Annotated in this window: 44 protein-coding genes, 1 tRNA gene and 1 pseudogene; 27 read left to right on the forward strand and 19 right to left on the reverse strand. The window is 68.9% G+C overall.

Going from position 1 to position 44,081, the window contains the following annotated elements; translation table 11 throughout:
- A pseudogene (locus ESP51_RS15385) lies at positions 1-887 on the reverse strand (M3 family metallopeptidase); the annotation flags it as partial.
- A gap of 53 nt (positions 888-940) precedes the next feature.
- Here ESP51_RS15385 and ESP51_RS15390 point away from each other — a divergent pair.
- On the forward strand, positions 941-1,774 hold the full coding sequence (locus tag ESP51_RS15390; RefSeq protein ID WP_129521779.1) for a methyltransferase domain-containing protein: 834 nt from the start codon (positions 941-943) through the stop codon (positions 1,772-1,774).
- Between the two features lie 10 nt (positions 1,775-1,784).
- On the opposite strand, the gene ESP51_RS15395 is transcribed toward ESP51_RS15390, so the two are convergent.
- From ESP51_RS15395 to ESP51_RS15425, 7 genes are all read right to left on the reverse strand, one after another.
- A complete protein-coding gene (locus tag ESP51_RS15395) occupies positions 1,785-2,009 on the reverse strand; it encodes a hypothetical protein (RefSeq protein ID WP_129521780.1) in 225 nt (74 codons plus the stop codon).
- Entirely contained in the window at positions 2,009-2,455 is a 447-nt protein-coding gene (locus ESP51_RS15400) for a GNAT family N-acetyltransferase (RefSeq protein WP_129521781.1), read from the reverse strand. The genes ESP51_RS15395 and ESP51_RS15400 overlap by 1 nt, the downstream gene beginning before the upstream one ends.
- Positions 2,456-2,463: 8 nt before the next feature.
- Positions 2,464-5,046 (reverse strand): valine--tRNA ligase, encoded by a 2,583-nt coding sequence (valS, locus tag ESP51_RS15405; protein WP_129521782.1) that lies wholly within the window; start codon positions 5,044-5,046, stop codon positions 2,464-2,466.
- A gap of 126 nt (positions 5,047-5,172) precedes the next feature.
- Positions 5,173-6,828, reverse strand: a complete 1,656-nt coding sequence (locus tag ESP51_RS15410; RefSeq protein ID WP_241843199.1) for a dipeptide ABC transporter ATP-binding protein — start codon at positions 6,826-6,828, stop codon at positions 5,173-5,175.
- Positions 6,825-7,700 carry an ABC transporter permease gene (locus ESP51_RS15415; RefSeq protein ID WP_129521783.1) on the reverse strand — a complete coding sequence of 292 codons (876 nt, stop codon included), beginning with the start codon at positions 7,698-7,700 and terminating at the stop codon, positions 6,825-6,827. Before ESP51_RS15415 ends, ESP51_RS15410 begins: the two co-directional genes overlap by 4 nt.
- Complete coding sequence (locus tag ESP51_RS15420; protein ID WP_129521784.1) at positions 7,697-8,680, reverse strand: ABC transporter permease; 984 nt, start codon at positions 8,678-8,680, stop codon at positions 7,697-7,699. The genes ESP51_RS15415 and ESP51_RS15420 overlap by 4 nt, the downstream gene beginning before the upstream one ends.
- Positions 8,658-10,316, reverse strand: a complete 1,659-nt coding sequence (locus tag ESP51_RS15425; protein WP_129521785.1) for an ABC transporter substrate-binding protein — start codon at positions 10,314-10,316, stop codon at positions 8,658-8,660. Before ESP51_RS15425 ends, ESP51_RS15420 begins: the two co-directional genes overlap by 23 nt.
- Before the next feature lie 130 nt (positions 10,317-10,446).
- Between ESP51_RS15425 and ESP51_RS15430 the strand changes: the two genes are divergently transcribed.
- The 5 genes from ESP51_RS15430 to ndk all read left to right on the forward strand — a co-directional run bounded on the left by ESP51_RS15430 (position 10,447) and on the right by ndk (position 16,562).
- On the forward strand, positions 10,447-10,842 hold the full coding sequence (locus ESP51_RS15430) for a GntR family transcriptional regulator (RefSeq protein WP_129521786.1): 396 nt from the start codon (positions 10,447-10,449) through the stop codon (positions 10,840-10,842).
- 224 nt (positions 10,843-11,066) lie between these two features.
- Positions 11,067-14,372, forward strand: a complete 3,306-nt coding sequence (gene ileS, locus ESP51_RS15435) for an isoleucine--tRNA ligase (RefSeq protein WP_241843200.1) — start codon at positions 11,067-11,069, stop codon at positions 14,370-14,372.
- A complete protein-coding gene (locus ESP51_RS15440; RefSeq protein WP_129521788.1) occupies positions 14,369-15,748 on the forward strand; it encodes a bifunctional folylpolyglutamate synthase/dihydrofolate synthase in 1,380 nt (459 codons plus the stop codon). Before ileS ends, ESP51_RS15440 begins: the two co-directional genes overlap by 4 nt.
- Positions 15,745-16,143: a DUF4233 domain-containing protein gene (locus ESP51_RS15445; RefSeq protein ID WP_164990548.1), complete on the forward strand. Its 399-nt coding sequence runs from the start codon at positions 15,745-15,747 to the stop codon at positions 16,141-16,143. Before ESP51_RS15440 ends, ESP51_RS15445 begins: the two co-directional genes overlap by 4 nt.
- Positions 16,140-16,562, forward strand: a complete 423-nt coding sequence (gene ndk / locus ESP51_RS15450; protein ID WP_129521790.1) for a nucleoside-diphosphate kinase — start codon at positions 16,140-16,142, stop codon at positions 16,560-16,562. The genes ESP51_RS15445 and ndk overlap by 4 nt, the downstream gene beginning before the upstream one ends.
- A 48-nt stretch (positions 16,563-16,610) precedes the next feature.
- Here ndk and ESP51_RS15455 read toward each other — a convergent pair whose 3' ends face one another.
- Complete coding sequence (locus tag ESP51_RS15455) at positions 16,611-17,237, reverse strand: vitamin K epoxide reductase family protein (protein WP_129521791.1); 627 nt, start codon at positions 17,235-17,237, stop codon at positions 16,611-16,613.
- 276 nt (positions 17,238-17,513) lie between these two features.
- Here ESP51_RS15455 and ESP51_RS15460 point away from each other — a divergent pair, with 276 nt between their 5' ends.
- A complete protein-coding gene (locus ESP51_RS15460) occupies positions 17,514-20,129 on the forward strand; it encodes an Rne/Rng family ribonuclease (protein WP_129521792.1) in 2,616 nt (871 codons plus the stop codon).
- Here the strand turns inward: ESP51_RS15460 and ESP51_RS15465 are convergent.
- Positions 20,112-20,408 carry a DUF4031 domain-containing protein gene (locus tag ESP51_RS15465; RefSeq protein WP_129521793.1) on the reverse strand — a complete coding sequence of 99 codons (297 nt, stop codon included), beginning with the start codon at positions 20,406-20,408 and terminating at the stop codon, positions 20,112-20,114. The two genes, ESP51_RS15460 and ESP51_RS15465, sit on opposite strands and share 18 nt — an antisense overlap.
- A gap of 215 nt (positions 20,409-20,623) precedes the next feature.
- Here ESP51_RS15465 and rplU point away from each other — a divergent pair, with 215 nt between their 5' ends.
- From rplU to ESP51_RS15515, 10 genes are all read left to right on the forward strand, one after another.
- A complete protein-coding gene (rplU, locus tag ESP51_RS15470; protein ID WP_129521794.1) occupies positions 20,624-20,932 on the forward strand; it encodes a 50S ribosomal protein L21 in 309 nt (102 codons plus the stop codon).
- Between the two features lie 21 nt (positions 20,933-20,953).
- Positions 20,954-21,211: a 50S ribosomal protein L27 gene (rpmA, locus tag ESP51_RS15475; protein ID WP_129521795.1), complete on the forward strand. Its 258-nt coding sequence runs from the start codon at positions 20,954-20,956 to the stop codon at positions 21,209-21,211.
- 74 nt (positions 21,212-21,285) lie between these two features.
- Positions 21,286-22,872 carry a GTPase ObgE gene (gene obgE / locus ESP51_RS15480; protein WP_129521796.1) on the forward strand — a complete coding sequence of 529 codons (1,587 nt, stop codon included), beginning with the start codon at positions 21,286-21,288 and terminating at the stop codon, positions 22,870-22,872.
- Positions 22,869-23,687: a glutamate 5-kinase gene (gene proB / locus ESP51_RS15485; protein WP_129521797.1), complete on the forward strand. Its 819-nt coding sequence runs from the start codon at positions 22,869-22,871 to the stop codon at positions 23,685-23,687. Before obgE ends, proB begins: the two co-directional genes overlap by 4 nt.
- A 9-nt stretch (positions 23,688-23,696) precedes the next feature.
- On the forward strand, positions 23,697-24,965 hold the full coding sequence (locus tag ESP51_RS15490; protein ID WP_129521798.1) for a glutamate-5-semialdehyde dehydrogenase: 1,269 nt from the start codon (positions 23,697-23,699) through the stop codon (positions 24,963-24,965).
- Positions 24,966-25,016: 51 nt separating this feature from the next.
- Positions 25,017-25,223 (forward strand): hypothetical protein, encoded by a 207-nt coding sequence (locus ESP51_RS15495; protein ID WP_129521799.1) that lies wholly within the window; start codon positions 25,017-25,019, stop codon positions 25,221-25,223.
- Positions 25,224-25,235: 12 nt separating this feature from the next.
- Entirely contained in the window at positions 25,236-25,838 is a 603-nt protein-coding gene (nadD, locus tag ESP51_RS15500) for a nicotinate-nucleotide adenylyltransferase (RefSeq protein WP_129521800.1), read from the forward strand.
- A complete protein-coding gene (locus tag ESP51_RS15505) occupies positions 25,835-26,980 on the forward strand; it encodes a hypothetical protein (RefSeq protein WP_129521801.1) in 1,146 nt (381 codons plus the stop codon). Before nadD ends, ESP51_RS15505 begins: the two co-directional genes overlap by 4 nt.
- Positions 26,981-27,024: 44 nt before the next feature.
- Positions 27,025-27,399: a ribosome silencing factor gene (gene rsfS, locus ESP51_RS15510; protein ID WP_129521802.1), complete on the forward strand. Its 375-nt coding sequence runs from the start codon at positions 27,025-27,027 to the stop codon at positions 27,397-27,399.
- A gap of 92 nt (positions 27,400-27,491) precedes the next feature.
- Positions 27,492-27,564: transfer RNA gene (locus tag ESP51_RS15515), tRNA-Ala, on the forward strand.
- Between the two features lie 157 nt (positions 27,565-27,721).
- Here the strand turns inward: ESP51_RS15515 and ESP51_RS15520 are convergent.
- Positions 27,722-28,330, reverse strand: coding sequence for a TetR/AcrR family transcriptional regulator (locus ESP51_RS15520; protein ID WP_129521803.1), 609 nt, complete (start codon positions 28,328-28,330; stop codon positions 27,722-27,724).
- 102 nt (positions 28,331-28,432) lie between these two features.
- Between ESP51_RS15520 and ESP51_RS15525 the strand changes: the two genes are divergently transcribed.
- The 6 genes from ESP51_RS15525 to ESP51_RS15550 all read left to right on the forward strand — a co-directional run bounded on the left by ESP51_RS15525 (position 28,433) and on the right by ESP51_RS15550 (position 35,393).
- On the forward strand, positions 28,433-29,716 hold the full coding sequence (locus tag ESP51_RS15525; protein ID WP_129521804.1) for an extracellular solute-binding protein: 1,284 nt from the start codon (positions 28,433-28,435) through the stop codon (positions 29,714-29,716).
- A gap of 200 nt (positions 29,717-29,916) precedes the next feature.
- Entirely contained in the window at positions 29,917-30,690 is a 774-nt protein-coding gene (locus tag ESP51_RS15530; protein WP_338420350.1) for a carbohydrate ABC transporter permease, read from the forward strand.
- 1 nt (position 30,691) lies between these two features.
- Positions 30,692-31,540 (forward strand): carbohydrate ABC transporter permease, encoded by an 849-nt coding sequence (locus tag ESP51_RS15535; protein WP_129521806.1) that lies wholly within the window; start codon positions 30,692-30,694, stop codon positions 31,538-31,540.
- A complete protein-coding gene (locus tag ESP51_RS15540; protein ID WP_129521807.1) occupies positions 31,537-33,150 on the forward strand; it encodes a DUF5597 domain-containing protein in 1,614 nt (537 codons plus the stop codon). Before ESP51_RS15535 ends, ESP51_RS15540 begins: the two co-directional genes overlap by 4 nt.
- Before the next feature lie 48 nt (positions 33,151-33,198).
- Positions 33,199-34,398 carry a family 1 glycosylhydrolase gene (locus ESP51_RS15545; RefSeq protein ID WP_129521808.1) on the forward strand — a complete coding sequence of 400 codons (1,200 nt, stop codon included), beginning with the start codon at positions 33,199-33,201 and terminating at the stop codon, positions 34,396-34,398.
- Entirely contained in the window at positions 34,395-35,393 is a 999-nt protein-coding gene (locus tag ESP51_RS15550; RefSeq protein WP_164990549.1) for a Gfo/Idh/MocA family protein, read from the forward strand. Before ESP51_RS15545 ends, ESP51_RS15550 begins: the two co-directional genes overlap by 4 nt.
- A gap of 52 nt (positions 35,394-35,445) precedes the next feature.
- On the opposite strand, the gene ESP51_RS15555 is transcribed toward ESP51_RS15550, so the two are convergent.
- Together ESP51_RS15555 and ESP51_RS15560 are read right to left on the reverse strand one after the other, a co-directional pair.
- Positions 35,446-35,871 (reverse strand): DUF1801 domain-containing protein, encoded by a 426-nt coding sequence (locus ESP51_RS15555; protein WP_206737326.1) that lies wholly within the window; start codon positions 35,869-35,871, stop codon positions 35,446-35,448.
- 44 nt (positions 35,872-35,915) lie between these two features.
- Positions 35,916-36,410: a phosphotransferase gene (locus ESP51_RS15560; RefSeq protein ID WP_338420351.1), complete on the reverse strand. Its 495-nt coding sequence runs from the start codon at positions 36,408-36,410 to the stop codon at positions 35,916-35,918.
- On the opposite strand from ESP51_RS15560, the gene ESP51_RS21220 reads away from it, so the two are divergent.
- The 4 genes from ESP51_RS21220 to ESP51_RS15575 all read left to right on the forward strand — a co-directional run bounded on the left by ESP51_RS21220 (position 36,393) and on the right by ESP51_RS15575 (position 38,665).
- A complete protein-coding gene (locus ESP51_RS21220; protein WP_338420352.1) occupies positions 36,393-36,578 on the forward strand; it encodes a hypothetical protein in 186 nt (61 codons plus the stop codon). The genes ESP51_RS15560 and ESP51_RS21220 overlap by 18 nt on opposite strands.
- A 230-nt stretch (positions 36,579-36,808) precedes the next feature.
- Positions 36,809-37,525, forward strand: a complete 717-nt coding sequence (locus ESP51_RS15565) for an HNH endonuclease family protein (protein ID WP_241843201.1) — start codon at positions 36,809-36,811, stop codon at positions 37,523-37,525.
- A 26-nt stretch (positions 37,526-37,551) separates the two neighbouring features.
- Positions 37,552-38,049: a glutathione peroxidase gene (locus ESP51_RS15570; RefSeq protein WP_129521813.1), complete on the forward strand. Its 498-nt coding sequence runs from the start codon at positions 37,552-37,554 to the stop codon at positions 38,047-38,049.
- Between the two features lie 106 nt (positions 38,050-38,155).
- Positions 38,156-38,665 carry a hypothetical protein gene (locus ESP51_RS15575; protein ID WP_129521814.1) on the forward strand — a complete coding sequence of 170 codons (510 nt, stop codon included), beginning with the start codon at positions 38,156-38,158 and terminating at the stop codon, positions 38,663-38,665.
- Between the two features lie 43 nt (positions 38,666-38,708).
- Here ESP51_RS15575 and ESP51_RS15580 read toward each other — a convergent pair whose 3' ends face one another.
- The 6 genes from ESP51_RS15580 to ESP51_RS15605 form a co-directional block, all read right to left on the reverse strand.
- Positions 38,709-40,133, reverse strand: a complete 1,425-nt coding sequence (locus tag ESP51_RS15580; protein ID WP_129521815.1) for a dihydrolipoamide acetyltransferase family protein — start codon at positions 40,131-40,133, stop codon at positions 38,709-38,711.
- On the reverse strand, positions 40,130-41,155 hold the full coding sequence (locus ESP51_RS15585) for an alpha-ketoacid dehydrogenase subunit beta (RefSeq protein WP_164990550.1): 1,026 nt from the start codon (positions 41,153-41,155) through the stop codon (positions 40,130-40,132). The genes ESP51_RS15580 and ESP51_RS15585 overlap by 4 nt, the downstream gene beginning before the upstream one ends.
- Positions 41,152-42,273: a pyruvate dehydrogenase (acetyl-transferring) E1 component subunit alpha gene (gene pdhA / locus ESP51_RS15590; protein WP_129521816.1), complete on the reverse strand. Its 1,122-nt coding sequence runs from the start codon at positions 42,271-42,273 to the stop codon at positions 41,152-41,154. Before pdhA ends, ESP51_RS15585 begins: the two co-directional genes overlap by 4 nt.
- A gap of 107 nt (positions 42,274-42,380) precedes the next feature.
- Positions 42,381-42,875 (reverse strand): Lrp/AsnC family transcriptional regulator, encoded by a 495-nt coding sequence (locus ESP51_RS15595; protein ID WP_129521817.1) that lies wholly within the window; start codon positions 42,873-42,875, stop codon positions 42,381-42,383.
- Entirely contained in the window at positions 42,799-43,698 is a 900-nt protein-coding gene (locus tag ESP51_RS15600) for an oxygenase MpaB family protein (RefSeq protein ID WP_164990551.1), read from the reverse strand. The genes ESP51_RS15595 and ESP51_RS15600 overlap by 77 nt, the downstream gene beginning before the upstream one ends.
- Positions 43,698-44,081: aggregation-promoting factor C-terminal-like domain-containing protein (locus ESP51_RS15605; RefSeq protein WP_479683770.1), on the reverse strand; the 384-nt coding region annotated here is incomplete at its 5' end. The genes ESP51_RS15600 and ESP51_RS15605, both read right to left, overlap by 1 nt.

A 44,081-nucleotide genomic window follows, 5' to 3' on the forward strand; every position in this document is an offset into this window, starting at 1 on the left:
GCCTCGGGCGAGCCCGCCGTCTCGTCGGCGGTGACCGCCGCCGCATGGTTCGGGAAGCCCAGGAGGCGAGCCCGCTCGGCGCGGAGGCGCACGAGCTCGAGGAGCGTCGCGCGGGTGTCGTGCTCGCCGCCGCGGCATCCGCGGGCCCGCGAGGCCGCGAGGAGCCGGTCGCGCACCTCGGGCGACTCCAGGTTCGTGAGCGCCGGCTGGCTCGTCGGGAGCACGAGCGTGAGCAGCCAGCCGTCGAGGCCGCGGGCACTCGCTGCCTCGCGCGCGGCCGACTTCGTGCCGGGATCGAGGCCCGCGAGCTCGGCCTCGTCGGTCAGGTGGAGCGCGAGGTCGTTCGTGTCGGCGAGCAGGTGCTGCTGGAAGGCGGTCGTGAGCGTCGAGATGTGCTCGTTCAGTGCGGTCAGTCGTTCGCGCTCGGCCTCGTCGAGGGCGGCACCCGCGAGGGTCGCCTCGCGGTGGTATCGCTCGAGCAGGTACGCCGACGCGGCGTCGAGGTCGAGTTCATCGGCAGCGGCGCGGAGGGTGTCGATGCGGGCGTACAGCCGCGGATCGAGCCGGATCGCATCGCGGTGCGCCGAGAGCAGCGGCGCGAACTCCGACTCGATGGCGTCGATCGCCTCGTCGGAGTTCGCCGAGCTCGCATTCTCGAAGACGGGGAGCACTCGCCGCAGCAACTCGCCGGATTGCTCGAGCGCGACGATCGTGTTCGAGAAGGATGCCGGTTCGGTGCCGGCCGCGATGGCCTCGACCTCTTCGCGCTGCTCGCGCATGCCGATCGTGATCGCCTCGCGATAGTGCTCAGGCCCGATGAGGGCGAACTGCGGCAGCAGGTACGGGAGCGGACTCGGTTCGAGGAACGGGTTCGTCTGATCGCCCATCCGTCAACCATAGTTCGTGTCGCGCGGCTCGCCCGGGAGCATAGGGTCGAGGTATGGACGAACACGCCCGGCCCGGCAAGGCCGCACCTCGAGACGCCTATACACATGGCCATCACGAGAGCGTTCTTCGCATCCACTCCTGGCGCACGGTGGCGAACTCCGCCGCGTATCTCGTGCCCCACCTCAGGGAAGGTCTCCAGCTCCTCGACGTCGGCAGCGGTCCTGGCACGATCTCGATCGACCTCGCCCGTCGCGTGCGGCCCGGCCGGGTCATCGGCATCGACGCGTCGGAAGAGGTCGTCGCGAAAGCCAACGGCCTCGCTGAGAGCGAAGACGTGCACAACGTCGAGTTCCGCGCTGGCGACGCCTACGCGCTCGACTTCGACGACGACACGTTCGACGTCGTGCACGCACACCAAGTGCTGCAGCATCTCGGGCGACCCGTCGAGGCGCTGCGCGAGTTCCGGCGCGTGCTGAAGCCGGGCGGCATCGTCGCCGTTCGCGACGTCGACTACGGCGGCGTCATCTGGAGCCCCCCGTCAGCGGGCCTCACCCGGTGGCTGTCGCTCTACCACGACGTGCACGAATGGAACGGCGGCGAGCCCAACGCCGGTCGCCAGCTGAAGCGCTGGGCGCGAGAGGCGGGGTTCTCCGACCTCGAGGCCGGCGGTACGACCTGGGTCTTCTCCTCAGCGCTCGAGCGCGAGTGGTGGGGCGGCTCGTGGGCCGAACGGGCGACCGAGTCGCAGTTCGCGGCGCACGCGATCGAGTCGGGTCACTCGAATCCTGAGGAGCTCCGCCAGATCGCCGAGGCATGGCGCGACTGGGCGGCCGACGACGACGGATGGTTTCTCATGCCCCACGGCGAGATCATCGGGCGAGCCTGACGAGCGCGCGCTACCAGTCCTCATCGACGTCGTGGGCGTCCACGATGGTGTCGCGCACGACGGTGCCGTCGTCGAGTTCGGCGATCGGCCGCCCCTCGAGCCAGGTGAGGGTCCAGTGACGGTTGCCGCCGCCGCCCGGGTGGGACGCTTCCGCGGCCGCGATGCGGTCTCGGAGCTCCGCCGGAACGGATGCCGGCGGCTCATCGCCGAACGCCCACCGCGTGCCGAGTCGCATCACGCGTCCATCTCGTAGGTCACCCAGCTCGTGCGCCGGGCGAGCTCGTCGTAGAGTCGCTGCGCCTCGGCGTTGTCGGCCGCCGTCGTCCAGGTCACGCCACCCGTGCCGAGCTCGGCGGCGCGAGCATGCACGAACTCGATGAGCCCACGCCCGATGCCGGCGCCGCGGTGCTCCTCGTCGACGTAGAGGTCGTCGAGGTGAATGCCACGGGTCGCCTTGAGCGTGTCGGGTACGGCGCGGAACTGCGCGAGACCCACCGGCCGACCCTCGTCGTCGACCGCGAGCGCGGCTTCGAGCGGGTTCGCGTCGTCGCGAATCCAGTTCCACACGATGAGCGCCTTGGCGTCATCGAGCTCGGTGTCGTAGAAGTTGCAGTAGGCCTCGAAGAGCGGCAGCCAGCCGAAGAAGTCCTCATCACCGGCCATCCGGATCTCGTGCGTCATGGTTCCTCCTATTCCGAGGTGATCTCGAACACGACGTCGCGGACGTGGAACTCGTCGGCCTCGACGAAGTCGATCTCTGCGATGCGTCCCACCGCCCGCAAGTCGGGTGCCGCAGCTTCGAGCAGGGTGATGGCCGCGGCGGGCGCCGCGATCGCGGCGCTCACGACGGGCGTCTTCTGCGATGCCTTGGCATCGGTCTTGGCGCGACGGATGCCGGTGAGGGCGAGGCTCGCGAGTTCGAGGAGCTCGACGCCCGCTTCGCCGCGCGCGGCGAGTTCATCATCAGTCGGCCAGGGAGCGGTGTGCACCGAGGTCGTGTTCGACCAGCGCCAGGCCTCCTCGGTCGCGAAGGGGATGACCGGGGCGAAGAGCCGGAGCAGCACGCTCAACGCGGTCTTCAGCGCGGCGACCGCCGAGGCCTGCTCAGGGCTCGGCGCGCCGTAGGCGCGCTCTTTCACGAGTTCGAGGTAGTCGTCGCAGAAGGTCCAGAAGAACGTCTCGGCGGACTCGAGCGCGCGAGCGTGGTCGTAGGTGTCGAGCGCCCGTGTGGCGCGGTCGACGACGTCGCTCAGCTCGGCGAGCATGCTGCGGTCGACGGGCACGGTGACCGGGGCATCCGCCGACCCTTCGAACCCGAGGATGAACTTCGCCGCGTTCAGCACCTTGATCGACAGTCGCCGGCCGATCTTCACCTGCGTCGGGTTCTGCAGGTCGAACGCGGCATCGGTGCCGAGGCGCGAGGATGCCGCCCAGTAGCGCACCGCGTCGGAGCCGTGCTGCTCGAGCAGGCCAGCCGGGGTGACGACGTTGCCCTTTGACTTCGACATCTTCTTGCGGTCGGGGTCGACGATGAATCCCGAGATCGCCGCACTCGACCACGGCGCGACGCCGTGCTCGAGCTCGGCGCGAAGGGTCGTCGTGAACAGCCACGTGCGGATGATGTCTTGACCCTGCGGGCGCAGCGAGTAGGGGAAGACGAGCTCGAAGAGCTCGGGGTCGCGCTCCCAGCCGCCCGCGAGCTGCGGCGTGAGCGACGAGGTCGCCCACGTGTCCATGACGTCGTGCTCGCCGACGAAGCCGCCGGGGACGCCGCGCTGCGTCTCGTCGAAGCCGGGCGCCGCTGCCGACGACGGATCGACGGGGAGCATCTCACGGGTCGCGACGATCGGCTCGTCGAAGCGCGGCTCGCCCGCGTCGTCGAGCGGGTACCAGACGGGGATCGGCACGCCGAAGAAGCGCTGCCGGGAGACGAGCCAGTCGCCGGAGAGGCCCCCGACCCAGTTCTCGTAGCGCACGCGCATGAAGTCGGGTCGCCAGTCGATCTCTCGCCCGTGGGTGAGCAGGCGGGTTCGGAGCTCTTCGTCGCGAGCGCCGTTGCGGAGGTACCACTGGCGGGTCGACACGATCTCGAGCGGCCGGTCGCCCTTCTCGTAGAACTTGACCGGGTGGGTGATCGCCTTCGGCTCGCCGATGAGGTCGCCCGAGGCGCGGAGGCGCTCGACCACGGCCTGGCGAGCGGAGAAGGCGGTCTTGCCGGCCAGTTCGGCGAAGGCCGCGCGGCCCGCCTCTGACGTGATCGCGTCGGGGGTGTCGGCGATGATGCGGCCGTCGAAGCCCACGATCGCGCGGTTCGGCAGGTCGAGCTCACGCCACCACACCACGTCGGTGATGTCGCCGAACGTGCAGATCATCGCGATGCCGGTGCCCTTGTCCTTCTGGGCGAGGTGGTGCGCAACGATCGGCACCTCGACACCGAACACCGGCGTCGTGACGGTGGTGCCGAAGAGCGGCTGATAGCGCTCGTCGTCGGGGTGGGCCACGAGTGCGACGCAGGCCGGGATCAGTTCGGGACGGCTCGTCTCGATCTCGATGCCATCGCCGTCGGCTCGCCCGAAGGTGACCCGGTGGTAGTGCCCGGGCTGCTCGCGATCTTCAAGCTCGGCCTGGGCGACGGCGGTGCGGAAGGTGACGTCCCAGAGCGTGGGGGCGAGCGCCTGGTAGGCCTCGCCGCGCTCGACGTTGCGCACGAAGGCGAGCTGCGACGCGAAGATCGACTCGTCGCCGATCGTGCGGTAGGTCTGGGTCCAGTCGACCGAGAGGCCGAGCATGCGCCAGAGCGCCTCGAACTGCTGCTCGTCTTCGACGGTGAGGCGCTCGCACAGCTCGATGAAGTTGCGCCGACTGATCGGCACCTGATCGGCGGCCTTGCTGCTCTTGCCGTCGCCGCCCTCGAACGGCGGCACGAAACCAGCGACATAGGGCAGGGTGGGGTCGCAGCGCACGCCGTAGTAGTTCTGCACGCGTCGCTCGGTGGGCAGGCCGTTGTCGTCCCAGCCCATCGGGTAGAACACGCTCCGGCCCCGCATGCGCTGGAACCGCGCGATGACATCGGTGTGCGTGTACGAGAAGACGTGGCCGATGTGCAGCGAGCCCGACGCCGTGGGCGGGGGAGTGTCGATGGAGTAGATCTGCTCGCGAGTCGCCGATTCGCGGTCGAAGCGGTAGATGCCCTCACGCTCCCATGCGTCTCCCCAGACGGATTCGAGGCCCTCGAGAGCGGGCTTGTCGGGAATGCGCGGGGTGTCGGTCATGATGCTCCGGTTCGATATCGGCGGCACCGTGTCGGTGGTGAGGTGCCTGATTGTGACGATCCAGCCTAGCGGAGACCCTCGCGGGCGCCGATGGCGCGAGCTGGGACCGCGGCAGCTCGGCGGCCGTCAGTGCACGAGTCGCGGTGAGTCGGCGACGAGTTGCGCGGTGTACGGGTGCGCCGGTTGGGCGAACACCTGCTCGGCGGCGCCGGCCTCGACGATCCTGCCGCCCTGCATCACCGCGACCCGGTCGGCCATGTGCCGAACGACACCGAGGTCGTGCGAGATGAAGAGGCACGCGAGTCCGCGCGAGCGCTGGAGCTCGTCGAGCAGGTCGAGGATCTGCGCCTGGATCGTCACGTCGAGGGCCGAGACCGGTTCGTCGCAGATCAGCACCTCGGGCGACGCGGCGAGTGCGCGAGCGATCGCGACGCGCTGGCGCTGCCCTCCCGACAGCGTGAGCGGGCGCCGGTGGGCGACGGATGCCGCGAGCCCGACCTGCTGGAGCAGCGCGGCGACGCCCGGGGCGGGGGCGCCCCGCTCGGTGCCGGACGCGGCATCCGCGAGGATCCGGCCGACGTTCCACCGCGGATCGAAGGAGCTCAGCGCGTCTTGGTAGATCGCTCCGATCCGTGGGCGCATCGGACGTCGCTCCGCCTCGCGGAGCCGTGACCACTCGGTGCCGTCGAGCACGACGTCGCCGGAGTCGGGCTTCGTGAGCGCGAGCGCGAGTCGCGCGACGGTGGTCTTGCCCGAACCCGATTCGCCGACGAGTCCGAGCGTCTCGCCGCGGTGGACGCTCAGCGACACGTCGTCGACGGCGGTGAAGCGCCCGTCCGCGACCTCGAACGTCTTCGTGACATGGTCGAGGGCCAGCAGCGGGCGCTGATCGCGGAGCGCGGGTAAGGGCGTCTCGATCGCAGTTCGGGCGGTGGCGACAGCCTCGGCCTCGGCCGCGGGCGGACGATCGACGACGCTGAGCGGCATCCCACGCGGCGTGCCGCTCGGGACGGCGGCGATGAGCGCACGGGTGTACGCGGTGCGCGGCGCCCCGAGCACCTCGGCCGTGGTGCCCTCCTCGATGACCGCTCCATCACGCATCACGAGGATCCGGTCGGCGAGCTCGCGGACGACCGCGAGATCGTGGCTGATGAGCAGCAGCCCGGTGCCGTTCGCCGTGAATCGGGCGAGCAGTGCGAGGATCCGTGCCTGCACGCTCACGTCGAGCGCGGTCGTCGGCTCGTCGGCGATGAGCAGGGGCGGATCGAGCGCGATGGCGGCGGCGATGAGCGCGCGCTGGCGCAGTCCGCCCGACAGCTCACCCGACCGCTGGCGTGCCGCGAGGGCGGGATCCGGCATGCCGACGCGGTGGAGGAGCTCGAGCACCCTCGCGCGGCGGGCGGTCGGCGGCATCCGCTCATGGAGGCGCAGCGGGTCCTCGATCTCGCGGCCGACGGGGCGAAGCGGGTCGAGTGACACGAGGGCGTCCTGCAGGATGAGGCCGACGTCGCGTGCTCGCACCCGCTGCCACTCTCGCTCGCCCGCCGACCCGAGCTCGCGGCCCCTCACGCGCAGCCGCTCGCTCGAGGTGCGGGCATTCGAGCCCGCGAGGCCGAGGAGGGCGCGCGCGGTGACGCTCTTGCCCGAACCCGACTCCCCGACGATCGCGACGCATTCGCCGGGGCTGATGCGGAGCGAGACGCCGCGCACGACCTCGGTGCCGCCGAACGAGACCCGGAGATCTGCGACGTCGAGCACGGGGGAGTCGGGATCGATGGTCACGAGGGCCCCCTGCCCCGACGCGCGAGCGCTCGACCGAGCACGGTCGTGGCGATCGTGGTGCCCACGATCATGAGGCCCGGGAACACGGTCATCCACCAGGCGCCGGCGAGGTAGGTGCGACCGGCGGCGAGCATCGCGCCCCACTCGGCGGCCGGCGGCTGCGCACCGAGTCCGAGATAGCTGAGTGCCGACGCCCACACGATCGCCTGGCCGATGCCGAGCGTGGCGAGCACGAAGATCGGCACGAGCGCGTTCGGCACGATGTGCCGGGCGAGGATGCGCGCGGGGGAGTGCCCGAGCACGCGGGCCGACTCGACGAACTGCGCCGAGCGGATCGAGACGAGCTGGCCCCGGATGATGCGCGCGTATCCGGGTGCGGTCGAGAGCCCGACGGCGATGGTCGCCGTGACTGGGCCCGGCCCGTAGATCACGATCACGAGGAGCGCGAGCAGCAGGCCGGGGAACGCGAAGAGCACCTCGACGACCCGGCTGACGCCGAAATCGAGCGCGCGCCCGCCGAAGCTCGCGAGCACGCCGAGTGCGAGTCCGAGCGCGAGGCCGATGGCCGTCGCCGTCACGCCGATGAGCAGCGACGTGCCGGTGCCGGCGATGACGCGGCTGTACACGTCGCGCCCCGATTCGTCGGTGCCGAACCAGTGCGCAAGCGACGGCGACCGGAATGCCTCGGCCGCCGCGATCTGGTTGGGGTCCTGCGTGGCGACGAGCCCCGGGAAGCACGTCGCGGCGACGAGGAACAGCACGAATGCGATGGCGAGCAGCGTGCCGACGCGCGGCAGCCGATCGCGTCGGCGCGGCGGACGATGCTCAGCGGATGCCTCCACCGTCGTCTGTCGCAGTTCGAGCTCGCTCATCGGTTCGCCTCCTGCCGCAGCCTGGGGTCGGCGATGCGCGACGAGACATCCGTGAGCACGGTCATGAGCACGTAGACGAGCGCGATGAGCAGCACGACACCCGTGACGACCGGGATGTCGCGGAGGGTCACGGCTTGCAGGAGCGTGCGGCCGAGTCCGGGCATCGCGAAGATCGTCTCGACGACGACGGCGCCCGAGAGCAGCCAGCCGAGGGCCCAGCCCGAGAGGCTGATGCCGGGCAGCGCTGCATGCCGCACGGTGTGCCGGAGCCGCACGCCCGTGGTGCTCTCGCCGCGGGCGCGGGCGGAGACGACGAACGGCTGCTGCATCGCGTCGAGGAGGCTCTCGCGCATCACCTGGGCGAGGAATCCGGCGAGCGGCACCGCGAGCGTGACGACGGGCAGTACGAGCCCTGCCGGCGTGCCGGTCGCGACGGGCGGCAGCCAGCCGAGCCCCGAGCTGAAGATCGCGATGAGCACCGCGGCGAGCCAGAAGTGCGGCAGCGCGGCCGCCGTCAGCTCGATGCCCTCCCCGACGGCCGTCGAGACGCGACCGCGTCCCGTCGACCAGAGCGAGAGGCCGAGCGCGAGGATCCACGCGAGCACGAGGGAGAGGAGCGCGAGGAGCATCGTGCCGCCGAGCTGGGCGCCGAGGAGGTCGGCAACCGGCACCTTGAGGGCGTACGACGAGCCGAGGTCGCCCGTGAGCAGCCGACCGAGCATCGCGAGGTACTGCACGAGGAGCGGCTGGTCGAGGCCGTAGTCGCGTCGCACCTGGTCGAGCGCCTCTTGAGAGGCCTGCGAGCCGGGGCCCCCGAGGATCGCCTGTGCTGGGTCGCCTGGGATCAGCCGGATCGCGAAGAACGTGAGGGTCGCCACCGCCCACATGACGAAGACGGCGCCGGCGACGAGGAGGCCCGCGTGGCGGATCGTGCGACCTCGCCGCTGCCTCCGGGGGTCAGCCGGCGAGCCACGCGTCATAGAAGCTCGGCGTCGAGACGGTGGAGATGGCGCGAGCCCCCTGCACCTCCGTGCTCAGCAGGAAGCTGTTCTGCTGGTCGTAGAGCGGCAGGAGGTAGTAGCCGCCGAGGATGAGCTGCTGTGCCTGCTCGTAGAGCTCGGCGCGAGCGTCTGGCTCGCTCGTGGCGGCAGCCTCGGTGAGCAACGCGTCGACATCGGGGTCGTTCAGCTGGGAGAGGTTCGCGAAGTACCCGCTCGGCGCCGGGGTGATGCTGTCGGAGTGGTACACGATGCGCAGCACGTCGGGCCCGACCTTGGTGTAGGGGGCGCTCACGATCTCATACTCGTGTGCGAACAGCGCGCCGTACCACCCCGAGAGGTCGAGGAGCTCGATGACGACCTCGAAGCCGGCGTCCTTCGCCGTGGCCTGCACCTGCTCGAACAGCGACTGCTCTGCGGGGATCGACTGGTTCGTGCTCACGGGGAAGCGGAGCGTCAGCCGGGCGCCGTCCTTCACGCGGTAGCCCTCGGCGTCGCGCTCGGTCCATCCGGCCTCGTCGAGGAGCTCGTTCGCCCGATCGAGATCGGTCTCGAACAGCGACTCGTCGGAGTAGGCGAGCGCCTCGACGGAGGAGAGCGCGGAGTACGACCGCTCGGCGGTGCCGAAGAAGAGCGCGTCGATGCCGTCGTTGACGTCGACGGCGCGGATGAACGCCTCGCGTACTCGCTCGTCGTCGAACGGGGCCTGGCCGGAGTTCAACTCGATGCGGTTCGACGCGCCGGGGCGCGGCGCGTCGATCCACGTGAACGCGTCGCCCTGCTCGGCGGCGGCGATGGTGTCGGGCTGGGGGTTGTCGATCACGTCGACCTGGCCGCCCTGCAGCGCCGCGTAGCGCGAGGCCGAGTCGGGCACGAACCGCCACTCGATGCCCTCGAGGTAGGCGGGCCCTTCGTGCGCGGCGTCGGCGGGCGGCGACGAGTAGTCATCGTTGCGCACGAGTGAGATGTGGTCTTGCTTCACCCACTCGTCGACGATGAACGGGCCGGTGCCGACGGGCGCCTGGCAGTTCTCCTCCATGCCGCGGGCGATGCCGGCCGGCGACTGGATGGCGGTCCACGGCTGGCTGAGCGACTCGAGGAGTGCACTGTCGGGCGCGGTGAGCACGAACCGCGCCTCGAGGTCGTCGACGACCTCGACCTGCTCGACCTTGTCGAGCGCCAGGTAGCCGGTCGACGATTGCGTCGCCGGGTCCTGCAGGTGCTCGACGTTCACCTTGACCGCCTCGGCGTCGAACGGCGTGCCGTCGGTGAACGTCACGCCGTCGCGCAGCGTGAAGTCCCACACGAGGCCGTCGGAGGAGACCTCCCACGAATCGGCGAGCCACGGGATGATCTCGCCCGACTCGTCACGCGAGACGAGCGACTCGAGGAACTGGCCGGCGATGAGCGCCTGCGGGTAGTTGCCGCCGACGTGCGGGTCGAGGCACGTGGGCTCGGCGTCGCCGCTCGCGTAGGTGACGGTGCCGCCCGAGACCGGGTCGCCGGATGCCTCGGGCTCGGCGGCCTGGCAGCCGGCGAGCGCGATCATCGACACGAGGCCGGTCGCGAGGATGCCGAATCGGCGGGTCGGGCGGGTGGTCACTGGTGCAGCACGCATCGAGGTCCTAGCAGGAGGGGAGAGGTGAAGTCGGGGCGCTCTTCGTCGCGTGCCCGAACTCATCCTGTCACCGCGCGTCGCGGGCAACAAGCAACTTGTTCTACTTTCGATAGAACAATAGAATCAAGCCGTGCTCATCCGAATCGACCCGGCTCGATCGACGCCCCTGTACGAGCAACTCGCCTCGGCGATCAGGGCGTCGATCATCGACGGTCGCATCTCGGGTGGCGAGCGTCTCCCGGCGGCGCGCGAGCTCGCTTCTTCGCTCGAGGTCAACATGCACACCGTGCTCCGCGCTTACCGGCTCCTCCGTGACGAACACCTCATCGAGCTGCATCGCGGGCGCGGCGCGGTGGTCGTCGTGCGCATCGGCGGCCACGGTGCCCTCGCCGGCGCCATCCACGACCTCGTCGACGAGGCGAAGGCGCACGAGGTTCCCGAGCAGGCCCTGCTCGAGCTCATCAGCGAGGCGTACCGGTGGAGCCCGACTGCCCACGGCATGGTTCGTCCGGCGGCGACACGATAAGCTGGGGCGACCGACATCGATCCGGCCATCACCGGGGAGTCTTCGGAAGAACGCGAACGGATGCCTCGAGGCATCCGCTCGTCACTAGAACCGAACGGGCAGGCCCGTCACAGCCGACAATGAGGGGTCCCGGAGCATCCGGGGCAAGCGAGGTGGTACCGCGGCGGAGCTCGATCGAGCGGCCGGCGTCCTCGTGTGAGCATCCGTCCCCGCAAGGAGCGAGCGTGTACCCGCGTACCCCAGACGACCACGGCGTCGCCCCGTCGCCCGACTTCCCCGCCGTCGAGCGCGAGGTGCTGGCCTTCTGGAAGGCCGATGGCACCTTCCAGGCCTCGGTCGACCAGCGCGAGGGCGCGCGCGAGTGGGTGTTCTACGACGGCCCGCCGTTCGCCAACGGCCTTCCTCACTACGGCCACCTGCTCACGGGCTACGCGAAAGACCTCTTCCCGCGCTTCCAGACGATGCGCGGCCACCAGGTGCACCGCCGGTTCGGCTGGGACACCCACGGCCTCCCCGCCGAGCTCGAAGCGGAGCGCCAGCTCGGAATCACCGACAAGAGCGAGATCGAGGAGATGGGCATCGCGGCGTTCAACCAGGCCGCTCGCGACGCCGTGCTCCGCTACACGAAGGAGTGGGAGGAGTACGTCACGCGCCAGGCGCGCTGGGTGGACTTCGAGAACGACTACAAGACGCTCGACGTGACGTTCATGGAATCCGTCATCTGGGCGTTCAAGACCCTGCACGACCAGGGCCTCGCCTACGAGGGCTACCGGGTGCTGCCGTATTGCTGGCGCGACCAGACGCCGCTCTCGAACCACGAACTGCGCATGGACGACGACGTCTACAAGATGCGTCAAGACCAGACGGTCACCGTCACCTTCCCGCTCACCGGGCCCAAAGCGGAGTCGCTCGGTCTCACGGCCGTGCGGGCCCTCGCCTGGACCACGACGCCGTGGACGCTGCCGACGAACTTCGCGCTCGCCGTCGGCCCCGACATCGAGTACGCGGTCGTGCCGGCGGGCCCGAACGGCACGCCCGACGCGACGGTCCTGCGCGAGCGGGTCGGGGTATCCGACACCGAGGTGCTCGGCGGCGAATACCTCCTCGCGCTCGATCTCGTCGGCAACTACGCCAAGGAGCTCGGCTACGAGGCCGCCGACGACGCGCGCGCCGCGGTGTCGCGCACGGTGCTCGGCGCCGAACTGGCCGACGTCACCTACGACCGGCTCTTCGAGTACTACGCCGACGTCGAGCACTTCGGGTTGCAGCGCGCCTGGCGCATCCTCGCGGCCGACTACGTCACGACCGAAGACGGCACCGGCATCGTGCACCTCGCCCCCGCCTACGGTGAAGAAGACCAGAAGATCGGCGAGGCCTCCGGCATCCCGGTGGTCATCTCGCTCGACGAGGGCGGCCGGTTCCTGCCCGACGTCACGGATGTCGCGGGCCAGCTCTGGAGCGACGCCAACAAGCCGCTCACCCAGATCCTCAAGGCCGAGGGGCGTTTGCTCCGCCAGGCGAGCTACGAGCACTCGTACCCGCACTGCTGGCGCTGCCGCAATCCGCTCATCTACAAGGCGGTTTCGAGCTGGTTCATCCGCGTGCCCGAGTTCCGCGATTCGATGGTCGAGCTCAACCAGCAGATCAACTGGGTGCCCGACAACGTCAAAGACGGCCAGTTCGGCAAGTGGATCGGCGGCGCCCGCGACTGGTCGATCAGCCGCAATCGGTACTGGGGCTCGCCCATCCCGGTGTGGAAGAGCGACGATCCCGCGTTCCCGCGCGTCGACGTCTACGGCTCGCTCGCCGAGCTCGAGCGCGACTTCGGCGCACTCCCGGTGAACGCCGCCGGCGAGCCCGACCTGCACCGGCCCTACATCGACGAGCTCACGCGCCCGAACCCCGACGACCCGAGCGGGCGCGCGACGATGCGACGCATCCCCGACGTGCTCGACGTGTGGTTCGACTCGGGCTCGATGCCGTTCGCCCAGGTGCACTACCCCTTCGAGAACCGTGAGTTCTTCGAGGCGCACAACCCCGCCGACTTCATCGTCGAGTACATCGGGCAGACCCGCGGATGGTTCTACACGCTGCACGTGCTCTCCACGGCGCTCTTCGGCCGCCCTGCCTTCAAGAACGTCGTGAGCCACGGCATCGTGCTCGGCAACGACGGCCAGAAGATGTCGAAGTCGCTGCGCAACTACCCCGATGTCAACGAGGTGTTCGATCGCGACGGCTCCGACGCGATGCGCTGGTTCCTGATGTCGAGCTCTGTGCTTCGCGGCGGCAACCTCATCGTCACCGAGGAGGGCATCCGCGAGGGCGTGCGCCAGCTCATGCTGCCGCTCTGGAGCACGTGGTACTTCTTCTCGCTGTACGCGAACACCGCTCGCGAGGGCGGCTACGAGGCATCCCGCCAAACCTCCTCGACCGATGTGCTCGACCGGTACCTGCTCGCGAAGCTCGGCGACCTCGTGACCGCGGTCACGGCCGACCTAGAAGACTTCGACTCGCCGCTCGCGGCGGCGAAGCTCCGGGACTTCGGCGATGTGCTCACCAACTGGTACGTCCGGCGCTCGCGCGACCGGTTCTGGGCGGGGGTCGGCGCCGACGGCGCCGGTCGTGAGGCGTTCGACACGCTCTTCACCGTGCTCGAGACGCTCACGCGGCTCGCGGCGCCGCTCCTGCCCCTCGTCTCCGACAAGATCTGGCGGGGACTCACCGGCGGTCGCAGCGTGCACCTCGCCGACTGGCCCGAGGCGGCGGAGTTCCCGGCCGATCCGGCGCTCGTCGCCGCCATGGATTCCGTGCGCGAGATCAGCTCGGCGGCGCTCTCGTTGCGCAAGCAGTCCGGTCGCCGCGTGCGACTGCCCCTCGCGAGCCTCACGGTCGTCACGACGGATGCCGCGGCGCTCGCGCCGTTCGAGGGCATCCTCCGCGACGAGCTCAACGTCAAGGCCGTCGACCTGGTCGCACTCGACGAGTCGAGCGCGGGCGCCTACGGCGTCACGAAGCGGCTCACCGTCAACGCGCGAGCGGCCGGGCCGCGGCTCGGCAAGACCGTGCAGCAGGCGATCAAGGCCGCGCGCGACGGCGACTGGACGCTCGACGGCGACACCGTCGTCGCGGGCGGCATCGCCCTCGACGCCGGCGAGTACGACCTCGTGCTCGAAGCAGGTGGAGCGGGCGACGGGGCGCGAGCGCTCGCGCTCCTCGCCGACGGCGGATTCGTCATCCTCGACACCTCCACGACGCCCGAGCTCGAGGCGGAGGGCCTCGCGCGCGACGTCGTGCGTGCCGTGCAGGAGGCGAGGAAGTCGGCCGGGCTCGCCGTGGGCGATCGAATCCGCCTCGGCCTCACCCTCGATCACGCCGGCGCCGAGGCGGCGACCCGGCACCGTGGGCTGATCGCGGGCGAGACGCTCGCGGTGGAACTCGACATCGCCGCGGCAGCCGACGTCGCGAACGCCGTCGCCGCGAAGCCCGTCGGCGACGGATCCGCCCTTCTCATCGACTTGGAGCAGCGATGACCGACGACCAGACCGAGGCCTTCGACCGCGAAGAGCGCGAGGCCGCCGACGCCGTCTACGAGACGCTGCTCGCACGAGTCGGCGAGGGCTCACCCGAGCCGCGGCTGCAGCCCACCCGTCGTGCCGTCGAACTGCTCGGCGACCCGCACCGCGCGGCGCCCGTCATCCACATCACGGGCACGAACGGCAAGACCTCGACGAGCCGGATGATCGAGAGCCTCCTGCGCGCCTCGGGCCTGCGCACGGGCCTGCTCACGAGCCCGCACCTCGAGCGGTTCACCGAACGGATCCGCATCGACGGCGAGCCCATCTCCGATGAGGCGATCGCTCGCAACTGGGAGGAGACCGCGCCGTTCATCGCGATGGTCGACGCCGAGCTCGAGGCGGCCGATTCCGCGCCGCTCACGTTCTTCGAGGTGCTCACCGTGCTCGCCTTCGCGTGCTTCGCCGACGCCCCGGTCGACGTGGTCGTGCTGGAGGTCGGCATGGGCGGCGAGTGGGACTCGACGAACGTCGCCGACGGCCAGGTCGCGGTGTTCACGCCCATCGCGCTCGACCACCAGAGCCGGCTCGGGTCGACGATCGAGGCGATCGCACGTACGAAGTCGGGCATCATCAAGCCCGCGGCATCCGTCGTCTCGGCGAAGCAGCCCGACGTAGCGAGCGCGGTGCTCGCCGAAGCCGCCGAGCTCACCGAGTCGAGCCTCGCCTTCGAAGGAGACGCCTTCGACGTACTCGACTCCCGCGTGGCCGTGGGCGGCCAGCTCGTGTCGATCCGCGGCCTGGCGGGGGAGTACACCGAGGTCGTGCTTCCGCTCTTCGGGCGCCACCAGGCCGAGAACGCAGCCGTCGCCGTCGCCGCCGTCGAGACCTTCATCGGCGGGGGAGCGGTGCGGCTCGCCGACGAGGTCGTGCACGAGGGGCTCGGCACCGCGTCATCGCCCGGGCGCCTGCAGAGCATCGCCGCCGACCCGGCGGTGCTCGTCGACGCGGCGCACAACCCCCACGGTGCCGCCGCGCTCGTGACCGCCCTCGACGAGTACTTCGACTTCGACGAGGTCGCGTTCGTGTTCGGCGTGCTCGCCGACAAGGACGCCGCCGGCATCGTCGACGCCCTCGCGGGCACCGCTGGCATCTTCGTCGTGACCGCACCCGAGTCCGACCGGGCCCTGCCCGCGGCGGAGCTCGCCGCGTTCGTGGCCGGCCGCGTCGGCGCAGAGCGCGTGCAGTTCGCGGAGCGCATCGACGACGCACTCGAGGACGCGCGGGGGTGGGCGGCCGATGCGCCGAAACGCGCCGTCGTCGTCACGGGCTCGATCGCCCTCGTCGGCGAGGCGATGGCCATCGCCGCCGACCGCGGATGGGGCCGCGCATGAGCGAGGCCGCACCCGCCGCGGCGCCGCGCTCCCTGCAGCAGACCCTCGCGTCGATCGTGCTCGCGTTCGAGGTGATCGTCGTCTTCCTCGCGTCCCTCGTCATCTGGGGGCTCGCGGCTCCCGGCGAGGGCGACGTGCCCGCTTGGGTCGCGCTCGTCGCGGGCGGTGTCATGATCGTCGCGCTCATCGCGACGATCGGCCTGCTGCGATTCCGCTGGGCGTATGCCCTCGGCTGGCTCATCCAGGCGCTGATCCTCGCCGCGGGGTTCCTCAACCCGACGATGTTCGTCGTCGGGGCACTGTTCGGCGGCATGTGGTGGTACTGCATGGTCGTCGGCGCACGAATCGACCGAGCACGGACGGCTGCAGCCGATCCAGGAAAGGAACAGGAATGACCACCCCGATCGAAGAGACCCTCGTGATCGTCAAGCCCGACGGCGTCGCACGTAACCTCACCGGAGAGATCCTCCGCCGCATCGAGGCGAAGGGCTACTCCCTCGTCGACATCCGGCTCGTCCAGGCCGACCGCGAGATCCTCGCGAAGCACTACGCCGAGCATGAGGGCAAGCCGTTCTACGAGCCGCTCGTCGAGTTCATGCAGTCGGGGCCTGTGGTCGCCATGCGCGTCGCCGGCAACCGGGTGATCGAGGGCATCCGCTCGCTCTCGGGCGCGACCGACCCGACGACGGCGGCACCCGGCACGATCCGCGGCGACTTCGGCCGTGATTGGGGCCTGCGCGTGCAGCAGAACCTGATCCACGGCTCGGACTCGCCCGAGTCGGCCGAGCGCGAACTCGACCTCTGGTTCACCTGAGCGGATGCCGCGCCGGCCGGTTGAACCGGCCGGCGGGCGCTCCTCGACTCAGCGGGACAGGTTCTGCAGGTCGATCATCACGAGCGGGATCGCGTTCATGTGCACTTGCGCGAGCGCGACGACGATGCCGTAGCAGACGACGGTGATGAGCGGGATCCACTTGAACCACGCGGCTGCAACGCGCTGCACACGTGCCGATGAGGGAATGTTCCCCGCTCGCAGGTTGTGCAGCGTGACCGCCCAGAATGTGGGGATCGTCACCGCCCAGGTGAGCATGCACCACGGGCAGAGCACGTAGAGCACGTAGATGCTCTGCACGATGAGCCAGACCACGAACACGAGCGCACCGGCCACGCCGAGGTTGAAGACGACCCAGAACCAGCGTGGGAAGCGTGCGCCGGCGAGCACCGCCACTCCGACGAAGATCACCGCCGGCCACGCCATGAGGCCGATGAACGGGTTCGGGAACCCGAACACCTCTCCTTGGGCGGAGTCGAGGTTCACGCTGCACCCGACGAGAACGCCGACATTGCACGACGGAACATGGCCGGCATCGGCGAGCGAGAGCACCTTCTCGACCGAGAGTGCGAACGCGGCGAGGAGGCCGAGGACCCCTGCGATCACGAGGAAGATCGCCAGGGCGACGGGCCGAGCCCGCCGGGAAGAGTCCGCCATGCTCGGATTATGGCACGCCGTAATCCACACCATGCTGTGAGACCGTGCGATAATCGAATGAGTCGTCCGGGCCGCGCCCGGCACGACGCCAATGAAGGCTTTGAGGATGCACCGCATCCGAGTGAGCGGGCGAACGCACCGCGAGACGTGGCGACACAGGCAACCTGCCGGTCGCAGTAATGAAGGATTGGCGGTTCTGCGCACGGCGTAGAACCGCTCGAGACGAGTACGGAACGACGGCGCGGCCGTCGGAACCGGCGTAGGAGTGCACCAGAGATGGTGGAAGGCAACGAGAAGAACAACAACGAACCCGAAACCGGCAGTGGCGCACCGAAGCGACGTGGGGGCCTTTTCGGAGCCCGACGTTCGGCTCGGAGCCGCGCGGTTCAGGAGCAGCGGCCTGCCGCGATCCTCGAACCCGCGCCCGCGTCCCCCGAGGTCATCGACACTGCGGCACCGGAGGCCGTGCAGACGGCGCCCGTGGTCGAGCGCACGACCGCAGCCGGAGGCGACGACACGACGTCGGGGCCCTTCACCGCGGTCGCGGTGAGCGACGAGGTCGCGACATCCGACACCGATGACGTACCGGCTCCCGCCAAGCGCTCGCCGATCCCGGCCGTGCTCTCGACGACGTCGCTCATCTTCCACGCCCCGCCGGTGCTCGCCACGCCCGAGGGCGAAGAACCGCAGACGCGTGGCGAGCGACCCGAGCGCGGCGAACGGCCCGAACGCGGTGGCTCGCCCGAGGGCGATGAGCCGTCGAGCGTGCGCCGCCGCACTCGCCGCCGGAGTGGCGAAGAGGGTCGCGCCACGAGCGATGAGTCGGCCAACACGGTCGTCAGGGTGCGAAAGCCCCGCGAGCCCGAGCTGATCACCGAGCCGCAGAAGGTCAAGGGCTCCACGCGACTCGAGGCGAAGAAGCAGCGCCGTCGTGATGGTCGCGATGCCGGCCGCCGCCGGACCGTGATCACCGAGGCCGAGTTCCTCGCCCGCCGGGAGTCCGTCGACCGCAAGATGGTCGTGCGCTCGAAGGCCGGACGCATCCAGATCGGCGTGCTCGAAGACGGCGTGCTCGTCGAGCACTACGTCGCGCGCAACCAGGACTCCTCGCTCATCGGCAACGTCTACCTCGGTCGCGTGCAGAACGTGCTGCCGAGCATGGAGGCCGCGTTCGTCGACATCGGCCGCGGCCGGAACGCCGTGCTGTACTCCGGCGAGGTCGACTGGGATGCCGCTGCCGAGAACGGCCAGGCGAATCAGCCGCGACGCATCGAGCTGGCCCTGAAGCCCGGCGACCGCGTGCTCGTGCAGGTGACGAAGGACCCGATCGGCCACAAGGGCGCCCGGCTCACGAGCCAGGTCTCGCTGCCGGGCCGTTACCTCGTCTACGTGCCGAACGGGTCGATGAACGGCATCAGCCGCAAGCTTCCCGACACCGAGCGCGCTCGCTTGAAGAAGATCCTGAAAGAGGTGCTTCCCGACAACGTCGGCGTCATCGTGCGCACCGCGGCCGAAGGCGCCACCGAAGAGCAGCTCACGCTCGACGTGAACCGTCTCATCGCGCAATGGGCCGACATCTCGAGCCAGCTCGAGAAGGTGCAGGCGCCTGCGCTGCTGCACTCCGAGCCCGACCTGCTCATCAAGATCGTGCGCGACGTCTACAACGAGGACTTCCAGCACATGGTCATCGCCGGCGACGAGGCGCGGCAGACGATCGAGTCCTACGTGCGCCAGGTCGCCCCCGATCTGCTCGAGCGCATCCAGCCCTACGAGCGCGAGCGCGACGCGTTCGACGAGTTCCGCATCTCCGAGCAGATCGAGAAGGCGCTCGACCGCAAGGTCTGGCTGCCGTCGGGCGGCTCGCTCGTCATCGATCGCACCGAGGCCATGACGGTCATCGACGTCAACACGGGCAAGTTCGTCGGCTCGGGAGGCAACCTCGAAGAGACGGTGACGAAGAACAACCTCGAGGCGGCCGAGGAGATCGTGCGCCAGTTGCGCCTGCGCGACATCGGCGGCATCATCGTCGTCGACTTCATCGACATGGTGCTCGAGTCGAACCGCGACCTCGTGCTGCGCCGGCTCGTCGAGTGCCTCTCCCGCGACCGCACCAAGCACCAGGTGGCCGAGGTCACGTCACTCGGCCTCGTGCAGATGACCCGCAAGAAGCTCGGCCTCGGCCTGCTCGAGTCGTTCAGCGAGCCGTGCGAGGTCTGCGCCGGTCGCGGCATCATCGTGCACCACGAACCGGTCGTGAAGCACCGCCAGCAGCAACAGCAGCAGCAGCCCGAGCGGCGTCGTGGTCGAGGCGGTGCGCCGTCGCAGGCGGCCCAGCAGCCCGACGAGGCCAAGGCGCAGACGGGCACGCACGCGATCACCGACGACGTGAAGCATGCGCTCGCGCAGATCGCGGCGTCGACGATCGTGCACGCCGAGCAGAAGCCCGAGACCGCGGCATCGAATGCCGTGAGCACGACGCGGTCGGCTGACGAAACCGATGGCGCCCCTGCGGCATCGACCGGGAGGACCGCGGGCGGCCGCCGCAGCCGTCACCGCCGGGTGACGCAGGAGCAGGGCGCGGCTGAGTCTGCTCCCGCCGCCGAGCCGACGAGCTCGACCGTGACCGCGCCGGTCCAAGACACTGCTCGCGACAGCGTGCAGCTGCTCGATCTGCCGGTGCCGCCCGTGGAGCGCAAGCGTCCCGCGCGAGCGCCCGAGGCCGAGGTGCTGCTCGATTCGGTGCTCGACGCGCTGCCTGCTCCGAAGAAGGCGGGCGAGGGTCGCGCACGCAGCCGTCGCGTGTCGACTGCGGCGCTCAGTGGTGCCGGCGGGGTGCCGGTCATCACGCGCGCCGACGGCTCCGATGCCTCCGAGTCATCCGTCGACGGCTGACCCCGACGCGCGGGCACGCCGTTCACGCGGCGTGACCCGCAGCCCGCTGCGGCGGAGCCGGGCGACGAGCTCGCGCGGCGAGACCGGCTCAGCGCCGGCCGCGACGAGCTCGTCGTATCGCTCGACGGGCACGTCGAAGTGGTCGAGGTCGAACGAGCGCGGCGGCAGGCCGACGCGGCGGGCGAAGGCCTGGAGCTCCTCGATCGAGGCGTCGCTCACGAGGTGCGCCCACACAGTGCCGTGCTTCGGCCACAGCGGCGTGTCGATGAGCACGGTCATGCGCCGATCCTACGCGCGAGCCTCCGCGACGCGCCGTAAGTCGCGCGTTTGACCGGCCACCCTTGATCGGATAAACTCGACCGTTGGTGCCACCGCTTATCACGGTGTGCCCGCACAGTTTTCTGGCAGTGACGACCCTCCTCCCCGCTGGGGTCCCGCGCAGTGACATCCCATCAGCAGCCGGAGCTCCGGCTCCCCAGAGATAGGTACGAGTAGTGGTTTACGCAGTAGTGCGCGCCGGCGGTCGGCAGGAGAAGGTCGAAGTCGGCACCATCGTGACGATGGACCGTATCAAGGCAGACAAGGACGGCAACGTCTCACTCGCCGCGGTCCTCCTCGTCGACGGCGAGAAGATCACCTCCGACGCCGAGTCGCTTGCCAAGGTCACGGTTACCGCCGAAGTCCTCAACGACCTCCGCGGTCCGAAGATCGTGATTCAGAAGTTCAAGAACAAGACCGGGTACAAGAAGCGTCAGGGGCACCGTCAGGAGCTCACGCGCGTCAAGGTCACCGGCATCAAGTAGCGGCCGCAAGGAGAATCAGACATGGCACACAAAAAGGGAGCGAGCTCCACTCGCAACGGTCGTGACTCGAACGCCCAGCGCCTCGGCGTGAAGCGCTTCGGCGGCCAGGTCGTCGGCGCGGGCGAGATCCTCGTCCGCCAGCGCGGCACGCACTTCCACCCCGGTGCAGGCGTCGGTCGCGGTGGCGACGACACGCTCTTCGCACTCGAGGCCGGTGCGGTCCAGTTCGGCAAGAAGGGTGGCCGCAAGGTCGTCAACATCGTGGCGGCCGGCGAATAGTCGACCGAACGATTCTGTGAGGGCGGGCTTCGGCTCGCCCTCACGCGTTTTCATCCGTGAGGAGGATGCAGCACATGGTCAGCTTCGTCGACGAGGTGACACTGTTCGTGCGTGCCGGTCACGGTGGGAACGGATGCGTCTCAGTACGCCGCGAGAAGTTCAAGCCCCTCGCGGGCCCTGACGGCGGCAATGGCGGCAACGGTGGCGACATCGTGCTCGTCGCCGACCCGAACGTCACCACCCTGCTCGGCTTCCACCGCCGTCCGCACCGTTCATCGGAGAACGGCGGACCCGGAATGGGCGACCACCGTTCCGGTGCGGCCGGCGAGACGCTCGACCTCCCGGTGCCCGTCGGCACCGTCGTGAAGGACCACGACGGCGAAGAGCTCGCCGACCTCGCCGAGCCCGGCATGCGATTCATCGTCGCTCCCGGCGGCCAGGGCGGTCTCGGCAACGCCGCGCTCTCGTCGACGAAGCGGAAGGCTCCCGGCTTCGCGCTGCTCGGCACGCCCGGGTTCGAGGGCGAGGTCATCCTCGAGCTGAAGACGATCGCGGATGTCGCGCTCGTCGGCTTCCCCTCGGCCGGCAAGTCGAGCCTCATCGCGGCGCTGTCGGCGGCGCGCCCCAAGATCGCCGATTACCCGTTCACGACGCTGCATCCGAACCTCGGCGTCGTGCAGGCAGGCGAGAGCCGGTTCACGGTTGCCGACGTTCCGGGCCTCATCGAGGGTGCGAGCGAGGGCAAGGGCCTCGGGCTCGAGTTCCTGCGCCACGTCGAGCGCTGCTCGGCCCTGCTGCACGTCATCGACTGCGCGACGCTCGAGCCGGGCCGCGACCCGGTGAGCGACCTCGACGTGATCCTCGGCGAGCTGGGCGCGTATCCCGTGCCCGAGGGCCAGGTGCCGCTGCTCGAGCGTCCGCAGCTGATCGCGCTGAACAAGATCGACGTGCCCGAGGCACGCGAGCTCGCCGCGTTCGTGCGGCCCGAGTTCGAGGCGCGCGGCTACCGCGTGTTCGAGATCTCCACGGTGAGCCACGAGGGGTTGCGTCAACTCGGGTTCGCGCTCGGCGAGGTCGTCGAGAACGCGCGACGCGAGGCGGCCGAAGCCCCCGCTGCACCGCGCATCGTCATGCGTCCGAGGAGCGTCGACGACGCCGGGTTCACCGTGCGCGCCGAAGGCGGCAGCTACGGCACCCTGTACCGGGTACTCGGCTCGAAGCCCGAGCGGTGGGTCGCGCAGACCGACTTCACGAACGACGAGGCCGTCGGCTACCTCGCCGACCGCCTTGCACGACTCGGCATCGAGGATGCGCTCGTGCGCGCCGGAGCGACTGCCGGTTCGGCTGTCGTCATCGGCCCCGGTGCCGGAGTCGTCTTCGACTGGGAGCCGACGCTCACGTCCACCGCCGAGCTCATCACCGCCCCGCGCGGTTCCGACCTCCGTCTCGACGAGCAACGCCGTGCCACGCGCAACGAGCGCCGCAGCGACTACCACGAGCGCATGGACGCGAAGGCCGAGGCTCGAGCCGAGCTCGAGCGCGAGCGCGCGGCCGGCATGTGGTCGGAGCCGGATGCCGAGGACGAGCCCGTTGTCGAGGGCGAGCCGTCGAACGCCGCTGTCTCCGCTCAGGAGGGTGTGGGCGAGGAGGGCCAACGGTGACACCCCGGCGGCGCACGGAGATCCCACACGCCACCCGCATCGTCGTGAAGGTCGGCTCCTCCTCGATCAGCGGAGACAACGCCGGCCAGATCGCTCCCCTCGTCGACGCGCTCGCCGCCGCACATGAGCGCGGCATCGAGGTCGTGCTCGTCTCCTCCGGGGCCATCGCGACCGGCATGCCCTATCTCAAGCTCGACGAGCGGCCCACCGATCTCGCGACCCAGCAGGCCGCGGCATCCGTCGGGCAGAACCTGCTCGTCTTCCGCTACCAGGACTCGCTCGACCGCTACGGCATCGTCGCGGGGCAGGTGCTCCTCACCGCGGGCGACCTCGAGAACCCCACGCCGCGTTCGAACGCGCAGCGCGCGATGGACCGGCTGCTCGCGCTGAAGATCCTGCCGATCGTGAACGAGAACGACACCGTCGCGACCCATGAGATCCGGTTCGGCGACAACGACCGGCTCGCGGCCCTCGTCGCCGAGCTGATCGGCGCCGACCTGCTCGTGCTGCTGTCCGACGTCGACGCGCTGTATACGAAGCCGCCGCACCTCGATGGGGCGAAGCGCATCGAGCACGTGCCGTTCGGCGACGCCCTCACGGGCGTCGAGATCGGCTCGGTCGGACGCGCCGGCGTCGGCACCGGGGGAGCGGAGACCAAGGTGTCGGCGGCGCGCATCGCAGCCGAGGCCGGTGCCGCCGTGCTGATCACGGCGACGAGCCTCGTCGCCGACGCGCTGGCCGGACGCGAGGTCGGCACGTGGTTCGAGCCCGCCCCCGAACGTCACACGGCCGACGGCGAACCGGCGCTCGCCTAGGCTGATTCCATGGAGCACCACGAAGTCGACACGAGCCTGATCGACGTGCGGCTCGCTGCCGCGAAAAACGCGTCATTCCGGCTCGCGCAGGCGACGACGGCCGAGAAGGATGCCGCCCTCGAACAGGTTGCCGCGATCCTCCGGGCGCGGTCCGCCGACATCGTCGCCGCGAACGCGCTCGACCTCGCCGCGGGCCGCGAAGCCGGCCTCGCCGCCGGGCTCCTCGACCGCCTCGAGCTCGACGAGCGACGGGTCGACGCACTCGCCGAGGCGGTGCTCGAGGTCATCGGTCTCACCGATCCGATCGGCGAGACCGTGAGCGGCCGATCGCTGCCGAACGGCATCCGCATCGACCAGGTGCGCGTGCCGCTCGGCGTCGTCGGTGCGATCTACGAGGCACGACCGAACGTGACCGTCGACATCGCCGTGCTCGCGCTGAAGAGCGGCAACGCGGTCGTGCTCCGCGGCGGCAGCGCCGCAGAACAGACGAACCGCGTGCTCGTCACAGCACTGCGCGACGCACTCGACGCCGCCGGACTTCCGGCCGACGCCGTGCAGACCGTCGACGACTTCGGCCGCGCCGGTGCCCGCCATCTCATGCAGGCACGCGATTACGTCGACGTGCTCATCCCACGTGGGAGCGCCGGCCTCATCCGTGCCGTCGTCGACGAAGCGCGAGTGCCGGTCATCGAGACGGGCGCCGGGGTCGTGCACATGTTCCTCGATGAGAGCGCGCGAGAAGACTGGGCCGTCGAGCTCGTGCACAACGCGAAGGTGCAACGACCGAGCGTCTGCAATGCCCTCGAGACCCTGCTCGTGCACGAGGCGGCGGCTGCGCGGCTGCTGCCCGCGGTGCTCGACCGGCTCGAGGCATCCGGCGTCACGATCCACGCCGACGAGCGGGTGCGGGCACTCCGACCCGAGGCGTTGCCCGTCACCGATGAGGACTGGGCAACCGAGCACATGAGCCTCGACCTGTCGGTCGGCGTCGTCGACTCGATCGACGACGCGCTGCGGCACATCCGTCGCTATTCGACGAAGCACACCGAGTCGATCGTGACGAACGACCTCGGCAACGCCGAGCGATTCCTGAACGAGGTGGATGCCGCGGCGGTCATGGTGAACGCCTCGACTCGCTTCACCGACGGCGCGGAGTTCGGTTTCGGTGCCGAGGTCGGCATCTCGACGCAGAAGCTGCATGCACGGGGCCCCATGGGACTGCCCGAGCTCACGAGCACGAAGTGGATCGTGCGCGGCGCCGGGCATGTGCGTGCCTGACCTCGCTAGACTGTCCGGAGCGACACCCGCAGGATTCGAAAGGAACGGCGAATGAGCCTCGTGACCGCAGTGCTGACCGAGACGGTGCACGCCAGGGAACTGCCGATCGACTCGTGGGTCTACGGTCTCATCGCGCTCGTCATCTTCGCGGTGCTCGCCATGATCGTCGCGTCCTACCGCGACGTGGCCAACCGCCACACCAGCAAATCGGCAGCCTATGCTGCCCGCCACTCAGGAGACGAGCACGGCGGTCACTGAGCGGGCGGTCGCGTGATCACGAGCGAGGAACGCCGACCACGGGTCGGTGTGATGGGTGGCACCTTCGATCCCATCCACCACGGGCACCTCGTGGCCGCGAGCGAGGTCGCCCAACACCTCGAGCTCGATGAGGTCGTGTTCGTGCCCACCGGCCAGCCGAGCTACAAATCCGACGTCACACAAGCCGAGCACCGCTATCTCATGACGGTCATCGCGACGGCGTCGAACCCGCGATTCACCGTGAGTCGCGTCGACATCGATCGTCCGAAGCCGACGTTCACGATCGACACGCTCCACGACATCAGGAGCCAGCGCCCCGACGCCGACCTGTTCTTCATCACCGGCGCCGACGCGATCGCCCAGATCCTCTCCTGGAAGAACGTCGGCGAACTCTGGGAGCTCGCGCACTTCGTGGCTGTGAGTCGTCCGGGACATGTGCTGTCCGTTTCGGGTTTGCCAGAGCAAGACGTAAGCTTGTTGGAGGTTCCGGCACTTGCGATCTCGTCGACCGACTGCCGGGACAGGGTGCGCCGGGGATTCCCGGTGTGGTACTTGGTGCCCGATGGGGTCGTCCAGTACATCTCCAAGCACCACCTCTATCGGAGTGTCGAATGACGTCGTCACAGGAACCACCGCTTACGCGCCGCGAGGCTCGTGAGCGTGAGCGCCTGCGAGAGCAGCAGGCGCCTTCGACGACCCCGGATGCCGCACCTCCCGCCCCGCGCGACCAGCAGGTCGACCAGCCGGTTCGGACTGTCCCGCCGCAACCGCAGTTCCCCGCTCCCGCGCCGCCGCCTGCAGCTCCGGCCTATGCCGCGCCGCGCCCAGCCGGAGGATCCGGCCAGCTACCGTCGCCGTTCGGGGGAGCCGTGGCGGCACCGCAGCAGAACCCGTTCGCACCCAGATACCCGCAGCCCGCCGCGCAGCCGGCGCCCACGTCGCCCCCTACACCCGTCGCGCCGCCGGCTCCCGCCCCGCCCACCCAGTTCGGATCGCAGTTCCCGGCGCCGTCGGCGCCCGCTCCGCGCCAGCCGAGCGTCGAGCACAGCGCTCCCGAGCGTACGCTGACGCGACGCGAGCTCCGGGCGATGCTCGATGCGCAGCACGAGCATGAACTCGACCTCGACGACGAAGTGGTCGCAACGCCACCTCCTGCAGTTGTTCCCAGCGAGCATCCGTTGCTGTCGCCTCCGGTGCCGACGAGGGCACCGGCGCCGCACCAGCCGGCCGCCGAGGCGAGCCTTGCCGCCGACGCTGTCGTGTCACAGAAGCCTGTCGGCCACTGGACCGCTCAGCTGAACGTGCCGGCCGACCGCGCGGAGCCGTTCGACCAGTTGCTCTCACGTGGCGGCGTGAGCCACGGCGTTCCGACCACCACGAACGCGCTCATCCTGCCGTCGCTGCCGAATCAGGCGCCGGCCGGCAACAACAACCCGCTTGCAGCGAGCGGTGAGATCATCGTGACCGGCTCGATCAACCTGCCGCGCAGTTACGGCGCGACGGGCGTGCACCCGAGCCACATCGACTCGGCCGACGTCGACCGGTTGTTCGACCAGGTCGAAGACGGCGCGGGCACAGGTGGCGCGCCGATCGCGGCGACCCGCGCCATCAGCACGCAGGGTGCCGCTCGCGCGATGATGGCTCCGCCCAAGAAGGAGGGCGTGAACGCTCCTCTCGTACTCGCCGTCACCGCCGGCGTCCTCGCACTCGGCGTCGTCGCCACACTCGTCATCGGTGCCGTCGCCGGCCTCTTCTGAGCCGGGGCATCCACATCGACTTCTCAGAATCCGGAAAAGAGCGTATGACCGCATCACACGAGGCACTCGACCTGCTCGCCATCGCGGCGCGAGCGGCAGACTCCAAGGGCGGTGAAGACCTGGTTGCACTCGACGTGTCGGGTCCGCTGCCGTTCGCCGACATCTTCCTGCTGGTCACCGGCAACTCCGAGCGCAACGTCGTCGCCATCGCCGACGAGGTCGAGGAAGTGCTCGGTCGCTCAGGAACCCAGACCCGTCGCCGTGAGGGTCACGACGCCGGCCGCTGGATCCTGCTCGATTTCGGCGACCTCGTGGTGCACGTCTTCCACCAGGAGGAGCGCCTCTACTACGGGCTCGAACGGCTCTGGCTCGACTGCCCGTCGCTGCCCGTGGCACCGCTCCTGGCGACGAGCAGCTGAGCGCAGCCGCGAGCATCCGCTGAGCGGGTCTCGATTTCATCCGGGACCCGCGGCTGGTGTAAGCTCAATTCGTTGCCCCGAACGGGGCGTACGGGTCTGTGGCGCAGCTGGTAGCGCACCTGCATGGCATGCAGGGGGTCAGGGGTTCGAGTCCCCTCAGATCCACCGAAACCCCTGATGAACGCGAAGTTCTCAGGGGTTCTTCTCGTGAAGTAGAGCCCTTGGGGCCTTTTTGGGGCCTTTTTCAAATCGCCCCGAGGAGCCGGAAAAGGACATCTGCCTGTTCGGTGGCGGACGGCCGAGATGACCCGAGTGGCGAGTCTCAGCCGAGGAGTCGATCGAGCGCCCGATCCATACGACCCGGCATGTCCTGTGCTGGATCCAGCAGCCACTGCAGCTGTAGGCCGTCCCAGACGGCGATGATCAGGTGCGCCGCCTGTTCAGGATCCACATCCGATGGCACCCTGCCCTGCTGGATGTCGTGTGCAATATCCCGCTCTAGCTCTGCTGCGAGGTTTTCGTACCGTTTGACGAACCATCCGTGCGCTGGGTACTCGGGGTCGGACGCCTCGGATGACACGATCGCGAGAAGGCGCAGCAGTTCCGGCCTGTCGAGGTTGTGTCTGACGACATCGAGGATTGCGCTCTTCACGCCATGGGCTCGGGCACGATCGAGGAACCAGTCTGCCGAGTGGTCGGCGTTCTCCAGCACGGCCGCGAGGAGGTCGCTCTTGGCTGGGAAGTGATGGACGACGCTGGTGAGGCTCAGCCCGATCTGACGAGAGATGTCTCGCAGCGAGCCGCCGTGATAGCCCCGCGTGGCGAAGACGTTGGTCGCGGCATCGACGATCTCCTGCCGCCGCTTCGCTGTTTTCGCGTATGGCCCGCGCCGCGCCGGTGCGGCGAGATCGGTCCCAGTGTCGGATGCCATGTGGCAATGGTAACGGTTTCGACTGAAAATGTTGCACCTGTTCGGGTTTGGCGGTATCGTCGTCCCGCAGCACACCAGCCGACTCAACGAGGAGAAACTGCAATGGCACGAAAGACAGCTCTGGCCGCTCTCGCGGGTGGCGTTCTGGTCACCCTGGCACTCACAGGATGCGGACGCGCGGACACGGCAGGCGCCGACGCCGAGGCCGGCGCCGCGATCGATGACAGCCCAGCGACCGGGACGATCGACGTCTGGGCGATGGGAACCGAGGGCGAGCTCCTACCCGACCTCGTCGCGGAGTTCGAGGAGCAGAACCCCGACGTGGACGTCAAGGTGACGGCGCTTCCGTGGACCGACTACGCGAAGAAGATCGAGACCGCCGTGGCATCCGGGTCCACCCCCGACGCGACGATGATCGGATCCTCGGATCTGGCGTCGTTCGTGGCAGGGGGCGGCCTCGACCCGGTCCCCGACGGACTCGTCGACGACTCGTCCTTCTTCGCCGGCGCACAGTCGAGCACCGAGATCGACGGCGCCACCTACGCGGTGCCGTGGTACGTCGAGACCCGAGTCCTCTTCTACCGTGCAGATCTCGCGAAGGCGGCCGGTGTCGCGGCTCCGACGACGTGGGACGAATTCGATGAGTTCACCAAGGCTCTCCAGGGCGAGGGAGCCGAATGGGGCTTCTCCGCTCCCACTGGAGCGCCGTACACCTGGTCGGGTGTCCTCCCGTACATGTGGCAGGCAGGCGCGCAGCTCACTGACGACGGACTCGAGGAGTTCACGTTCGACACCCCCGAGGCCCTCGAAGGCCTCGAACGGTACCAGTCGCTCTTCACGAGCGGCGTCGCGAGCCAGAACGGACCCGTCAACCTCGGCGAGATCGAGCCCCGGTTCGTCGCCGGCGAGGTCGGCTCGTTCATCTCCGGTCCGTGGGAGATGGGCCTGCTGACGCAGGCCGGCGGTGAGGGCTTCCTCGCGAACGTCGGGCTTGCCCCCATCCCTGCCGGACCCGACGCGAACACCTCGTACATCGGCGGAAGCCACTTCTCGGTATTCAAGGACGCGAAGAATCGAGATGGAGCCTGGAAACTCGTCCGGTGGATTTCGGATGCCGCGACGCAGGAGAAGTGGTTCGAGATCTCCGGCGACCTGCCCGCCGTCCAGTCCGCCTGGGAAGGCGATGCGCTCGCCTCCGACCCGAACCTCGCCGTGTTCGGTGAGCAGCTCGAGAGCGCTCAGAACGCCCCGCCTGTGACGACCTGGACCCAGATCGGCGCCCTCGTCGACAGCGAGGCCGAGAAGGTGGCCAAGGGCGTGAGCACCCCAGAGGACGCGCTCGCCGCGATCCAGTCCGGCGCCGAGAAGATCGGTACGGGGAAGTAACACTCATGACCACCCTGATCGCTCCTTCCGAGGCGGGGACCAGCTCCCCGCCTCGGAAGAGGGACCGCGCCCACTCGCGGTCACCCCGGAGGAGGGACCGAGCCCGGGCGCGACGGACTCTGATCGCCTGGCTGTTCTGCAGCCCGTTCCTGTTCTTCTTCCTGCTCTTCGGCCTCTGGCCAGTACTCGCATCGCTGCTGATGAGCTTCACCGACATCACCAGCCGCGACCTGCGCACCCCGTTCAACGTCGGATTCGTCGGGCTGGAGAACTACCTCGCGCTGTTCTCCGACGACACGTTCGTGCGCTCCGTGCTCAACACGCTCTACTTCGTCGTGGTCGGCATCCCGCTCACGATGATCGTCTCCCTGACGATCGCCGTCGCACTCAACTCGGGGATCAAGCGACTCAAAGCAGTCTTCCGCGTCGGCTACTTCGCACCCGTGGTCACTAGCATCATCGCGATCGCGGTCGTATGGCGGTACATGTACCAGGACGACGGCCTGTTCAACGCGGCCCTGGCCGTAATCGGCATCGATGGGCCGGACTGGCTCAACGATCCCGCTTGGGCGATGCCGGCACTGATCATCATGGCGGTGTGGAGGAACTTCGGCATCCCGATGGTCATCTTCCTGGCCGGGCTGCAGGCGATCCCCGCCGAGCTGCACGAGGCAGCCAGCGTGGATGGCGCAGGCAAGTGGCGTTCATTCCGGAGCATTACGCTGCCGTTGCTCCGACCGACGACACTCGTCGTCGCCGTGCTGCTGAGCATCGCCTACCTGCAGTTCTTCGAAGAACCGTTCGTCATGACCGGCGGCGGCCCGTTGGACAGCACGACGTCGATCGGCTACTACGCCTACGAGCAGTTCGGGTTCGGTCTCTACGGCATCGCCTCGGCGGCGTCCTATGTGCTCGTGCTCGTCATCGCGCTGCTCAGCTTCCTCCAGTTCCGCCTGTTCCGCTCCAGGAGTTGACATGACCATCGCCGCCCCGCGGCGCACTCTGCGGCGACCTTCGCTGCGTGCGCTGATCTACATCCTGCTTTCGCTCGGACTCGTCGTCACGCTGGCACCGTTCGCGTGGATGCTGCTCGGCTCGATCAAACCGACCGGAGAGATCCTCGCGAACCCCAACCAGTGGCTTCCCGAGAATCCCACGCTGTCCAACTTCACCGACCTGCTCGCCAAGCAGAACTTCGGGCTGTACTTCTTCAACAGCGTCGTGGTCGCAATGGCGTGCGTCATCGGCAACCTGCTCTTCTGCTCGATGGCCGGCTACGCCCTCGCGAAGATCGACTTCGCCGGCAAGAAGGTGCTGTTCTCACTCGTACTTCTGATGCTCGTGGTACCCGGCATCGCGACATTCGTGCCCCTCTTCGTGCAGGTGAGCAACCTGGGAATGGCCAACAGCTACCTCGGCCTGGTCCTGCCCTACGTGGTCACCCCCCTCGGGGTCTTCCTCATGCGGCAGTTCATCGGCGAGATTCCCGATTCGCTCCTCGAGGCCGCGCGGATCGACGGCGCGGGGGAGGCCCGCATCTTCTTCCGGTTGATCCTGCCGCTTTCAGGGCCGGCGTTGGCGACCCTCGCGATCCTCACATTCCTCGCACAGTGGAACAACTTCCTCTGGCCCCTCGTGATCGCACAGACCGACGACATGTACACCCTTCCGGTGGCGCTCGCGCTGTTCGCCGTCGGAGCCAACGGCACGAACTACGGCCTCCTCCTGGCCGGCTCGGTCGTCGTCGTGCTGCCGATGATCGTCGTCTTCCTCTTTCTTCAGCGCTACTTCATCCAGGGAATCGCGAGCACGGGAATCAAATGACCTACACGAGCACCACAGCCGTCGACACGGCGCCTCACCTCGACCGAACGACGGACCGTGCGCAGCTGATCGTCGACGGCAAGCCGTTTCCCGTTCTCGGCATCGAGCTGCACAACTCCTCCACTTCCGGCGTGAGCGCGCTGGCCCGCGGGTTCGAGGTCGCGCAGGCCGTCAACGCGAACACCGTCCTGGCCAGCGTGACGTGGGAATCCGTGGAGCCGATCCAGGGCACGTTCGACTTCTCCTCCGTTGAGCTGCTCGTGTCCGAAGCGCGGAAGTCCGGGATGCGCCTGGTGCTGCTGTGGTTCGGAGCGTGGAAGAACGGGTCTTCCAGTTACGCGCCCGCATGGGTCAAACGGGACTGGGAGCGCTATCCCCGCTGCGTTCTCGCCGACGGACGACTCTCCGACACCCTGACGCCGTTCGGCCCGACCGAGCTCGACGCGGACGCGTTCCACGCTCTCGTCGAGTATGTCGAGACGATCGACTCCGATCAGCGCACCGTGCTGATGATCCAGATCGAGAACGAGATCGGGTTGCTCGGCGCATCCCGGGACAACTCGGAGTGGGCGGATGCCGCATTCCATGCCCCGATACCGCTGATTCTGAGCGACATCCTCGCACAACGACCCGGGTTCGAGCACGGCACATCGCAGTCGTGGTCCGCCGTATCGGGCGACCCGCTCGGGCGTGACGAGGCGTTCATGGCCTGGGGCTACGCCTCCCACGTGGAGCATCTTGCGTCCCGAGCACGGCAGGTGACCGCGCTGCCGCTCTTCGTGAACGCCTGGCTTGACAGTGACATCGAAATCGAGATCGAAGGATTCCCTGTCGGCGGCGGCCAAGTTCCCGGAACATACCCCAGCGGCGGACCTCTTCCACGTGTCGCCGACGTGTGGACCACGGTCGCGCCCAGTCTGGACCTGCTCGCTCCCGACCTGTACTTCGGTGACCCCGACACGGTCTTGGGAGCCTTCGCCGAAGTCTCGCGAGGGCTGTTCATCCCCGAACAGCGCCGCGACCTGTCGGGGATCGGCACCGCGTTCCTGGCGATGGGTCAATACCGTGCAATCGGTGTCTCGCCCTTCGGCGTCGACTCCGCCGAGCACTCCGAGATCGTCCCGCTCGCCGACGCGTACCGACTCCTCGAGGCGGCACACACCGCCCGCATGGACGCCACAACCGGGGGAGGGAGCGTCGGTTTCCACCTCTCCGATGCGATCCCCACCGTGACGCGGGAGCTCGGGCGCACCGTCCTCTCAGTCAGCCGACTGACACGCCTCGGCGTCGACCCCGCCGGCGGGCAGGGCTACGGCGTGGTGGTTGAGCTCGGTGAGGACCGCTATCTCGCCGTGGGCCGTGGATTCCGCATCGAGTTCGGCGACCGCGACCCGGAGTCGCAAGTCGGGCTGGAATCCGTCGACGAGCTCGGCTCCGACGGCAGGCGCGCCCGCCGGCTCAACGGAGACGAGACCGCAGGCGGCGCAGCGGTGCTCCACCCGCCCATGGAGCGCACCGTCAGCCCATTCCCCATCCCGATGGACAACGCCCATACCGGCATCTCCCGATTCACGGTGTACCGGATGCCCCGCCATGACCGGCGCGGCTGAGGGCAGCGAGCATTTGCACCATTGCACAAACCAACGAAGGAAGAACATATGAACGTCGAGCGCGGGTTTCTCTGGGGAGCCTCATCCGCCCCACTTCAGGTCGAGGGCAACAACGTGAGCAGCGATTGGTGGGCGCGGGAGGAATCCATCCCAGGGATGGTGGCGAGCGGCGACGCCATCGACTCGTACCACCGATACCCCGAGGACATGCGCCTGCTCGCGGACGCGGGCCTGAACGCGTACCGCTTCGGAATCGAGTGGGCTCGGATCGAACCGCGGCAGGGTCAGATCTCGCGAGCGCAGCTCGCGCACTACCGCCGGATGATCGACACGGCCAGGAATCTGGGCCTCACGCCCGTCGTGACCCTGCACCATTTCACCAGCCCGCAGTGGTTCGCTGAGCTGGGCGGTTGGATGGCGGCTGACGCCGTCGATCACTTCGTCCGCTACGTGCGCACCGTGATCCCGATCCTCGACGAGGTGGAGTGGGTCGCCACCATCAACGAACCCAACATGATGACCATGATGATCGAGATGGCCCGAGCGGCCGAGTCAGGTGAGCTGCCGGAATGGCAGAGCCCGACGGTCGAGGGCGCCGTCCAACCTCTGCTCCCGATCCCGGATCCGCAGGTCGGACGTCGCTTCGTCGAGGCGCATCACGCCGTGCGGGATCTCATCCGCGACGCCACCGGTGCGAAGGTTGGCTGGACCGTTGCGAATCAAGCGCTCACCGCCACTCCGGGCAACGAGGCGAAGCACCTCGAGATCCAATACGCGCTGGAAGACCTCTACCTCGAGGCGGCCCGCGGTGACGACTTCATCGGAGTGCAGGCCTACTCCAGTCAACAGGTGGACGAGAACGGACTCGTGCCACACGCACCGCACCCCGACAACACCCTCGTGGGAACGTCCTACCGACCGGATGCGCTGGGAATGGCGGTTCGGCACACCTGGGATGTCACGGGCGGTGTTCCGATCCTCGTCACCGAGAACGGGATCGCGAGCGGAGACGATGCCCGGCGCATCGACTACACCTCCGGAGCCCTCCGCGGCCTGTTCTCCGCGATGGCAGACGATGTCGACGTCCGCGGCTACCTGCACTGGACTGCACTCGACAACTACGAATGGGGGCACTGGGAGCCGACCTTCGGGCTGATCGCGGTCGATCGGGAAACCTTCGAGCGCACACCCAAGCCGAGCCTCGCCTGGCTCGGAGACGTCGCCCGCCGGGGTGGATTGCCAGCGTGACCACGCCCCCGCAGCGCTGGGCCCTCATCGGCACCGGCACGATCTCGCGCTCGATCGCGGCCGACCTGGCCCGATGCGCGGGAGCCGAAGCCGTCGTGGTACACAGCCGGGACCCCGAAAAGGCGGCGCGCTTCGCCACGGAATTCGGAATCGCGAAGGCGACGGCTGACTACGCCGCCATCCTCGCCGACGACTCGATCGATGCCATCTACCTTGCGACCCCGTTCGCCACCCACCACCGGATGAGCCGTGAGGCTCTGCTGGCAGGCAAGCACGTCCTGGTCGAGAAGCCGATGGCGATGAGCACCGCCGAGGTTGCGGACCTGTTCGGCCTTGCCGCCGCACAGGGCGTCTTCCTGATGGAGGCCATGTGGATGAAATTCACCCCTGGGTTCCTGCGGTTGCGCGAGGAGGTCGCACGGGGACGAATCGGTGAGGTGCGCAGCGTGCGGGCGTCGTTCGGAGCACCGTTCCCCGAAGGCGGCAGCCGCTGGGATCTCGCGGCGAGTGGCGGCGCGCTACTCGATCAGGGAATCTATCCGGTCACCCTCGCGCACGCGCTGCTCGGTTCCCCGGAGTCGATCTCCGCGCGGGGAACGACCCGCGCCGACGGTCTCGACCTGTCCGAACACTTCACGTTCGAGTATCCGGGCGGTGCGTTCGCGCAGGGAGGGAGCTCCATGGTCGAGTTCCTCGACCTCGCGGCATCCGTCAACGGAACCATCGGCTGGATCGACATCCCTCCCTATTTCTGGGGAGTCAGACGGCTCGAGATCCATGCCGGCGCCACACAAGAGTCCTTCGAGCGACCGGAGGTTGTGGAATTCGACGAGCCGGGAGACGGCTACGTGCCGATGCTCAGCGAGGTCATCCGCGCCATCGACGCCGGAATGCTCCAGCATCCTGAACATGACGCCAACGCCACCGTCGACGTCTTCACCCTGCTCGACGAGATCATGTTCCAGGTGCGGCAGTCCGCAGGCGCTCAACCCTGATCGTGTCGGCGCACTCAGTGCCGCGACGATCGCAGGGGTTTTCGCGTCGTGTTCAGAAGAGATCCTCGCCGGGCAGCTCGGCGGCTTGGCGGATCCAGCTCGCAATGAGCTCATCGTCGAGCTCCTCATCCTCATGGATGTCGAGGTAGCGCACGCGCTCATGCTTGGACTCTCCAGGAGGGGGAGGGTCAAGCGACGTGCCGTTGTGCCAGGCCACCTTCACGTGCCTCGTGAAGCAGTGGAAATCGAGGAACCACCCGTTGCCCTCAGTCCCGTAGAACGGCGAGTTCCAGCGGACCGCCTTGCGCACGTCGGGGAGGGTACGCACGATGAGGTTGTCGAGGTGGCGGCCGACGTCGCGTTTCCATCCCGGCATCGCGTCGATATACGCCTGGACGGGCTCATCGCCGTCGCCCTTCGGAATCTGCGGGTTGCCGCCTGCCAGCAGGCGGGGCTTCCCTGATGGCTGCTGTGCCATGGGCGTCATGTTAGCCGCTTCGTCTGCAGCCGAGAAGGCCGTCTTCATGGGGCCGTCAGGGCCTGGTCCCAGACGGGGAGGTTCTGGCGTACGTAGTCAGCAGCACCCCGCCAGTGCTCGCCGTGGCCGGCAACATACATGTCAGCCCATGGCTGGAATCCGGTCTCGTGCGAGGACTTCAGGAGATCGTGCATGGCCGCTGTTCGTTTCGCCATGGCGGCCGGCAGCGCAGTGCGCAGCGCGATATCTGCCCCATACCCATCGACGACTGCTCGCAATCTCAACGCAGCCTCGTGCACCGGTTGCCCGTCGACCAGCAGGCCGAAGGACTGCGCGGCATAGGCCAGATCCCACAGCCTCGTGCTCGGACCCGCGCCGTCCCAGTCTATGAATACCCAACGATCTCCCATGATGAGGTTCCACGGGGCGAGGTCGTTGTGGCACATCAGGTCGGGGTGCTCCACCGGCAGCAGTACGTTCCAACCATCCGGGTCGGGCATGGCGAAACTCTTACTCGCGTCATGGATCTGCCGGATCATCCGACCGACCCTCATCAGATCTTCGTGTCCGAGGGGCAGTTGTTCCAGGGCGGATTTGCCTTCGACGAATTCGACGACATGCCGACCCTCTCCGTCGCGGCCGAGGGGCGTTGGGACATCAACCCCAGCCGCGCGGAGCGCGCCGAGATAGGCCTGAACGGTGGCTGAATTCTCCAGCCACGGTTTTCGGACGGTGTTGCCCTTCCGCACAACACGCTCCGAAGCATTCCCACCCGTCAGTTCCTGCTCATGCTCGAACACCGAAGCAGCTAGCGGTCGGCAACCGGCTCGACCAAGGCCCGTCGACGCATTCTGAGCGAGGGCGCGTCGCGTTCGGGCCTGGATGTCACGCCCCAATAGGGTTGACCCGCCCGTCTCACCCCAAGACACCCGAACGATTGCCGCGCCAAGACCTGATGCTCCGCTCCTCCCGAATCTTCCCCGGCGCCATCGTCGCCTGCCTCTTCGCCGCACTCCTCATCTGGACCGGCGCCTGGAATCCGGTCGCAGACGCGCTCGACGACGCCTTCGGCGTCGAGGTCGAGACGAGCGGGGATGCCGCCGCCGTCCTCGCCGAACTCGACACGATCACGGTGAAAGGCAAGGCCCCGATGACGGGCTACGACCGCGAAGGCGTGTTCGGTTCCGCTTGGATCGACATCGACCGCAACGGCTGCGACCAGCGCAACGACGTCCTCGATCGGGATCTGTCGGCCACGACGTACAAGCCCGACACTCGCGATTGCGTCGTGCTCACCGGCACCCTGGCCGATCCGTACACGGGTGCCACCATTCCATTCCAGCGCGGGCAGGACACCTCCACCGCGGTGCAGATCGACCACATCTACCCCCTCGGCATGGCCTGGCGTCAAGGTGCGCAGCAGTGGACCCAGGAGCAACGCATCGCGTTCGCGAATGACTTCGACAACCTTGTCGCCGTCGACGGGCCGGCGAACAGCCAGAAGGGCGATTCCGGCCCCGCCGCCTGGCTGCCGTCGAACAAGGGCTATCGGTGCGAGTACGTCATCGACTTCGTCAACGTCACCGCGAAGTACGACCTCTCGCTGCCGCAACCGGATGTCGACGCGGCCCGGCGCATCCTCGCGAACTGCTGAGGCGACGACGGGACGTATGCTGAAGCATGGACATTCGCGACATCCCGTTCACGACCATCGATGGCGACCCGACCTCACTGGCCGAGTGGGCCGACGACGTGGTACTCGTCGTGAACGTGGCCTCGAAGTGCGGGCTGACGCCCCAATACGAACAGCTCGAGGCGTTGCAGCGTGAGTACGGGCCACGCGGATTCACCGTGCTCGGGTTCCCGTGCAACCAATTCGCGGGGCAGGAACCGGGCGGCGTCGAGGCAATCAAGGAGTTCTGCTCCACGACCTACGGTGTGACCTTCCCGCTCATGGAGAAGGTCAAGGTCAACGGCCGGAACCGGCATCCGCTGTATGCGCAGCTCACGGCCGTCAACGACGCCCGGGGCAAGGCCGGGCGCGTCAAGTGGAACTTCGAGAAGTTCGTGATCCAGCCGGGCGGTGAGGTGCAGCGGTTCCGCCCCGACGTCCTCCCGCATGATCCGGCGATCATCGCGGCCATCGAACGCGGCCTCGCCGACGAAGCGGCCGCCTGACCGTTCATCGCAGCGGGTGACGCAGCCCACGGCGCGCTGCCTTGACCGCTCATCGCGCGCGGCCCACAATTGGGGGTCTACCGATTGCAGGGAGCGTGAGGAACGGATGTCAGACACGTACCGTCGTCCGATCATCGATGAAGGAGCCGCCACGGTCGTCATGGGCGCCCCGCAAGGCGAGGAAGTCGCGCCGTCGCAGCCAACCGGTGAGCCCGAGAAGCGCAGCGCTACCACGTTCTGGAGCCGCGACCTCCGATTCATGCTCGTCGTGCTCGCCGCCATCGTGGTGCTGTTCCTCGCGTTCGCGCTGCTCATCGCGTTCAGCCCGACCGGCGCCGCGATCAGCGCCCTCGCGATCATCGCGGCACCCATCGCCACGATGGTCGCCGCCTACTATGGCATCTCGCTCGCGTTGCGCCAGGTCAGCGACGCACGCGAGAGTGCCGACTCGTCGGAGGCGCGCGCACGAGCCGCCGAGGTCACCGCTCGCGAGTCCGACGCCTGGGCGGCCCAGATGGAGTCGGGACTGCGCGTCGCCGTCGCCAAGCTCCGAGCAGCCGGACAGGACACCCGCGATGTGGAGCGTGCCGCGGGCACGCCCGACGAGTTCTTCTGAGCCGCCCCCCTCTGGCGGCTGAGGGCATGGCCTCGATGCGAGGTTAGAGCTCTGCGAGCACCGACACCGGGCGTTCGATGCACGCGGCGACGAAGGTCAGGAACGCGGCCGCCTCGGCACCATCGCACACTCGGTGGTCGAATGAGAGCGTGAGCTCCGTGACGCGGCGCACGGCGAGCTCGCCGTCGACGACCCACGGTCGTTCGATGAGCCTGCCGATGCCGAGCATCGCGGCCTCTGGATGGTTGATGATCGCCGCCGAGCCATCGACCCCGAGCGTGCCGTAATTGTTCAGCGTGAAAGTGCCGCCCGTGAGTGACGCGGGCGCGAACGCGCCCTTCTCGGCCTCCTCGGTGCGGGACGCGATGGCGTCGCGCAACTCGCGGAGCGACATCCGCTCGGCCCCGTGCACGACCGGCACGAGGAGTCCGCGGGGTGTCTGCGCGGCGAGTCCGAGGTTCACGGCCGAGTGGTAGACGATCTCCTCACGTGCGGCGTCGAAGCTCGAGTTGAGCGCCGGATGCTTGTGCAATCCGGCGACGACGAAACGTGCCACGAGGGCGGTGATGCCGAAGCGTTCACCCGTCGCGTCCTGCAGCTGCCGGCGAGCGGCGAGCAACTCGGTCGCGTCGACATCCACCCACACGGTCGCCTCGGGGATCTCCCGGCGCGAGCGCGTGAAATGGGCGGCGGCGGCTCGGGCCATGCGGTCGAGCGGCACGCGGCGATCGCCCTCGATGCTCGCGAGCGGTGCCGGCGAGACGGCGCTCGGCTTGGTTTCGGGTGCCTCGATCGGCGCGCCGCCGCGGGCGGCGGTCTCCGTGCCGGCCCGCTCGGAGATGAACGACTCGACATCGCGGCGCACCACCAGATGGTCGGGGCCGGAGCCCATGAGCTGACTCGCATCGAAGCCGTTCTCGCGGGCGATGCGCCGCACGATGGGGGAGACGACGGGGGAGCGCCGCGCCGGATCGAGGCGCGCCGGAGCCTGCTGTCGCTGGATCGCCGGGCCACCTGGGGAGCGGCGTCCGAATCGGGCGGGAGTGCCGGGGGCCCGCTTCGTGATCGTCGACTCGCGCGTGCCGTAGCCGATGAGCACGGCGCCGGAGCCCTCAGACGCGGTGGATGCTGTCGCGGCATCCGTCGCCTCGGCGACCTCGACCGCCTCGCGCTCGGCCGGCTCCGCCACGGCGGCTTCGGCAGGTACGCTCGGCGGGGCCGCGTCACCGGCGCCGCCCGTCAGGGTCATGAGCACGCTGCCCGCGTGCAGTGTCTGCCCGACCTCGCCGCCGAGCGTCTCGACGACGCCCGCATACGGGCTCGGCAGCTGCACGACGGACTTCGCCGACTCGAGCTCCACGACCGGCTGGTCGATCGCCACCTCATCGCCGGGCTCGACGAGCCACGCGACGATCTCGGCCTCCGTGAGGCCCTCACCGAGATCGGGGAGGATGAATGCACGGCTCATGAGAGGTCCCATTCCCAGCTTGCGAGTGCCGCGAGCACGCGGTCGGCCGTGGGGAGGTGGTATTCCTCGAGCTTCGGCGACGGGTAGGGGATGTCGAAGCCCGTGATCCGCAGCACGGGTGCGGCGAGGTGGAAGAAGTTCCGTTCGGTCACGCGCGCCGCGACCTCGGCGCCGAAGCCGCCGAACTGCGCCGCTTCGTGGATTACGGCTGCTCGCGAGGTCTTCCGCACGGAGGCCGACACCGTCTCATCGTCGAACGGTGAGAGGCTGCGGAGGTCGACGACTTCGATCGAGAGCCCTTCGTCAACTGCCGCGTCGGCGGCTTCGAGCGCGGTGCGCACGGTGGGGCCATAGCCGATGAGCGTCACGTCCGAGCCCTCGCGGACGACGAGCGCGCGGTGCATCGGCGCGGTGGTCACGGGCAGCGCGAGCGGCGCCTTCGCCCAGTAACGGCTCTTCGGCTCCATGAAGATCACGGGATCGTCGCTCGCGATCGCCTCCCGGAGCATCGAGTAGGCGTCGGCCGGGTTCGAGGGCATCACCACGGTGAGTCCAGGCGTGGACGCCCAGTACGACTCCGAGGAGTCGGAGTGGTGCTCGACGCCTCCGATGTCGCCCGCGCACGGAATGCGCACCACGAGCGGCAGGCTCACCCGCCCCTTCGTGCGATTGCGCATCTTCGCGACGTGCGACACGATCTGCTCGAACGCGGGATAGCTGAACGCGTCGAACTGCATCTCGACGACGGGTCGCATGCCATAGATCGCCATGCCGATCGCGGTGCCCACGATGCCCGATTCGGCGAGCGGCGAATCCCAGATGCGCTCGTCGCCGAACTGATGCTGCAGCCCGTCGGTCACCCGGAACACGCCACCGAGCGGACCGACGTCCTCGCCGTAGACCACGACGCGGTCGTCCTCGGCCATCGCGTCGCGAAGCGCGGCATTCAGTGCGCCCGCCATCGTGAGCTGTGTGGGCGCGGATGCCGCACCGCCGCCGCTCCTCGTCTTCGTCGCGGTCATCGTGGCTCCGCGGCAGCTTCGGCGAGTTCGGCCTCGAGTCGGGCGCGCTGTTCGAGCAGCGCCGCGCGCGGGTTCGCGTACACGTGATCGAAGAGCTCGAGCGGATCGAGCTCGGCCTCGGTGGTGATGACCTCGCGGGTGTGGGCGGCGAGCGCCTCGGCGGCATCCGTGATCTCGGATCTCGTCGCCTCGGTGAGGGCGCCCTCGGAGACGAGGTACTTCTCGAGCCGCTCGATCGGATCGCGCCGCTTCCAGTGCTCGACGTCACGGGCGTGGCGATAGCGCGTCGGGTCGTCGGAGTTCGTGTGAGCCTCGACCCGGTACGTGAGCCCCTCGATGAGCGTCGGGCCGCCGCCTGATCGCGCGCGATCCACCGCGGCGTGCGTCACGGCGTACATGGCGGCGACGTCGTTGCCATCGACGTGGAAGCCGGGCATGCCGTAGCCGACCGCCTTGTCGGCGAGCGTGGCCGCGTGCGTCTGCCGCGCGAGCGGGACGCTGATCGCGAACTGGTTGTTCTGCACGATGAACACCGTGGGCGTCTGCCACACCGCGGCGAAGTTGAACGCCTCGTGGGCATCGCCCTCGCTCGTCGCGCCGTCGCCCATGAAGGTCAGTGCGACGATCGGGTCGTGCCGCAACCGCGCGGCGTGCGCGAGGCCGACGGCGTGGAGCGCCTGGGTCGCGAGGGGCGTGGTCTGCGGGGAGGTGCGGTGCGCGCGCTGGTCGTAGCCGCTGTGCCAGTCGCCGCGGAAGGACTTCAGGATGTCGCCCGGATCGATGCCCCGCGTGAGCAGTGCGACGCTCTCGCGATAGGTCGGGAAGAGCCAGTCGTCGGCGGTGATCGCGGACACGGCGCCGATCTCGCACGCCTCCTGTCCGTACGCCGAGGGATAGGTCGCGAGCCGGCCCTGTTTCGTGAGTGCCGTGACCTGCACGTCGAACCGACGGGCGACGACCATCTTGCGGTAGAGGTCGAGGAGAGTCTCGGTGCCGGGCAGGCTGAACCCGCCGGTTGCGGCTCCGGTGACCGCGTGCCCGGCATTGTCGAGCAACCGGAGCGGCTTCTCGGAGGGAAGGGCTCGACGGGCTGCGTCATGCTCGACATTGAGGCTCATAAGGCCATGGTGCGCCTCTCACGAGGGCGTCGCATCGCCTTTTCGGCAAGCGTGAACGATCGGCCCGGCGGGCACGAAAGCGTTGCCGTGCGTCCGGTTCGCGGCGCTCAGGCGTGCCAGATGTCCAGGGTCTGCGCGGGCGGGTGTCCGTCGAGTTCGGCGAGGATCAAGTGCGATCTCGTCGAGACGACGCCCGGCATGTCGTGGATGTCGCGCAGGATCGCCTGGCTCAATTGCTCGTGGTCGGGAGCGCTGACCGTGAGCATGATGTCGATGTCGCCGGAGACGGCCTGCACCTTCTCGACGAAGGGAAGTGTCGCGAGCTTCGCGGCGATCTCCTCCCACGAGACTTCACCGATGCGCACGACGACGAGCGCGGAGATGTGCAGGCCGATGGCCTTGCGGTCGATCTGCGCGCCGAAGCCGGTGATCACGCCGCGCTTCAGCAGCAGCTGCACCCGATTGTGCGCCGCGGTGCGGGAGATGTGCACGCGCTCGGCGAGGGTTCGCACCGAGAGTCGCCCATCACGGCTCAACTCGGCGACGATACGCCGATCGATGTTGTCGAGCGCCTCGTTCCGGTGCGGTGGTTGCTGGGTCATCGTCGTCCTCATGCTCAAGCTCAGCGTACCGGCTGCGGCGTCGCGCGCGTCGGAGAGATGCGTGCATTGGGGCGTGGCGGATCATCCGGGGCAGGAACGGCCAGACGGTCGCGATCGAGTCGAGCCATCCGTTCGCGACGTGTTCGACTCGGGGCGTCCACCGGAATCCATATGCCTCTCGCACGTCAGGCGGCAGCAGCGCCGCCGTGATGATGCGCACCAGGGGAAGGAACGCAGCGGCGCCGAACGGCAGGCCGGATGCTCCTGAGAGCAACGAGCGGGCCACCGATCGGGCGTCGGCGCCGACCTCGAGCCGCGTGAGGCGTTCGGCCCACCACGCGTCGAACTCGGCTCGGGAATCCGGCCAGCCGGCGGGGGCCGACTGCAACCGGTGGCCGAGGGCGGCGTAGTTCCGGACGATCGCGTCTCCGGCCGCGGCGTCGAGTGGACCCCAGAGCCGTTCGTGCAGTTCCAGTGCGACCGCGAGCAGCGTGGATGCGACCCAGCGCTGCGCATCGGCGTCGAACGCGCTGTACTCGGGGTGCTCTGGGGACGCCGGCCCATGCACTGGCGCATGCCGCGCGTTCACGGTGCGCACGGCCGCATCGGCGACGTCGTCATCGCCGAAGCCGATCGCATAGACGTAGTCGAGCGTGCCGAGCAGACGGTCGAGCGGTCGCTCGCGGAAACCGCTGTGCCGTGCAACACCTCGTGCCACTCGGGGATCCGCGAGCTGCAGGAGGATCGCGGCCCCGCCGCCGAGGAGCAGCACGCCTTCCGCTCCGTGCCGGCGGAAGGCATCACGTTCGTCCTGAGGTGCCATCAGTACCAGTTGTACGCCTCTGAGTGCGCCCATGCGCCGCATGGGGACCCGTAACGCGCCGCGATGTACGAGAGCCCCCAGTCGATCTGCGTCGCGGCGTTGGTGCGCCAGTCGGCGCCCGCAGCCGCCATCTTGCTGCCCGGAAGGGACTGCGGGATGCCGTAGGCCCCGCTCGAGGCGTTGTAGGCGTCGGCGCGCCAGCTCGACTCGCGCGTCCACAGGAGCACGAGGCAGCGGTACTCGCCGTCGCCCCAGCCGTAGCGGGCGATGGCGCCGGCCGCATACGCCTTCGCGGCAGCCGGGTCGACGACGATGCCGGGCGGGGGAGCGCCACTGCCGGCGCCGGATCCGGCGCCGGCGGCCGCGGCTGCTGCAGCTGCGGC

This window comes from Agromyces albus, assembly GCF_004134825.1.
In the GTDB taxonomy this organism is placed as follows: domain Bacteria; phylum Actinomycetota; class Actinomycetes; order Actinomycetales; family Microbacteriaceae; genus Agromyces; species Agromyces albus.

Excerpts from the sequence above, each read along its gene's own strand:
- ESP51_RS21220 (WP_338420352.1), top strand. The coding sequence starts at position 36,393 with ATGGATCTGCCGGATCATCCGACCGACCCTCATCAGATCTTCGTGTCC.
- ESP51_RS15495 (WP_129521799.1), top strand. The coding sequence starts at position 25,017 with ATGAGCCTCGTGACCGCAGTGCTGACCGAGACGGTGCACGCCAGGGAA.
- ESP51_RS15520 (WP_129521803.1), bottom strand. The coding sequence starts at position 28,330 with ATGGCATCCGACACTGGGACCGATCTCGCCGCACCGGCGCGGCGCGGG.
- ESP51_RS15400 (WP_129521781.1), bottom strand. The coding sequence starts at position 2,455 with ATGACGCACGAGATCCGGATGGCCGGTGATGAGGACTTCTTCGGCTGG.
- valS (WP_129521782.1), bottom strand. The coding sequence starts at position 5,046 with ATGACCGACACCCCGCGCATTCCCGACAAGCCCGCTCTCGAGGGCCTC.
- ESP51_RS15560 (WP_338420351.1), bottom strand. The coding sequence starts at position 36,410 with ATGATCCGGCAGATCCATGACGCGAGTAAGAGTTTCGCCATGCCCGAC.
- ESP51_RS15490 (WP_129521798.1), top strand. The coding sequence starts at position 23,697 with ATGGAGCACCACGAAGTCGACACGAGCCTGATCGACGTGCGGCTCGCT.
- ESP51_RS15445 (WP_164990548.1), top strand. The coding sequence starts at position 15,745 with ATGAGCGAGGCCGCACCCGCCGCGGCGCCGCGCTCCCTGCAGCAGACC.
- rpmA (WP_129521795.1), top strand. The coding sequence starts at position 20,954 with ATGGCACACAAAAAGGGAGCGAGCTCCACTCGCAACGGTCGTGACTCG.
- ESP51_RS15395 (WP_129521780.1), bottom strand. The coding sequence starts at position 2,009 with ATGCGACTCGGCACGCGGTGGGCGTTCGGCGATGAGCCGCCGGCATCC.
- ndk (WP_129521790.1), top strand. The coding sequence starts at position 16,140 with ATGACCACCCCGATCGAAGAGACCCTCGTGATCGTCAAGCCCGACGGC.
- ESP51_RS15585 (WP_164990550.1), bottom strand. The coding sequence starts at position 41,155 with ATGACCGCGACGAAGACGAGGAGCGGCGGCGGTGCGGCATCCGCGCCC.
- rsfS (WP_129521802.1), top strand. The coding sequence starts at position 27,025 with ATGACCGCATCACACGAGGCACTCGACCTGCTCGCCATCGCGGCGCGA.
- ESP51_RS15525 (WP_129521804.1), top strand. The coding sequence starts at position 28,433 with ATGGCACGAAAGACAGCTCTGGCCGCTCTCGCGGGTGGCGTTCTGGTC.
- ESP51_RS15595 (WP_129521817.1), bottom strand. The coding sequence starts at position 42,875 with ATGACCCAGCAACCACCGCACCGGAACGAGGCGCTCGACAACATCGAT.
- ESP51_RS15455 (WP_129521791.1), bottom strand. The coding sequence starts at position 17,237 with ATGGCGGACTCTTCCCGGCGGGCTCGGCCCGTCGCCCTGGCGATCTTC.
- pdhA (WP_129521816.1), bottom strand. The coding sequence starts at position 42,273 with ATGAGCCTCAATGTCGAGCATGACGCAGCCCGTCGAGCCCTTCCCTCC.
- ESP51_RS15545 (WP_129521808.1), top strand. The coding sequence starts at position 33,199 with ATGAACGTCGAGCGCGGGTTTCTCTGGGGAGCCTCATCCGCCCCACTT.
- obgE (WP_129521796.1), top strand. The coding sequence starts at position 21,286 with ATGGTCAGCTTCGTCGACGAGGTGACACTGTTCGTGCGTGCCGGTCAC.
- ESP51_RS15575 (WP_129521814.1), top strand. The coding sequence starts at position 38,156 with ATGTCAGACACGTACCGTCGTCCGATCATCGATGAAGGAGCCGCCACG.
- ESP51_RS15420 (WP_129521784.1), bottom strand. The coding sequence starts at position 8,680 with ATGACGCGTGGCTCGCCGGCTGACCCCCGGAGGCAGCGGCGAGGTCGC.
- ESP51_RS15600 (WP_164990551.1), bottom strand. The coding sequence starts at position 43,698 with ATGGCACCTCAGGACGAACGTGATGCCTTCCGCCGGCACGGAGCGGAA.
- ESP51_RS15540 (WP_129521807.1), top strand. The coding sequence starts at position 31,537 with ATGACCTACACGAGCACCACAGCCGTCGACACGGCGCCTCACCTCGAC.
- ESP51_RS15415 (WP_129521783.1), bottom strand. The coding sequence starts at position 7,700 with ATGAGCGAGCTCGAACTGCGACAGACGACGGTGGAGGCATCCGCTGAG.
- ESP51_RS15505 (WP_129521801.1), top strand. The coding sequence starts at position 25,835 with ATGACGTCGTCACAGGAACCACCGCTTACGCGCCGCGAGGCTCGTGAG.
- ESP51_RS15460 (WP_129521792.1), top strand. The coding sequence starts at position 17,514 with ATGGTGGAAGGCAACGAGAAGAACAACAACGAACCCGAAACCGGCAGT.
- ESP51_RS15390 (WP_129521779.1), top strand. The coding sequence starts at position 941 with ATGGACGAACACGCCCGGCCCGGCAAGGCCGCACCTCGAGACGCCTAT.
- ESP51_RS15440 (WP_129521788.1), top strand. The coding sequence starts at position 14,369 with ATGACCGACGACCAGACCGAGGCCTTCGACCGCGAAGAGCGCGAGGCC.
- ESP51_RS15530 (WP_338420350.1), top strand. The coding sequence starts at position 29,917 with ATGAGCTTCACCGACATCACCAGCCGCGACCTGCGCACCCCGTTCAAC.
- ESP51_RS15465 (WP_129521793.1), bottom strand. The coding sequence starts at position 20,408 with ATGACCGTGCTCATCGACACGCCGCTGTGGCCGAAGCACGGCACTGTG.
- ESP51_RS15555 (WP_206737326.1), bottom strand. The coding sequence starts at position 35,871 with ATGGCACAGCAGCCATCAGGGAAGCCCCGCCTGCTGGCAGGCGGCAAC.
- ESP51_RS15425 (WP_129521785.1), bottom strand. The coding sequence starts at position 10,316 with ATGCGTGCTGCACCAGTGACCACCCGCCCGACCCGCCGATTCGGCATC.
- ESP51_RS15570 (WP_129521813.1), top strand. The coding sequence starts at position 37,552 with ATGGACATTCGCGACATCCCGTTCACGACCATCGATGGCGACCCGACC.
- ESP51_RS15580 (WP_129521815.1), bottom strand. The coding sequence starts at position 40,133 with ATGAGCCGTGCATTCATCCTCCCCGATCTCGGTGAGGGCCTCACGGAG.
- ESP51_RS15535 (WP_129521806.1), top strand. The coding sequence starts at position 30,692 with ATGACCATCGCCGCCCCGCGGCGCACTCTGCGGCGACCTTCGCTGCGT.